Origin of the sequence: Pseudovibrio sp. Ad37 (assembly GCF_001623075.1) — a bacterium.
GTDB lineage: Bacteria > Pseudomonadota > Alphaproteobacteria > Rhizobiales > Stappiaceae > Pseudovibrio.
The window spans coordinates 1-56,959 of record NZ_LMCF01000143.1; the positions used below are offsets into that span (position 1 = coordinate 1).

The 56,959-nt window shown below is 51.8% G+C and carries 57 protein-coding genes and 7 tRNA genes (1 of these 64 cut by a window edge); 6 read left to right on the forward strand and 58 right to left on the reverse strand.

Annotated elements, in window-relative coordinates; genetic code table 11:
• Window positions 1-348 precede the first annotated feature (348 nt).
• The 11 genes from PsAD37_RS18380 to PsAD37_RS18430 all read right to left on the reverse strand — a co-directional run bounded on the left by PsAD37_RS18380 (window position 349) and on the right by PsAD37_RS18430 (window position 8,261).
• The gene (locus PsAD37_RS18380; protein WP_063297392.1) at window positions 349-1,533 is read right to left on the reverse strand and encodes a phage minor head protein; all 1,185 of its coding nucleotides are present in this window, start codon (window positions 1,531-1,533) and stop codon (window positions 349-351) included.
• Window positions 1,534-1,535: 2 nt separating this feature from the next.
• Entirely contained in the window at window positions 1,536-3,068 is a 1,533-nt protein-coding gene (locus PsAD37_RS18385; RefSeq protein WP_063297393.1) for a DUF935 domain-containing protein, read from the reverse strand.
• The gene (locus tag PsAD37_RS18390; protein WP_063297394.1) at window positions 3,068-4,324 is read right to left on the reverse strand and encodes a hypothetical protein; all 1,257 of its coding nucleotides are present in this window, start codon (window positions 4,322-4,324) and stop codon (window positions 3,068-3,070) included. Before PsAD37_RS18390 ends, PsAD37_RS18385 begins: the two co-directional genes overlap by 1 nt.
• Complete coding sequence (locus PsAD37_RS29530; RefSeq protein WP_206600089.1) at window positions 4,294-4,761, reverse strand: hypothetical protein; 468 nt, start codon at window positions 4,759-4,761, stop codon at window positions 4,294-4,296. The genes PsAD37_RS18390 and PsAD37_RS29530 overlap by 31 nt, the downstream gene beginning before the upstream one ends.
• The gene (locus PsAD37_RS18400) at window positions 4,758-5,333 is read right to left on the reverse strand and encodes a DUF3486 family protein (RefSeq protein WP_057465572.1); all 576 of its coding nucleotides are present in this window, start codon (window positions 5,331-5,333) and stop codon (window positions 4,758-4,760) included. Before PsAD37_RS18400 ends, PsAD37_RS29530 begins: the two co-directional genes overlap by 4 nt.
• 3 nt (window positions 5,334-5,336) lie before the next feature.
• Window positions 5,337-5,636, reverse strand: coding sequence for a hypothetical protein (locus PsAD37_RS18405; RefSeq protein WP_206600090.1), 300 nt, complete (start codon window positions 5,634-5,636; stop codon window positions 5,337-5,339).
• The gene (locus PsAD37_RS18410; RefSeq protein ID WP_063297397.1) at window positions 5,636-5,965 is read right to left on the reverse strand and encodes a DUF2730 family protein; all 330 of its coding nucleotides are present in this window, start codon (window positions 5,963-5,965) and stop codon (window positions 5,636-5,638) included. Before PsAD37_RS18410 ends, PsAD37_RS18405 begins: the two co-directional genes overlap by 1 nt.
• On the reverse strand, window positions 5,962-6,171 hold the full coding sequence (locus PsAD37_RS18415; protein WP_057465575.1) for a TraR/DksA C4-type zinc finger protein: 210 nt from the start codon (window positions 6,169-6,171) through the stop codon (window positions 5,962-5,964). The genes PsAD37_RS18410 and PsAD37_RS18415 overlap by 4 nt, the downstream gene beginning before the upstream one ends.
• Before the next feature lie 129 nt (window positions 6,172-6,300).
• A complete protein-coding gene (locus PsAD37_RS18420; RefSeq protein ID WP_063297398.1) occupies window positions 6,301-6,549 on the reverse strand; it encodes a hypothetical protein in 249 nt (82 codons plus the stop codon).
• Window positions 6,546-7,766, reverse strand: coding sequence for an N-acetylmuramidase domain-containing protein (locus PsAD37_RS18425; RefSeq protein ID WP_063297399.1), 1,221 nt, complete (start codon window positions 7,764-7,766; stop codon window positions 6,546-6,548). The genes PsAD37_RS18420 and PsAD37_RS18425 overlap by 4 nt, the downstream gene beginning before the upstream one ends.
• A 90-nt stretch (window positions 7,767-7,856) precedes the next feature.
• Window positions 7,857-8,261 (reverse strand): hypothetical protein, encoded by a 405-nt coding sequence (locus PsAD37_RS18430; protein WP_063297400.1) that lies wholly within the window; start codon window positions 8,259-8,261, stop codon window positions 7,857-7,859.
• 97 nt (window positions 8,262-8,358) lie between these two features.
• Here PsAD37_RS18430 and PsAD37_RS18435 point away from each other — a divergent pair, with 97 nt between their 5' ends.
• On the forward strand, window positions 8,359-8,730 hold the full coding sequence (locus tag PsAD37_RS18435) for a hypothetical protein (protein WP_063297401.1): 372 nt from the start codon (window positions 8,359-8,361) through the stop codon (window positions 8,728-8,730).
• 20 nt (window positions 8,731-8,750) lie between these two features.
• Here PsAD37_RS18435 and PsAD37_RS18440 read toward each other — a convergent pair whose 3' ends face one another.
• From PsAD37_RS18440 to PsAD37_RS18615, 36 genes are all read right to left on the reverse strand, one after another.
• Window positions 8,751-9,389 (reverse strand): regulatory protein GemA, encoded by a 639-nt coding sequence (locus tag PsAD37_RS18440; RefSeq protein WP_063297402.1) that lies wholly within the window; start codon window positions 9,387-9,389, stop codon window positions 8,751-8,753.
• A gap of 9 nt (window positions 9,390-9,398) precedes the next feature.
• Window positions 9,399-9,680 (reverse strand): hypothetical protein, encoded by a 282-nt coding sequence (locus tag PsAD37_RS18445; RefSeq protein ID WP_063297403.1) that lies wholly within the window; start codon window positions 9,678-9,680, stop codon window positions 9,399-9,401.
• Window positions 9,680-9,916, reverse strand: coding sequence for a hypothetical protein (locus tag PsAD37_RS18450; protein ID WP_063297404.1), 237 nt, complete (start codon window positions 9,914-9,916; stop codon window positions 9,680-9,682). Before PsAD37_RS18450 ends, PsAD37_RS18445 begins: the two co-directional genes overlap by 1 nt.
• Window positions 9,917-9,927: 11 nt before the next feature.
• Window positions 9,928-10,548: a DUF3164 family protein gene (locus PsAD37_RS18455; protein WP_063297405.1), complete on the reverse strand. Its 621-nt coding sequence runs from the start codon at window positions 10,546-10,548 to the stop codon at window positions 9,928-9,930.
• Complete coding sequence (locus tag PsAD37_RS18460) at window positions 10,545-10,760, reverse strand: hypothetical protein (protein ID WP_063297406.1); 216 nt, start codon at window positions 10,758-10,760, stop codon at window positions 10,545-10,547. Before PsAD37_RS18460 ends, PsAD37_RS18455 begins: the two co-directional genes overlap by 4 nt.
• Window positions 10,757-11,755 (reverse strand): AAA family ATPase, encoded by a 999-nt coding sequence (locus tag PsAD37_RS18465; RefSeq protein ID WP_082597129.1) that lies wholly within the window; start codon window positions 11,753-11,755, stop codon window positions 10,757-10,759. The genes PsAD37_RS18460 and PsAD37_RS18465 overlap by 4 nt, the downstream gene beginning before the upstream one ends.
• A gap of 72 nt (window positions 11,756-11,827) precedes the next feature.
• On the reverse strand, window positions 11,828-13,768 hold the full coding sequence (locus PsAD37_RS18470) for a transposase domain-containing protein (RefSeq protein ID WP_063297407.1): 1,941 nt from the start codon (window positions 13,766-13,768) through the stop codon (window positions 11,828-11,830).
• Between the two features lie 2 nt (window positions 13,769-13,770).
• Window positions 13,771-14,274, reverse strand: a complete 504-nt coding sequence (locus PsAD37_RS18475) for a hypothetical protein (RefSeq protein ID WP_206600091.1) — start codon at window positions 14,272-14,274, stop codon at window positions 13,771-13,773.
• A gap of 4 nt (window positions 14,275-14,278) precedes the next feature.
• Window positions 14,279-15,109: a ParB/RepB/Spo0J family partition protein gene (locus PsAD37_RS18480; protein ID WP_063297408.1), complete on the reverse strand. Its 831-nt coding sequence runs from the start codon at window positions 15,107-15,109 to the stop codon at window positions 14,279-14,281.
• A gap of 688 nt (window positions 15,110-15,797) precedes the next feature.
• Window positions 15,798-16,529, reverse strand: coding sequence for an ABC transporter ATP-binding protein (locus PsAD37_RS18485; protein WP_063289363.1), 732 nt, complete (start codon window positions 16,527-16,529; stop codon window positions 15,798-15,800).
• Window positions 16,529-17,752, reverse strand: coding sequence for a lipoprotein-releasing ABC transporter permease subunit (locus PsAD37_RS18490; RefSeq protein ID WP_082597131.1), 1,224 nt, complete (start codon window positions 17,750-17,752; stop codon window positions 16,529-16,531). The genes PsAD37_RS18485 and PsAD37_RS18490 overlap by 1 nt, the downstream gene beginning before the upstream one ends.
• Window positions 17,753-17,976: 224 nt before the next feature.
• Window positions 17,977-19,302, reverse strand: a complete 1,326-nt coding sequence (gene proS, locus PsAD37_RS18495; RefSeq protein WP_063297409.1) for a proline--tRNA ligase — start codon at window positions 19,300-19,302, stop codon at window positions 17,977-17,979.
• Window positions 19,303-19,984: 682 nt separating this feature from the next.
• A complete protein-coding gene (locus PsAD37_RS18500) occupies window positions 19,985-20,263 on the reverse strand; it encodes a DUF1467 family protein (protein WP_057465597.1) in 279 nt (92 codons plus the stop codon).
• 156 nt (window positions 20,264-20,419) lie between these two features.
• Window positions 20,420-20,824, reverse strand: coding sequence for a methylmalonyl-CoA epimerase (mce, locus tag PsAD37_RS18505; protein WP_063297410.1), 405 nt, complete (start codon window positions 20,822-20,824; stop codon window positions 20,420-20,422).
• A 234-nt stretch (window positions 20,825-21,058) separates the two neighbouring features.
• Window positions 21,059-22,726, reverse strand: a complete 1,668-nt coding sequence (locus PsAD37_RS18510) for a ribonuclease J (protein ID WP_063297411.1) — start codon at window positions 22,724-22,726, stop codon at window positions 21,059-21,061.
• A gap of 237 nt (window positions 22,727-22,963) precedes the next feature.
• On the reverse strand, window positions 22,964-23,704 hold the full coding sequence (locus tag PsAD37_RS18515; RefSeq protein WP_208991963.1) for a biotin--[acetyl-CoA-carboxylase] ligase: 741 nt from the start codon (window positions 23,702-23,704) through the stop codon (window positions 22,964-22,966).
• Between the two features lie 42 nt (window positions 23,705-23,746).
• A complete protein-coding gene (gene nuoN, locus PsAD37_RS18520; protein WP_057465600.1) occupies window positions 23,747-25,189 on the reverse strand; it encodes an NADH-quinone oxidoreductase subunit NuoN in 1,443 nt (480 codons plus the stop codon).
• 17 nt (window positions 25,190-25,206) lie between these two features.
• On the reverse strand, window positions 25,207-26,733 hold the full coding sequence (locus PsAD37_RS18525; protein WP_063297413.1) for an NADH-quinone oxidoreductase subunit M: 1,527 nt from the start codon (window positions 26,731-26,733) through the stop codon (window positions 25,207-25,209).
• The gene (nuoL, locus tag PsAD37_RS18530; protein ID WP_063297414.1) at window positions 26,733-28,712 is read right to left on the reverse strand and encodes an NADH-quinone oxidoreductase subunit L; all 1,980 of its coding nucleotides are present in this window, start codon (window positions 28,710-28,712) and stop codon (window positions 26,733-26,735) included. Before nuoL ends, PsAD37_RS18525 begins: the two co-directional genes overlap by 1 nt.
• A gap of 7 nt (window positions 28,713-28,719) precedes the next feature.
• Complete coding sequence (gene nuoK / locus PsAD37_RS18535) at window positions 28,720-29,028, reverse strand: NADH-quinone oxidoreductase subunit NuoK (protein ID WP_057465603.1); 309 nt, start codon at window positions 29,026-29,028, stop codon at window positions 28,720-28,722.
• A gap of 112 nt (window positions 29,029-29,140) precedes the next feature.
• The gene (locus PsAD37_RS18540; protein WP_063297415.1) at window positions 29,141-29,755 is read right to left on the reverse strand and encodes an NADH-quinone oxidoreductase subunit J; all 615 of its coding nucleotides are present in this window, start codon (window positions 29,753-29,755) and stop codon (window positions 29,141-29,143) included.
• Between the two features lie 76 nt (window positions 29,756-29,831).
• Window positions 29,832-30,320, reverse strand: a complete 489-nt coding sequence (gene nuoI, locus PsAD37_RS18545) for an NADH-quinone oxidoreductase subunit NuoI (protein WP_057465605.1) — start codon at window positions 30,318-30,320, stop codon at window positions 29,832-29,834.
• Between the two features lie 122 nt (window positions 30,321-30,442).
• Window positions 30,443-30,679, reverse strand: coding sequence for a hypothetical protein (locus tag PsAD37_RS18550; protein ID WP_057465606.1), 237 nt, complete (start codon window positions 30,677-30,679; stop codon window positions 30,443-30,445).
• Window positions 30,676-31,749: an NADH-quinone oxidoreductase subunit NuoH gene (gene nuoH, locus PsAD37_RS18555; RefSeq protein ID WP_063297416.1), complete on the reverse strand. Its 1,074-nt coding sequence runs from the start codon at window positions 31,747-31,749 to the stop codon at window positions 30,676-30,678. The genes PsAD37_RS18550 and nuoH overlap by 4 nt, the downstream gene beginning before the upstream one ends.
• Before the next feature lie 13 nt (window positions 31,750-31,762).
• The gene (gene nuoG, locus PsAD37_RS18560) at window positions 31,763-33,859 is read right to left on the reverse strand and encodes an NADH-quinone oxidoreductase subunit NuoG (protein ID WP_063297417.1); all 2,097 of its coding nucleotides are present in this window, start codon (window positions 33,857-33,859) and stop codon (window positions 31,763-31,765) included.
• Entirely contained in the window at window positions 33,856-34,206 is a 351-nt protein-coding gene (locus PsAD37_RS18565) for a pentapeptide repeat-containing protein (RefSeq protein ID WP_063297418.1), read from the reverse strand. Before PsAD37_RS18565 ends, nuoG begins: the two co-directional genes overlap by 4 nt.
• 5 nt (window positions 34,207-34,211) lie before the next feature.
• Window positions 34,212-35,513 (reverse strand): NADH-quinone oxidoreductase subunit NuoF, encoded by a 1,302-nt coding sequence (gene nuoF / locus PsAD37_RS18570; RefSeq protein WP_063297419.1) that lies wholly within the window; start codon window positions 35,511-35,513, stop codon window positions 34,212-34,214.
• A 3-nt stretch (window positions 35,514-35,516) separates the two neighbouring features.
• Entirely contained in the window at window positions 35,517-36,317 is an 801-nt protein-coding gene (gene nuoE, locus PsAD37_RS18575) for an NADH-quinone oxidoreductase subunit NuoE (protein WP_063297420.1), read from the reverse strand.
• The gene (locus PsAD37_RS18580; protein WP_063297421.1) at window positions 36,317-37,501 is read right to left on the reverse strand and encodes an NADH-quinone oxidoreductase subunit D; all 1,185 of its coding nucleotides are present in this window, start codon (window positions 37,499-37,501) and stop codon (window positions 36,317-36,319) included. Before PsAD37_RS18580 ends, nuoE begins: the two co-directional genes overlap by 1 nt.
• 14 nt (window positions 37,502-37,515) lie before the next feature.
• Window positions 37,516-38,118: an NADH-quinone oxidoreductase subunit C gene (locus PsAD37_RS18585; RefSeq protein ID WP_063297422.1), complete on the reverse strand. Its 603-nt coding sequence runs from the start codon at window positions 38,116-38,118 to the stop codon at window positions 37,516-37,518.
• A gap of 100 nt (window positions 38,119-38,218) precedes the next feature.
• The gene (locus PsAD37_RS18590; RefSeq protein ID WP_057465614.1) at window positions 38,219-38,803 is read right to left on the reverse strand and encodes an NADH-quinone oxidoreductase subunit B family protein; all 585 of its coding nucleotides are present in this window, start codon (window positions 38,801-38,803) and stop codon (window positions 38,219-38,221) included.
• Window positions 38,794-39,159 (reverse strand): NADH-quinone oxidoreductase subunit A, encoded by a 366-nt coding sequence (locus PsAD37_RS18595; RefSeq protein ID WP_057465615.1) that lies wholly within the window; start codon window positions 39,157-39,159, stop codon window positions 38,794-38,796. The genes PsAD37_RS18590 and PsAD37_RS18595 overlap by 10 nt, the downstream gene beginning before the upstream one ends.
• Before the next feature lie 662 nt (window positions 39,160-39,821).
• Window positions 39,822-39,898 (reverse strand) — tRNA-Asp (locus PsAD37_RS18600).
• Window positions 39,899-39,945: 47 nt separating this feature from the next.
• Window positions 39,946-40,022: transfer RNA gene (locus tag PsAD37_RS18605), tRNA-Asp, on the reverse strand.
• A 45-nt stretch (window positions 40,023-40,067) separates the two neighbouring features.
• Window positions 40,068-40,144: transfer RNA gene (locus PsAD37_RS18610), tRNA-Asp, on the reverse strand.
• A 60-nt stretch (window positions 40,145-40,204) separates the two neighbouring features.
• A tRNA-Asp gene (locus PsAD37_RS18615) sits at window positions 40,205-40,281 on the reverse strand.
• Between the two features lie 380 nt (window positions 40,282-40,661).
• On the opposite strand from PsAD37_RS18615, the gene PsAD37_RS18620 reads away from it, so the two are divergent.
• The 3 genes from PsAD37_RS18620 to PsAD37_RS18635 all read left to right on the forward strand — a co-directional run bounded on the left by PsAD37_RS18620 (window position 40,662) and on the right by PsAD37_RS18635 (window position 44,777).
• On the forward strand, window positions 40,662-41,780 hold the full coding sequence (locus PsAD37_RS18620) for a peptidoglycan-binding protein (RefSeq protein WP_063297423.1): 1,119 nt from the start codon (window positions 40,662-40,664) through the stop codon (window positions 41,778-41,780).
• A 182-nt stretch (window positions 41,781-41,962) separates the two neighbouring features.
• Window positions 41,963-43,231: a hypothetical protein gene (locus PsAD37_RS18625; RefSeq protein WP_063297424.1), complete on the forward strand. Its 1,269-nt coding sequence runs from the start codon at window positions 41,963-41,965 to the stop codon at window positions 43,229-43,231.
• Between the two features lie 469 nt (window positions 43,232-43,700).
• Window positions 43,701-44,777, forward strand: a complete 1,077-nt coding sequence (locus PsAD37_RS18635) for a peptidoglycan-binding protein (protein ID WP_063297426.1) — start codon at window positions 43,701-43,703, stop codon at window positions 44,775-44,777.
• 115 nt (window positions 44,778-44,892) lie between these two features.
• Here the strand turns inward: PsAD37_RS18635 and PsAD37_RS18640 are convergent, their stop codons facing one another.
• The 11 genes from PsAD37_RS18640 to PsAD37_RS18695 all read right to left on the reverse strand — a co-directional run bounded on the left by PsAD37_RS18640 (window position 44,893) and on the right by PsAD37_RS18695 (window position 56,055).
• Complete coding sequence (locus PsAD37_RS18640) at window positions 44,893-45,375, reverse strand: hypothetical protein (protein ID WP_063297427.1); 483 nt, start codon at window positions 45,373-45,375, stop codon at window positions 44,893-44,895.
• Window positions 45,376-45,805: 430 nt separating this feature from the next.
• A tRNA-Val gene (locus tag PsAD37_RS18645) sits at window positions 45,806-45,881 on the reverse strand.
• Between the two features lie 33 nt (window positions 45,882-45,914).
• Window positions 45,915-45,990: transfer RNA gene (locus PsAD37_RS18650), tRNA-Val, on the reverse strand.
• A gap of 256 nt (window positions 45,991-46,246) precedes the next feature.
• Window positions 46,247-46,522 carry an HU family DNA-binding protein gene (locus PsAD37_RS18655; RefSeq protein WP_008546789.1) on the reverse strand — a complete coding sequence of 92 codons (276 nt, stop codon included), beginning with the start codon at window positions 46,520-46,522 and terminating at the stop codon, window positions 46,247-46,249.
• 191 nt (window positions 46,523-46,713) lie between these two features.
• Window positions 46,714-49,143, reverse strand: a complete 2,430-nt coding sequence (lon, locus tag PsAD37_RS18660; protein WP_063297428.1) for an endopeptidase La — start codon at window positions 49,141-49,143, stop codon at window positions 46,714-46,716.
• 460 nt (window positions 49,144-49,603) lie between these two features.
• A complete protein-coding gene (gene clpX, locus PsAD37_RS18670; protein WP_057461785.1) occupies window positions 49,604-50,869 on the reverse strand; it encodes an ATP-dependent Clp protease ATP-binding subunit ClpX in 1,266 nt (421 codons plus the stop codon).
• Between the two features lie 257 nt (window positions 50,870-51,126).
• Window positions 51,127-51,762, reverse strand: coding sequence for an ATP-dependent Clp endopeptidase proteolytic subunit ClpP (gene clpP, locus PsAD37_RS18675; RefSeq protein WP_057461786.1), 636 nt, complete (start codon window positions 51,760-51,762; stop codon window positions 51,127-51,129).
• A gap of 348 nt (window positions 51,763-52,110) precedes the next feature.
• Complete coding sequence (tig, locus tag PsAD37_RS18680; RefSeq protein ID WP_063297429.1) at window positions 52,111-53,457, reverse strand: trigger factor; 1,347 nt, start codon at window positions 53,455-53,457, stop codon at window positions 52,111-52,113.
• Between the two features lie 233 nt (window positions 53,458-53,690).
• A tRNA-Leu gene (locus tag PsAD37_RS18685) sits at window positions 53,691-53,773 on the reverse strand.
• 201 nt (window positions 53,774-53,974) lie between these two features.
• A complete protein-coding gene (locus PsAD37_RS18690) occupies window positions 53,975-54,334 on the reverse strand; it encodes a hypothetical protein (RefSeq protein ID WP_063289035.1) in 360 nt (119 codons plus the stop codon).
• A 200-nt stretch (window positions 54,335-54,534) separates the two neighbouring features.
• A complete protein-coding gene (locus PsAD37_RS18695; RefSeq protein WP_244272543.1) occupies window positions 54,535-56,055 on the reverse strand; it encodes an NAD(P)H-hydrate dehydratase in 1,521 nt (506 codons plus the stop codon).
• A 210-nt stretch (window positions 56,056-56,265) separates the two neighbouring features.
• On the opposite strand from PsAD37_RS18695, the gene PsAD37_RS18700 reads away from it, so the two are divergent.
• Complete coding sequence (locus PsAD37_RS18700; RefSeq protein ID WP_208991964.1) at window positions 56,266-56,715, forward strand: type III secretion system chaperone; 450 nt, start codon at window positions 56,266-56,268, stop codon at window positions 56,713-56,715.
• 13 nt (window positions 56,716-56,728) lie between these two features.
• On the forward strand, window positions 56,729-56,959 hold the 5' portion of the coding sequence (locus PsAD37_RS18705; protein ID WP_063297431.1) for a protein kinase. The gene runs 1,044 nt beyond the window's last position; the window shows 231 of its 1,275 coding nt (coding positions 1-231); its start codon is at window positions 56,729-56,731; its stop codon lies beyond the right edge, outside the window.

The following is a 56,959-nucleotide window of genomic DNA, read 5'->3' on the forward strand; positions in this document are numbered from 1 at the left end:
ACTGACCGACCGGACACTTCGACCATCCCGTAAAACAAGACGGCGGATCTTGGCTGCACTTTCCATCAATATCACCCGTTCATGCCCCGCGCTAAATGCACGGATCCTAACAAACAGGTGGGTCAATCTTAAACGCTCATAACCCACCTAACCGGGTCAATTTTGCATGCCGATTCACAAACCCCTTTAAAGCGCTCTACGACCTTCTGAGGCGTTTTAGTGTTTACCGCAGGCCCTGCTTGTCAAACTCAGGCACCACGCCTATACTTAGTGTGCTGGCTGAGGCAAATGGATCGGTGCCCTCGAATGGCATGTGAGGAGAGTCCGCCCTCACCAAACAGCCAGCACTCATCCTCCCCATTCTCCGTACTGTTCAAAAGCTTTTTGGAAGCGTCTGTGGTCAGACTGAAAGAACGTTGAGACATACATAAAACCATCCTTCGATTTCTTCAGCGCAACAACGTACATTCTATCCTTTTCTGAAAGCCAGAAACTCAGTCCCTGCGATCCACCACGTTCAATAGGCACGCCATCCTCCAGCACTTGCTGCACAAGCGTAAACTTGTCTGGCTCAATAGAACGATGCTTGCCCACCTTGACTGCGATGGTATCACTGGAGACGGCCACCAATGGCGTTTTGGCATCCAGCCTTGAAGCAAGGCCCGGAACATAAGCCACCGGCAGATGCACCCGCTCATTCATCCTGGAATAGCTTTGCGGCGCTTTTGAACGCCACAGCTCATCAATCACCTGCCTGGGCAGAGCATCGTTGTGCTTGCCAGCATTTTCCATTTTCAGATTCAGATTGTCGATCTGGGTCCGGGCTCTGTTCTTTCCCGGATTTCCCTGCCAGCCCGGATCAATGCCCTCGGGGATTTTAAGGGTCTCCCCAGTGCGCGGGTTGGTCCATTCCTTCAGTTCAATTTCAGGCGGATCTGACACACCGCCGTTTTTGTCAGCTTCAGCTTTTGATATCTGCCTGACCCAGCACTTGCAGAGCCAGCCATTGGGCGTGAACCACACATCCCAGAACGGATCATCCACGGGCAGTGTGACCCCGGCTTGCGCCTGATGATCCGGTCTTTGCTTTTGTGATGGACCCAGAGAATAGACAAAGTAAGGCAGCGCTGCCTTGGTGCGCTGTGCTCGCTCCCACAAGCCAGCCGCTCTGGCCGACCTGGTATTGGCCCAATAGATGGTTTTTAACCGGCGCGGGCTTCCAAGTTGAGCTTTCACCATCTTGCCGGTTTTCGGGTCAAGCATATCAACCTTGCCCCACCACCCCAGCTTTTCAAGACGCGGCTGCAGAGCCTTCGACCAGGCATCAAACGGAATGCCTTCAGCCTGTGCCCGTTTAACTTCTTCAAACAGCGTTGTGAGCACGTCCAGTTTGGTGGCCTTGGCAACGGTAAAACCAAAGGCATGTTCTCGCGGCGAAACCTCCGCCCAGTGGAAGGACGGCTTTAAGCCCTTCTTATTCAGAAACCCTGTGACTTCAGGAGAGGGTTTGGTATCAAACTTAAACCCGGCCACCTCTACCCCCGATCATCGCCAAAAGCCGCCGCTTTCGACGTGGCATCAGTGATCTTCTGTGCAAGGGGCCCATCATCCATCTGGGCAGCAAGACCACTCAGCCCCTCCAGAAACTCATCATAGGAACCAGCCGAATTGGCAAGCTTGCGAACCGGATTTAGCAGGCCAGACATTTGCGGTTGCCAATCAGCAAGCTCATCTTGTCCAACATCGTCAAACGGATCTGCAGCTTGTGGTTCAGTTCTTTGTTGTTGGTTGCGGGCTTTAACCGGGTCTTGTTGTGAAGTTTGCTGAACACCCAGCACATCCGCACCCTTATCTGGATCACCAAACCCAAGGCGTCCGCGCACCTCAGACACCTGAACTTTAAGCCCCAAAGGCACCAGTTTATCTAAAACGTTTGCCATGCGTTCCAGGTCTTCCGCTTCCACCACCTCAATGCGGATGGTTGGGTAAGCTGGTTGCTGGCCGTAATTGAAGATTACAAACGGACGGACCACATCCCGGTTCAGCGTGGTGGCAATCTGGCGGCCATCACTGATCTGGATATCTTCGCGCACATCATTATGTACGATTGCCTGCCCCAGAGACGATCCGTCATCCGTGGTCATGGTCTGCCCTAAAACGCCCTTGGAGACCTGCTTATCCAGATACACAAGCAAACGTTCAAACAGGCTGTCACCGCCCCGGCTTGAGTTTTGAATAAACTCAATATCCATTTCTTTGGGAATGATCCCGGCAGCATCATTGGCAATGCCAATCACCGCCTGCAAAAGCTTGGCCTTATCCTCATCCGAGGCGGACTTGTCGAACTTGCCCACACGCAAGGGCATGCCAAAGATTTCGTTGTAAGCAGCCCAGCCACGCAGAGCAAAACTCTTGAGCAGGTAAGACCAGCTTGCCACCCGTGCCAATCCTGTGCGCACTTGCAAACCGGATTTCAGCTTAGGCAGATGGGTGATGAATTTCCCCGGCACCAGATCCTCACCGTCAACCGAGCCCTCCCGTTTCATCTGCAATGTTTTACGGCGGGTTGGGTGGAACCTGAACAGCCTTGGATCGCGCCAGATAAACTCTCGCGGCATCCATTCAGCAGACGTGGTGTCCCAGAGCATTTCAATGGCTGAACTGCCTTTGCCCAAAGCGTCCAGCGCATCATCAAGCATGTCGATAAACTCAGGTTGCTCCACCATCCGGCGAACAGCTTCAGCAATCTGCTGATCTTTGGGATCATCACTTGCTGCCTTAACCTGCATACTGAGGGAGGAGACAGCACGCTTGCGACTTGAGAGCACAGCTGAGTAATGAAGATCCTGTTCTTCCATTACCTCCGCCAGCTTGTAAAACTCATCAGGCTGGCCTGCTTCAGCAGACTGCAGAATACTCTTCAGTCGTGGTGGTGTAAGCTCGGAAGTGAACATACCGCCAAATTTGTTGGAGATGGCCCGAACCATTGCAGTACTCTCACTGCTGAGATCCTTCTCCTTAATCTTCATGGGCTTGCCATGAAGGTCATAAATGACAGGCTTTGCCATCACCACAACCCTTTCAGTTTACCAAAGACCGACCCGCGAGAGAACGTGGTTGCGCCTTGAATATCGTCATCTTTGGGAGCTTGCATTGTGGTGCGGGCAAGTGTGCTCGCACTCATGTAATCGTATTCCGCAATGTCTTGCTGGCTCACCCAAAAGCCCAGAGCAGAGGCAATGGCATAATCCCCGTGCCGGTTGTTGCCATCGCTTCCCTTGAACCTGAAATCCTGCGGGACTTTGATGATGCCATTCACAAAGGAAAGCGCCTGATGGTCTTTCACGATGTCATCGTGCCTGGGCAGGATCAAAGATCGATTAGAGCCAAATGCTTCAATGTAAGCTGGCATGTTCTCGCGGTACCAGCTTTCAGAAAAGTGCACTTCGCGGATGGAGGCTCCAAATTTCTGGACCGCTTTTTCAGCCAGATAAGCCCCGTTGCCCGTGGAATCAAACGCCCCGCCAGAAAACCGGGGCAAACGGGTGATGATGAATTCCATCACCTCGCGTTGCTCATCAAAGGGCACATTGCGCATTTCAACGGCCAGCCTCGTTCTGCGCACAAGACTGGTTTCAATGGACTTTACATCAATGGCAGAGGCATCTCCTTTGCGGGCAAAATCCTGCCCGTAAACATGCAGCAGGTTTTTAGGTAGCTGTTTGAGAACAGGTTCAAGCTCTCGCTTCAGGAACTTATCAAGGCGATCCTGACGCTTGCTATCAGGCAGATCCCTGAAGTCATCCTCTACCTGCCAGCGAATATAGGGAATGTCTGCTTCCATGCAGGCTTCGATCTGGACACGGGAGAGTGCCTGACCTTCGCTTTCAGCCGGGATCGCGTCCAGTTCCTGTTGCATGGCTGCTTTGCGCGAGCCATAGGCTGAACGGATCTTATCTTCCCATTCCTGCTGCGCATCCTGCGACCACACTTTGCCTTTGATCATGCAAACCCGTTTGAACAGGCCGTTCCTGACAGCACTGGCAAACGGAATGTGGTGAATAGACCAGGTTGGTTTGCCCTTGGCTGCGTCTGTTCGCGCCTCCCGGATCAGCTCGTTGAACGCATTCAAAACGCCGTTATGAGTGGAGATGATGCGGATCTTGCCGCCCCAGATCAGGAGCGCGTTGACCGCGTCAATAACGTTGCGCACGTCCTTATGAAACGCCGCCTCATCAATCACCACAATGCCCTGTAGACCACGAATGTTTTCAGGTCGTGAGGACAGTGCTTCTACCCGGTAGCCAGACGCAAACCGCGCCACGTAAGAGGATATCTTGCGGGTGTTGCCATCCGCATCGATGTCTTCAAAAAAACTCTCTCTTCAATGCCCACCATTTCCTTCTGGACGGTTTTGGCAAAGTGTCCCACATAGCCAATGAACTCACGGCCTTTGTCTTTGGTATCACCAATGTAAAAAACGTTATCACCGCCAGCTTCACGTTTGCTGGCGGCAATCAGGGTATCATCCAGAGCCTCGGCAAAGGTGATACCTGTTCGCCTGCCTTTTTCGGCAAGCTTCAGATCACCACGATCCTCCAGCCATTCCTTTTGGTGCAGCATCAAGATGCCATCGGCAAGCGGGTCCAGATCCTCAGGGATCTCAGCACCGCGTGTAAAATCTGGACTTGCCTCATTGGGATCACGGGTAAGGATCGGCTTTCCCGCCACCCGGTCTGGATCGCTCTGGGCACTCATCATTTGCGCAATCCTAAGAACTCACGGCGCAACTTGGCGACCTGATCAGAATTCAAACCAGCAACCTGAGCAGTCTTCTCCAGCGCCTCATCGGTCTTCTTCTCGAACTCGGTTTCGATCTCTTTACGTCGCCGTGTCGAAATTGCCTGAGCTTGAACAGAAGAGCGCAACGCACTTGCCAGATCCATCGCACCTTTGGGCGAAAGGCCAGCCTCTCCAGCACTGGTCAGGATCTCAAACACCAGCGTTTTAATGGCCTGACTTGCCATGACCGTCACATCATCAACCGCGCTGGCATTCATTTGACCGGCCAGCGACTTTGCAATGGACTGGCTTTCTTTCAAACGCCGTTGCATGGTCGCAAGCTTTACGGCATGGCGACCAAACGCGCTTTTGCTGATTGGCTGAATCGTCGGATCAATAGCAATCAGCTTGCCATTAAACTCTTCAAGAATTTCCTGCTGTGTTTTGTCCCGATTAGAAAGTTGCTCCGCCGCCCAATCTACAAGATTAGATGCCTCTGGCGGCAGCAGATCCAATGAGGACAGCCGCCCGCGTCCTTTGCGCTTGCTCATAGCTCACACCTCTGGACTTGGGCGTTTGATGCCTTCCAGGCGGGCTCTGCGCTCCACATGATCACGGCCCGCATTTGTCAGCGTTGCCACCAGAACACTGCCAGCCTTTGTGATCTTCACAGCCTGTACATTGCGCTCCATCCAGCGCAGCTGATTATGGATGTAATCGCGGCTTTCCGTGTGGCCGTAGCCCTCCAGCAGTGTCTGCAGGATTGACGAATTCAGCGAATAATCATCCTGGCTGTGTAGCGCCTTCAAGATGATCAGTCGTACATCCTTGTTGATGTGGTCCTGGTAGTCCATCACGACCCCTTATTCTTTCTCAAAAAATCGTCAATATTCTCGGTGGTATGACGCAAAGAGCGCACGCTTTCGCCAATGGTTGTGACTGCACCGCGCAGTTCCGTCATGTTCAGTTCCAGCTGATGCACTTGCTCTTTACTGGGCAGATGCTCCATCTCTCGTGCCAGTGATTTGACGCTAGCCTCGGTTTCACCCACGCGCCCCTGCAGCTCCTCCAGCTTGCTGGAATTGTCACGAGATCGGTGCGAAAGAAACGTCCACGCAGTGCCAGCTAACGACACAACGCCGATTACAATTGCCACCCATGTTTTTAATTCTTCCGGGCTCATCGCGCTTGTTCCAGTTCTCGCTGGCACTCAATGCAGCGCACAGCCGCCGGGTTTACAGTGCGTCTGGCTGGCTCAATCTCACGCTCGCAGTCAATACAACTGGAACGACCAGATCCAACACGCTGAGACTTTAAAACCGCAGCAATGCTGGCATCTCGTTCCCGCTCGGCAAGCATGTTGGCCTGGTCTACTTCATCAAAACTCATCGACCTGTTCGCCTCCAACCACACATGGAGTAGCCAAATTCATTGTGTGCCAATACTTGTTGCACCATAGAATTGGAGAGAACGCCCACATCGCTGTTTGCCGGATAGATGGGCTTGAACCCATCGCATTTATTCGCGGGACCAGCTGCGCAACCGGCGACGGCGATCAGCATCAGAATGACGAGAAATATCCGCATCAATTTCGTTCCTTTTTCTCAAAATCAGGAGAGAGGTTTCAAGGCTCCGGTTACGTTCGCTTTGCCCGCCCATCGAAAAAACACGCTGTAAAAGCAGGCCCGCCAACGCGGCAATAATCGCCCATTTAAGGAAGGCGCGGCCTAGCCTGGAAGACGCCAGAGATGTGAAGAAGGCAATCACCCAACATGCCTCCAGCTCTTTGCATCCAGCAGGCGGCGCTGCTTGATCTGGTAGGCCACATACAAAACAGCAGCCCCACCAGCAGCCACCATCAACCATTTGTTGGAGCCGATCAGATCCAGAAGAGGAGAAAGAGAACTGTTCAGCGTCCAGATCACATCCTGAAGGCCAGTAAGGTTATCCAGTAATGAGCTGTCAGATACCTGTTCAGCGACCTCAGCCACCCCGCCAACAGCAACCACACCGCCGCCCAGAACGGTCATCCGGTCTGCCTGCTTAACGGTCTGAGAGCCCTTTGCGCGAAGATCCTTGACCTTCAGATTTTGGCGGGGGTTCGTGGTCTTCTCGGAAAGTGGGACGGCACGTTTCATCATCGCAGCCGTTTTAGGGCCAACCAGACCATCTGGTTTCAATCCGTGATCCACCTGGAAAGCAACAACTGCACGGCGCGTTGCATCGCCAAAGTCGCCATCTGGGTTGACGTGATACCCAAGATCAGAAAGGCGGCGCTGGAAGTTTTCAATGGGCTGACCACTTGCACCCAAGCGTAACATGCCAGCCCGCTTGGATGTTTCCTCAAGCCGCAAGGGCTCGCCGGTCAGCTTCGCATAAACACGCAAAACTTTGCGGCTGTAATAATCAACCTGCCCAGCTCCATTATAGCGGCGCACAATCGCACGAACGTCCTTGGCCCGGATATCTTCTGCAAGGCCGCTGTTGAGCAGATAATCTACGAAGGCTTTGTCCTGAGCCGCTTCCTCACTTGCCAGCGCGATGACAAAGCTCTTGACCGAATGGTATCCGCACAGCTTGTAGTTAAAGCCCATGATTTGAGGCTTGGCGTAGGAGGCGGACAACAGAGCTGCGGTTTCATCAACCAGCGCCATGCGCTCCAGCCTGTCCCAGCGGGCGTCTGACCCGGCTTTGCCAAGGCCCTTATAGTTGCCCTTGGACCATTTCTTGGTTGCCAGACCTGCAGCAACAGCCGTGCTGCGCAACTGACTTGGAAGCTTACGCCAGAAGATATGTTTTTCAGGAAGGAGATGAATGCGCCCTTGATCATCACAGGCTGCTTCCTTGCTCTCAACAATCAGCAGAGCCCGTAACAGGTACTCATCAAAACCTTGCTCCTTGGAGACTTTGGAGATGATGTCGCTGCTGGCAGCACTAACCTTGAAATGACGTAACTGCTGTACGATTGGAGACGCGGAGGACATGGGCGATGTGCCTTTGCAAACATGAGTGTTTAGGTGTTTGCAAAGTGCCTGACGTATAAAAAAAAGAGCCGGTGACATGTGTCACCAGCTCTAAAATTCAAAGAGATCCGCTTGTCTGGGATCTCGTATTCGTACCGCCTGCCTTAGCACAGTTCTGCGGTGGATGCCAAGTCGGCGGGCAACCTCATCGGCAGACAAACCCTCTTGAAGATATTGCTGCACGCGGGCATGTGTGCTGGCTTGTTGTCCGGTCGGCCCCAGAGGAATTTCAATATAGATCCCCATGGCCCTGCCACCTGCATTGATAATGCGGTAATGGTCGCAGATCTTTTTTGCAGCACTCTCGCCCACGGTTTCCTGCAACCAGTTATCTGCGGAGGGGTAAGAGGGAATAAAAACCCGGCTCCCGCCAAACCGATGCGCAATCTCAAGGGCAGCAGGCAAGCCAGCCACCTCGCGGATCTCGTTCAAAACAGGAGGCAAAGCATCAGCCATAATATTCACCGAAACTGCTGAGTGTTTTTAACTTTAATGCACTTGCCTTAGGTGTGTATTCTCGTTCAGCCGCTTTATTCTTTTGGGAACTTTCAAAATGCTGAAACAAGTCATTACCACAGCAACACTTTTGCTTTCGGGTGCCGCGTATGCTGCTGATAATCAGGTGCTGATTGATTATATGCTGGAAGATGACGCCTCGCTGAACCAGCAGACCACAATTGAAAATTGTCATGCCGTAGGCTCTAGCCTTGAAATGATTCAATGTTCTGCTCAAAAGCAGATAGGCGTTCGAGGCTTGCTTTATGTTCACACTGAAAAGCTCTCGAAAGCTGACCGTGTCAAAGCAGCAACTGCTTGTCAGGATTTCGAGAACAAGTCTGAATGTGCGGCAAACATAAAGGTCACATACGAGAAGCTCGGTATCGGCTATTACCTGACAGCAGAAGAGCTTACCTGGCTGAACTGAGGAATAGGAAAGAACCTGCATCAGTGTGCCTCCCGAACCAGACAAGCCCGCACTTTTGCTCCTAGTGCGTTCATAAGCTTGATCCAGTCCTGACCGTTCAGCTGCTGAACATCGCCTTTGCCAACAATGGAATGAGTGATGAGGCCAAACTTGTGATGGGCCGGTATCACATCACGTTGCTTCAAAAGCGCCACCTGAGCACAGAACACCTTGAACTCAGGGCGATTGTAAACGGACGGCAGCTTTTTGTCAGTGCTCCAGTCAACGCCAGCATCCCGTTTGATCCAGCCCTTCAGCGCATCAATCACCTTGGACCCGTCTTCTCCGTCCACCCAGTTGATGTGCTCAATCTTGGTCTGACGCTTCACCCAAGACAGTAACGCCTTGTCTGTCTTGTCCTGAATGATGCCAAGGTTCCAGGCACTCAGCCACAGCGCCACAGCTTTGCCGCCAAAGGGGCCGCTGATCTGTGTAGAGCCTTGCGCCTTAACGCCATGCCCTTTGGCCTCCATGTAACCAAGCGCCTTGTTGCACTCGATCATGGTCAGGCCCTTGGCAGAGCGGCGACCAATGGAAGCCTCCAGACAATCGTGCAGGGTTTCGTCATCAAGGTTCGCGGCTTTCTTCGCTGCATAGAGGCGTTTATGTGGAGTGCTCATCCCATCCCCCTAAATATGCTCGCCATCGCGCAGGATGGCTTCTGTTTCAATCTTTGGCAGCTCAACAAGTTGGATGCCTTGCTGGTTCAAGTCTCCGTAACCTTCAACAAAGCAGCCGTTTTCAATAATGCCCCCCACTGCAAGTTCAGCCAACAATCCCGCATGATCACGAACCTCACAGAAACCCGGATCAATCAACTGGCGGTATTGCTCCATGAACTCATCGGTGAACTTGCTCTCATCAATGTCAATCAACACCGTGCTTTTCATCTCAACTCTGTAACGTGCCATCACATCATTCTCCCTTGTGTCTGGTGCTGCTTCATCTGTTCCAGGTGACGCTGCTTGAAGTTCCAGGGACGGCCATTCACCAGATCCGTAATCACAGCAAAGTAGCCGGTACCATCTGCGCTGATGCGATATTCAATCTTGCCAGTGATCAAATAGCCCTGTTTTGCCCAGTGACTTTGAATGGCTTCCAGATTGTCTTGCGCACAAGAACGCAGGGCATCTAAATTCGCTCTCATCACCAACCTCCTCAAACCTTCGCCATATGCAGCACGATGGGCTCATACTCACCAGTCAGCTCGTTGCGTTCGTAAAAGCGGATATACGTAGCCGTATCCATCGCAATGACGGCTTCACTCAAAGCTTCCATCGCCTGCACCCAATCAGGGTGATCAATCTTGTAGGTGCGCAGTTCCAGAACTCTGGCCGTTGAAATCTTGCCCTTCTTGTCCACCTCAAACGCACGATTGACGATGATCTTAAGGTTCTCGTTGGCCCCTTCGCTCCACTGATTGATGCATTTATCAATCAGTTGTTTGGCAATCTGAAGTTCAGGTCCAAAACCGATATGCTCTGAACACTGCTTTACGATCTTGAAAGCCCCATCGTAACTATGCAGCGTGAGGTTGCCTTTCTCGCCGCCACGTGACAGCTCAAATTGAGCTGCAAGCAGATCGCGGAAACTGTCCACTTCACTGATGGAGTTTGCTTTCAGCACCTTCATAGTGCGATGAGCATCTTTAGCCTGAGTGCACAGGCGCTCCACCAATTCGCTTTCAAGCTGCTTGGGAATTGTAATTACTGAGAGGGGAATGAAATGCCCCTTGGCATTCTTCCAGCAACCCTCAGGGATGAGTGTTTCGTTACTCATGAAATCAATCCTTTTAAATCAAGCAGAAGTTTCTGGATCTGCAGGGCGCTTTTTGCTGGTGTCTGCTGGCTTGCCTTGGCTGTCTCAATGGCGCATTTGAGCCCCGCACCAAAAGCATCAGCACTGTGCTGAGAGAATGCCTCACCACGCCTGGTGTATTCGCGGAACCAGACTTCCAGTGTCTCTAGCTGGCGGACAAGGGCTGCACTCATAGCTCTTCTCCCCCACGGTTAGACCAGGCTGCGCGGATGGTTTTTGCGTCTACCTTGCCGCCATTTCCAAAGGCCAGCATGTGAGCCAATCGAACTGTTTTAGAGACTTGGGAAAGAGCACCAGGCTTGCGGCCAATGGCATGCAGTATCTTGCGGGCTTCTACATCTTCAATGTCCCAGGCATCCACGATCACAGCCACGTCCTGTTTGGTAGGACGCATCTGGCGCACGCGCATTCCAGTGCGGCGGTTGATCTGCGCATATGCAGCCTTGGGCTGAGCACCGCCAAAGCGGGTGTAAAGCTCTTCATTGCCGATCAGAGCAATGCCGCACCCATACCGATCAAGAAAATCTCGCAGTTCGTTGACTGCATTATCAGAAAGGTTCTGAGCCTCATCAATGATCAGCATAGGCTTGCGGCCATTGCGCTGAACCCGCAAACCGATTGCATGTCTCAGCAGGAGCAGGTTCCGCTCATTAATTTCCATCGCCATACCGATCTCACGCACCATAGCAGCTGGTGTGGATGTGGTTGGCCGCATAGTCACCAGATAGGTGTGAGAGTGATCTTCAACATATTTGCGTGCCGTCATGGTTTTGCCCATGCCAGCACCCAGAGTAATCACCACCATTTCAGGCATGCTTTGGGCAAACTGTAGAGCGCTCATCACCTTCTCTGAGGTGGGCGTTTCCACATATCCCAGATCCTCAGGAACTTGCATTTCAGTCTGTTCAAAGCTGTGCTGGTTATCAACGAACAGGCGCACCGCATCAGTGGTTTTGGTATAATCCCCACGATACTTACCGGAAAACCACTCGGAAAATGTAGCCGCTGCAATGTCCACTTCACGGGCAAACGCTGCCTTGGAAAGCCCTTTCTTTTCAGCGTATTTCTTCGCTGCAACACGCGCATCCAGCCACGCCCATTTCTGCTTTTCAGGGATCTCGGTAATCGGATCAACCAGATCCCAGACTTGTTTCATTCGATCGCTCATGTTTTATTCCGTCTGTCTAAGGTCCGTTTTCGGACGCCTCAATCTGTTGGGGAGATGCCTGCACGCATCTCCTCAGCTATCTGCCCCGCTCTGGAAGGGCACTACGCGACTACTCGAATTACTCATGGCCGCCATAGCTCGGCCAAAACTCTTGTCAGCATCCTCATCCCATGCCGGTCCTTCAGGAACCGGACGATCCTGACCAACGGCCAGCTTCACCACACGCTGCTCTGGCATCTCTTCCTGCTCCTTCTCAATCTTCGGCAACAGGTTTGCGACCTCATCAATGCCCATGGAAACCTCAAGGCGCTGAGTTTCACGCATCGCCTTCATGTAAGCGTTCCGCTTGCGGGCATGTTCGCGGGCTGCATTGGTGTCATTAAAGCCAACCGCTTCAATGCACTCGGCTGCACACACAAACGAGCCATCCAGCCGGTAAACAAAGATCCCGTTATGCAGATTGTCAGGGTCAAACCGCACGATCATTTTAGAACCCGCCTGCTCATTCATCGCAGGAGCCCAATAACGGTTTCCATTGAGATGAATTTCACCCGATGGCTTGCGGGATTTAACCCCTTCAGCAGCCATCAGCCACAAGCGGCGCTGTGCTTCGGAAGCCGTTCGAACGATGGTCGAAGGATCTGCCAGCGATGCCCGGAACGTCTGCTCAAACGAACGGCCATTGCAGCAACCGGCACGGCGACCCTCACGGGTGTTGTGACGCACAATCTGCTCAGCCACATGCTGCTCAAACTCGGCAATCGGAATAGCCTTGGAACCGTAGTTCTCAGGCTTTGCCATCGGGTTGTTGCCCGTGTAAGCCCCGGCGCATTTCGGGTGCTTGGCGATCTCCTCACACAGATCCCGAAAGGCACGTTCAATCGGCTTGGACTGGCCCGAATAAGGCGTGGTCCAGTGCACGGTAACACCCAGTGTATGCAGGATGCCGGAAGGGTCTTCATCCTTCACCTTGAACCGGAACCGGGTTGGCATCCGCCCGGTAATCCACTTGGAAGCAAAGCTGCGGCCATTGTCCAGATAGATGCTGTCAGGAATACCAAAGCTCTCCACCATGTCGCCAATGGCAAGGCGCACAGCGTCCTTGTTCTCGCTCTTCTGAATGCGATGAGACAGCATCTTGCCGGAATGAAGATCCTGCAGGGCCAGCATCAACGGGCGACCAATGCTGCCATCTTCCCAAACAACGAACACATCGAATTTATGACCATCCGCATTCACCGCTTCCATGGCATGGAACACAGAACGGTCCCGCTCCTGTGCTGGATACAATTGCTTGGCTGCATCCTTGCCTTTTCGCGACAGCATTATCGCCCCCGCTGGCACGTCACGCTCTATGCGCCGCTTCAACGTCTTCGCGCTTGGCACAGGCGTCCAGCCATGGTGATCAGCGGCTTCCTTCATGCGCCGGTAACACGCCGCAAATCCCGGCTCCTCAGGGCGCAGGTAATCCGCCTTCAGCATCTCATAGGCACGAGGGTCACACTCAGCTGTTGCCGTGCGGCCCGGATTTTTGGGCGTCAGCACCGCCAGCCAGTCTTCCCGTGCATAGCCGTGGGTTAGCTTCTCCCAGTTCCAAAGGGTTGAACCCGCAATACCCGTTTCCATTGCAACAAAAGCAACCGCATGGGTTTTGCTCATCCCGCCGCGATGCATGGTGTCAATGCGGGCAACCACGCTCAAACGTTCTTTGGCATCCTGTTTCTTCTTCTCAGACAGGCGCTCATAGTTCGCCCAGGCGTCACTGGTCGCCGCGCCTTTCTCTTTGATCTTGATGGCCCCGGATTGCGCCAGCAACTTGGCTTGCACAGACGCAGGCAACAGGCTCACATGGTATTCAAAACCACCACCTTGCCCGTCACGCTCCCGGCACCGCTCAGCGTGGTTGCGCCAGCCTTCACGGTCTATCAAACGGCTCATGCCCATCACAGTCTCGGGCCATCCAGAAACCTGCACTCCGAGCAGTTCGGAAACTTCAAACCATTCTTGCAACATATCTATCGTCTCCGTCCTCTGCGCAGCTCAACAGGTGACCGTTCCAGGTCTTTCAAAATCTGCTGGTCCTTAATGATTTTCTGCTTCAGCACACCAATTTGAGCAAAGCGGGCTTCTTCCCCTTGCATCAGGGTCAGTTCGTCATCTTCCACCACCAGCTGCCACAACCAGTTGCAGCCCGTGGCCTTCACAAAAGCTTTGAAACGCAACAGAGAAATCTGGTGAGCCTCGCTGCTTTCCGAGGTGTACTTGTCCAGCATGCCCTTGCTGAACTTCGGCAGGCCCAAAATGGTGCCCATCCGCGCCGCTACATCTTCGCGGCTATACGCGCATTCCTTCAAAGCGTCAGACATCGCCCGCTTTAACTTGGCGGAAAAGTCCATGCACTCAATGTCGCGCTTGGGCGTACGTACCGGAAACAAAGCCTGCGCGGGTTCACCATTGGCACCAAACATATCGAACTGGCGATCATCATGGGGCTGTCGTCTGGGTCTGTTACGAGCCATGGCGCTAGTCCTTCACCTTGGCATCAAGCACAGCATCACTGGCTTCCAGTCCCAGAGCATCCAGAAAGCTCCTGCGCCGCTTGCGCCCCAGCCGGTTCCAGCTGGCAAGCAAGGTGCGGAAAGCCTTTTCCTCTTCACTCACCGGGGCCATGCTGCTCTTCATGCTCAGCAGCACTTCCGCCTGAGAAACCTTCGTGGCATTGCCATCCGCAATCACATTCAGGATCGCCCGTTGTGCAGCAGGCTCTTTTTTCGCCAGCGCTTCCAGTTCCTTGCCACTCTCAGCAAGATCCGTCTGGCGAACCAGCTCAATCACATCCGGTGGAAGCCTTGAGATGATCGATACAGCTCGTTGAATAGAGCGCTCAGAAAGACCAGTCTTCTCAGCAGCTGCCTTGGAAAATCGTGTCGCCAACTTGGCGACTTGATTTTTCTCTTTAAAATCAGCGCTCTTTACATCGCCGCCATGTTGTGTTTCCGGATATAGCTCTTCATGAACCTCTTTGCGGGCAGTCAAAAACACAGCCCGATCCAGCGGCGACAGCTCCCGCCGCATCAGGTTCTCGTCAATCTCAATCAGCTTGGCTTCAAGGTCAGAAGCTTCCACCTGAGAAACAGGGATCTCCTCCCAGCCCAGCTTTTCAGCAGCCGCCAGACGGTGTGCACCCGCCACCAATTCAATCTGTTTGGAGCGCCCGCGTTTGACCTCACGAACAACAATCGGCTCTTTCAGGCCAAGCTCGTCAAGCGAGCTGGCAAGAACCTCAATCCAATCCTGATGCACAGGCCGCAGCCGCTCAGGAACAACAATGTCTTTCAAGGGCAAATGAGACATATTAAACCACGTTTAATTTGGTGAATCATAACGGCCAGCGTCACCCACCCGTTTCAGCCCGTTTTCACCCAGCAACGCACAAATCACAAAATAACGCAGGAATTTGTTTATAGTTCTCAAGCGCCAAATCCGGCACTATCCGCAGAACTCTGCCGAAAACAGAACTCTAACAAAATGTTAGACTTCTCCGATGAACGCAAAGCTGATATCAGGAAAAACAAGCCACTCCCCAACGCCCAAAATCGGCAGCTTCCTGCGGCTTCGAAGGGTCTTCGAAAGGTCCACCCACATAATTGCAAAGAGCCATCGAACTCTAAATTCAAGTGTCCATCACCCACTTCAAAATAGACACAGTTCAACCCCCAAAACCACCCAACAAACCGCAGACTTCTCCCAATAACTCCGGCTGTTCCCGCCCAATCCCGTATATTCCCGTCTACTCTAAGTCCTAGTGTCCCCCATCAATCACCGTTCAAACACAGCAAGGCATTTCCCTCAGCAACTCAATAAGTTGCATAACCGGCCAGCGTTAACACGGCAGGTGAGCATCGCGGAACACCAGCCTCGCTTGAGCATCCAGACAGAGAGAACAACAGGCATCAAAACAAGAACGTCTCCCCAAAACAAAAATGCCAGCGAACAGGTCGCTGGCATTTGATTCTCAATGGAACGCATTCTCATTTCCAATTTAAGGAAGCTCGACCACCTTGCCTTCGCGCAGCGTAATCCGCCGGTCCATTTGTTTTGCAATTTCCAGATTGTGGGTTGCCAGCAAGGCCGCCACACCGGAGGCGCGAACCAGCGCGGTCAGCGCCTCAAACACATACTGCGAGGTGTTCGGATCAAGGTTCCCCGTTGGCTCATCCGCCAACAGAACACGCGGCGCATTGGCAACTGCACGCGCAATCGCAACACGCTGCTGCTCACCACCGGAAAGCTCGGCAGGACGATGAGTTTCCCGCTCAGATAAACGCATATAAGAAAGCAGCTGGCGTGCACGTTCTTCTGCATCCTGACGTTTCAGTCCGCAAATCATCTGCGGCAATGCAATATTTTCCAGCGCAGTAAACTCTGGCAGCAATTGATGGAACTGGTAGACAAAACCCACCTCGGTCCGCCGAATGGCAGTGCGCGCATCATCATTGAGCTTGGAGCATTCCCGCCCGCCAATCAGCACCTCACCGCTCTGCGGCATTTCCAAAAGGCCAGCCAGATGCATCAGCGTAGACTTACCTGCGCCAGAGGGGGCCACGAGCGCAACCATTTCCCCTTCATAGAGGTTAAGGTCAGCGCCCTTCAGAATTTCCAGTTTGCTGTTGCCCTCAACATAACCGCGGACAACATTCTTCAAACTCAGAACAGGAACGCGTTCCTCACCCTTAAGCGAAACACCAGCAACCGGTTTTGTTGGTTTATTCATCATTCGTAGCGCAAAGCCTCAACAGGATCGAGCCGGGCTGCGCGCCAGGCAGGGTAAATCGTAGCAAGCAGGCTCAATACCAAAGCCATAATAACAACACTGGTCGTCTCACTTGGATTCATTTCAGCCGGCAGCTTTGAAAGAAAGTAAAGCTCAGGCGAGAACAGCTCGGTCGAGGTCAACCAAGAAATCCCCTGACGAATGCTCTCAATGTTCCAGCACACCACAGTACCCAGAATAAACCCGGCAAACGTGCCGATGGTTCCAATACTGGCTCCTGTGATGATGAAAATCCGCATCACAGCGCCGCGGGTAGCACCCATGGTGCGCAGCACAGCAATGTCACGGCCCTTGTCCTTTACCAGCATGGTCATGCCGGAAATGATATTCAATGCGGCCACAAGAACAATCAGCGTGAGGATCAGGAACATCACGTTACGCTCAACCTCAAGCGCTGAGAAGAACGTCATATTGCGCTGGCGCCAGTCAGAAACGAACACAGGACGCCCGGCCTCTTCTTCAATGACAGGTCGCAGCGGACCAACAGCATCCGGGTCATCAGCATAGACCTCAATGCCCGTCGCCAGACCTTCCTTGTTGAAATAAAGCTGCGCCTCATTAAACGGCATGAATGCAATCGTGCCATCATATTCGCTCATGCCAATCTGGAAGATCGCAGAGACCGGATAGCCCTTCACTCGCGGGGTCATCCCCATCGGCGTAATGCTGCCACGCGGAGTAATCACGCGCACCGTATCACCAACAGTAACACCCAACTGGCGGGCAAGGCGGGAGCCAATGGCGACACCTTCGCCATCATCAAACCCATCAAGCGTTCCAAGCAGAACGTTCCCGGACACCAGATCCAGCTTATCAAGATCAGCCTTGTGAACACCACGGAACAAAGCACCCAGATCAGCGCTTGGTCCGGAGATCATCGCCTGCCCTTCAACAAACGGCATAGCAAAATCAACACCGTCGATGCCAGCCAGCTTGACCGAGGTCGCCTCATAGTCATTGAGCGGGCTATCGATAGGCTGCACAAGGACGTGTCCGTTGATGCCAAGAATTTTGGTCAGCAGCTCTGTGCGGAACCCATTCATCACCGCCATAACAATGATCAGAGTTGCGACGCCCAAAGTGATGCCCAAAAAGGACAGACCAGCAATAATAGAAATGAAAGTTTCTTTGCGTCTGGAGCGCAGATAGCGGCCTGCCAGCATCCACTCAAAGGGTGCAAACCACCGGTTCTTTCCGGGATGAGCCGCCTGAATCTCTGCCGTCATACTAGACTATTCTCCGTTTCCGCCTGTTCAACTACCCCGTGGAATATAGGGAGCATGAAGAGCAAGTGCCATAAGCTCTGGCAAAAAGGCCCGGCAGCGGAAAGGCCGCCGGTACCTAACATACCATTGAAGCTACTGAGTTACCCCAAGCTTCGCTGATATCAGCCTTTTAAGGCAGAAATCAGTTTGTTGACAGCTGCTTCCGGGGTCAACATTTCGCGATCACCAGTTGCGCGGTCTTTAACTTCCACTTCACCAGTCTTCAGACCACGAGGGCCAACAACCAGCTGATACGGCAGACCAATCAGATCCATACTTGCAAATTTCTGGCCTGCACTGGTCTTGCGGTCATCATAAAGAACCTCAACGCCAGCCTTTTCCAGCTCTGCGTAAACGCTCTCACAAACTTCATCGCACTCAGAACCAACCTTCATGTTGATCAAACCAACATGGAACGGCGCAACTTCTTTTGGCCAGACAATGCCATCATCATCATGGCACGCTTCAATGATCGCGCCCAGCAAGCGGGACACACCAATGCCGTAGGAGCCCATGTGAACAGGCTGTTCCTTGCCTTCAGCAGTCATCACTTTCGCGCCCATAGGCTCGGAGTATTTGGTGCCGAAGTAGAAGATGTGGCCAACTTCGATACCGCGTGCAGAAACCTTCTTATCTTCTGCAACAGCCTCGAAGGCAGCTTCATCATGCATTTCATCAGTGGCAGCGTAAGGCGTGGTCCACTGCTCAATAATACCGGAAAGATCACCATTAAAGTCGATGTCTTCAGCCGGTGTTGGTAGACCAAGGATGTCCTTATCAAGAAACACTTCGCTCTCACCGGTAGTTGCCAGCACAATGAACTCGTGAGACAGATCGCCCCCGATAGGCCCAGTGTCAGCCTTCATAGGAATTGCTGTCAGACCCATACGCGCAAAGGTACGCAAATAAGCCACGAACATGCGGCGGTAGGCTTCTGTTGCCCGCTCTTTGTCCAGGTCGAAGGAATAAGCATCCTTCATCAGGAACTCACGGCCGCGCATCACGCCAAAACGAGGACGCACTTCATCGCGGAACTTCCACTGTATATGATAAAGGTTCAGCGGCAGATCCTTATAGGAGCGCACATAACTGCGGAAGATGTCAGTAATCATCTCTTCATTGGTTGGACCAAAAAGCATTTCACGCTCATGGCGATCCTCAATACGCAGCATTTCTTTGCCGTATGCATCATAGCGGCCACTTTCGCGCCACAGGTCAGCAGGCTGAATGGTTGGCATAAGCAGCTGGACCGCACCGGAGCGGTTCTGCTCTTCTTCAACAATACGCTGAATCTTGTTGAGCACACGGTGGCCAAGCGGCAACCATGCATAAATCCCGGCTGACTGCTGACGGATCATACCCGCACGCAACATCAGGCGGTGCGATACGATCTCGGCTTCTTTCGGAGTTTCCTTCAAAATAGGCAGGAAATATCGGGACAAACGCATTAGTTTAACTCTTCAGGTTTTAAGGCACGCAAGCTCTGGCTCACCACCAAGCATCATTTCTATGTCTTCTTAGCAAGCAGAACGCCTGTTGTAACTGCCAACATGGCTATATGCCAATTTTCTAAGACATATTTCCCCATACACGCAGTTTTTTGCCTACACCTTTGGGTTCAGTTCACGGATTCTCCGAAAATTATAGCTAAAATTTTAGGCAAGCAAAAAATTACGGCGAATTGATACAAAATGATGACAAACTAATGTGATTACGTTAGTGTCTGTTCAACAATAAAAACAACACCCTTAAGCGGTGTTGCAAGGTATCGCGATCTTTAGTCTTGGGAGGAAGGTTCTCGGGCGCCCGTTTGGTTGCAGCCGGCACTCTACGCAAGTGCAAAGAGAACATTTAGACGCGGAACTCGTTCTAACAGCAAGGCTTCGGCCTTGCTTTTTTTTCGCCAATTTCTGCCGTTTCACTGAATGAAATTCTATGAATACCGCATTCAGTTTGCTCATATCAGCATACTCACCAGAACCTGAACACAGCAGGGACAAGTGTCTCTCCAACACCCCCCCCCCTCTAAACGCAAAAAAGCGATTCCAGAGAATCGCTTTTTTGATACTTTATGGATTCGCTCTGTAACTCGCTGAGTTTACGCCACACAATTGATGTGCAAAACCAAAATCAGGAAGGAGCGTTGCCCATTAATTGATCAACAAGTGGAAACAGATGCGCGCCAAGGCCGGACTCAAGAAACCAATAGAAGGCAACGAACACAATTGTCGTTACAATCGTGTTGATGATCACTTTCTTCAGCATCTGAGGATTTTTGGGCGCGCTCTCAGTCGTTCCCGGAACCACTTCGCCCTCTTCCGCCTGGGTGCGAACACCAAACGGCAAAATGGCCAGAAACAAAATCCACCACATCATAAAGTAGAGTGCAACGAGTAGCGGCGTAGCCATAAATGTGCTCCTGGAACGTTCTTGTTTCTTCTGCGGCTGGTCACCTTACTGTTGTATCACAAAGCAACCAGCACACTACAGGTTTTTACCTACAAGAATTAGGCCCGAACCGAAAGCCTTCCAGTTTCCTCAAACCACAAGTCTTTCAAGGCGAACTTAAGCCTGTTCCAACTCGGTCAATGTTCCAAGGAAGTCTTTTGGGTGCAAGAACAACACCGGCTTGCCATGTGCACCAATCTTCGGCTCACCATCACCCAGAATACGGGCTCCATTGGCAACCAGCTGATCGCGCGCGGCAAGAATGTCATCAACTTCATAACAGATGTGATGGATACCACCTTGCGTGTTACGCTCCAGAAACTTGGAGATCGGAGAATTCTTGCCAAGCGGCTCCAGCAGCTCGATCTTCGTATTTGGAAGCTCGATAAACACGGTTGAAACACCATGATCCGGCTGTGCCACTTTCTCTGAGGCAATGCCGCCGAGTGCATCACGATACACTTTCAGGCCTTCTTCCATATCCAACACGGCAATCGCGACGTGGTTCAATCGTCCAATCATGACGGTCCTCCCAATAACTCTTTGTTCTAGAGCGCGTTCCATTCGATTGCACACAATCAAATGACAAGAAGCTGCTCAAACAAAATGTCAGAGTACAGCACGTATCTGCAGATGAACGCCTATGAGTTCTAAGGAACAGATTTCATTCACAAAGTCCATTGGATCAAAAGTCAAAGGCCGCAGATGATATGCTCATTTGCGGCCTTTGATTGTCTCGAAAAATGTGTCTGAGGATCAGACGCGTTGCACCAATGCCTTACAAAGAGGCTTCTTGCCCCAATGCTCTACAACTGCATAACGCCCCGCCCGTCTGGCAGCTTCACGCACCAGTTCCACATCACGGCGGCGGCTCTTTGGAATGGAAATCACAGCACCATAAACGGCATCCCGAACGGCATCCTCAAACGGTGTCCCGTTTTCAGTTTCATCCGGCATCCCGAACAGAACCACATCGATATCGCCAAGCAACTCACCACGGCCATCCACGATCAGCGAAACCATCACGCAGCCACCATAAGAAAGCTTGCGCCGTTCCTGAACACCAGTTTCCTCAGGCGCTGCAATCAAATGGCCGTCACGAACCAGAATACCGGCAGGCGCTTCATCAATGACCTCAAGCCCACCCGGATGCAGGCGCACCATGTCGCCATCACGGATGATCTTAACGTCCTTCACGCCTTTGCTGACAGCAAAGTCCTTATGACACTGCAGGTGCAGTGGTTCACCGTGAACCGGTAGAACTTTCTTCGGGCGCACAAGATTGTAAACCTGATCCAGCTCACCACGACGCGGATGCCCAGACACGTGCACCAGCGCATCACGATCTGTCACCACCTTCAACCCTTCGTGGGTCAGCTGGTTGATGATGTTGGAAACAGCCTTTTCATTGCCCGGAATAGTCCGACTGGAGAAGATAACCATATCCCCCGCAGACAGCGCGACCTGACGGTGTTGATCACCCGCAATACGGGCCATTGCGGCACGCGCTTCGCCCTGAGACCCAGTGCAAAGAGCAACAACCTTATCACGCGGCAAAGATCCATAGGTCTCTTCATCACGGAATGGCGCCAGTCCATCAAGATAGCCCAGATCACGCGCGATCTCGACAGTGCGCTGCATACTCCGGCCAATCACAACAATCTCACGCTCTGCCGCCATTGCCGCTTCAGCAACCGCCCGCATACGCGCAACGTTGGAGGCAAACGTGGTCACAGCAACACGGTTCGGTGCCTCTTTGATGATCCGTGTCAGCTCTTCCTTCACATCCGCTTCACTCGGGCTGACCCCGTCACGGACTGCATTGGTGCTGTCACAGACAAAGACATCAACGCCTTCATCTCCCAGTTCACGCAAACGCTGAAGGTCGATCGCTTTACCAATGCCCGGTGTCAGATCGATCTTCCAGTCACCGGAATGCAACACCAGCTGACCGCCAACACGAATAGCCAGAGCACACGGCTCCGGGATCGAGTGGGTCATGGTCACCATCTCAATATCAAAGATACCGGCTTTGAAACGATCTCCCTGATTAACAACAGTCACCGGAATTTCATAATCCGCACCATCGCCAATCAGCTTGGCTTCCAGAAGGCGAGCAGTGAACTCGGTCGCGTAGACCGGCAGTTCGAGCCGCTTCCAGAGGTAGGACAATGCCCCGTAATGGTCTTCGTGAGCATGCGTGATGACGATGCCATCAATGCGAGACCGCTCTTCTTCCAGAAAACGAATATCTGGCAGAACAAGGTCCACACCAGGCAATTCCGGTCCGGCAAATGAGACACCAAAATCAACAATCAGCCAGCGACGGTCGTCCTCAGGTCCATATCCATAAAGACCAAGGTTCATTCCAATTTCGCCAACACCGCCCAAAGGCAGGAATACGAGCTCTTGAGTGCTCGACATCTAAGACTCCTTCAAAGCATATCCCCAATAAATGGTTCCGGTTCTCGGAATGAGAATATGCGTATAAACTCTAGAGCGCGTTCCGTTTGATTGGGACCAATCAAGCAACAGGAATTCGCTCAAACAAAAGAACTAAGAGCGAGATGCGTGAATGCAAATGAACGCAACTTGCTCTATGTCCTGACAGACGAGTGGCCTTAGTATTCAAAAAGCCAGCAGAACACGCTTTGCACGTCTTCAGGAAAAGAAAACATCTCCGGCTGTCACCAGCCGCTCGCCACCATGATCCATCTTGACGATCAGGCGACCCATTTGGTCGATGTCCATAAAGACACCGAAAAACTCTTCATTGCTCAGGCGGACACGGATCGGTTTCCCGCGCCCCACGGCGCGTCGCAGCCATGCAGATCTGATCTCTTCAAACCCACTGGCAGCTTTCCACGTTTCCAGCCATCGTGCAAAACTTTGCGCAAGTGCGTCAAAGACCTGTTGCGGCTCACACATGTATCCCATGCTGCGTAAATCTGTAACAGCATAATCACCCAGATCCGGGTGATGAGACACGTTGACGCCAAAACCGCACACAAGGCACAGCTCACCATTAGGCCCACTTTCGCTCTCAAGCAATATGCCAGAGACTTTTTGTCCGTCGATGAGCACATCATTCGGCCACTTCAGCTGCACCAGATTGTGCGCACCTGTTGCCCGTTCAATGGCCTCTCCAAGGGCAAGAGCCGCCACAAAGGGCAGCTGAACGATCTTCTCGTTCTGTACACCCACCCGCAGCAACACTGAGGCAAACAGATTGCCGGTCTCCGAAGTCCACGCCCGTCCACGGCGTCCGCGCCCGCTCAACTGAATATCGGAGCGGACCCACAGATTACCCGGATGCCCTTCCCGTGCCTTGTGCAGGCCGTGGGTGTTGGTGGACCCGATCTGGTCGTAGTACTCAAAACAAAAGCCCGGTGCAGATCGCACCGGGCCTTCGTCTTTTAATTGTCCAAGGTTCATCATAGGAAACTAGAACAGAACGCCAGCCGCATTGGCAGCCGCATTCATAATTGGCTCCGGCATGATGAAGAACAGTCCGACGACTGCACTGGAAAGACCAAGCACAATTTTCATTTCACCGGACATTGGCAGGAACTCGCCAGTCGCATCATCAAAGAACATGACCTTGATCACACGCAGGTAATAGTAAGCAGCCACAACGCTGGTCACCAGACCAATCACGACCAATGGAGCAAGACCTGCATCCATCGCAGCGATGAACACGTAGAACTTACCAAAGAAGCCAATGAGTGGTGGCAGACCGGTCAGGGAGAACATGATCACTGCAAGCAACACTGCCATTGGCAGGTTGGTCTTGGAAAGACCTGCAAGATCGGAGATCTCTTCAACCATACCTTCCTTGCGGCGCATGGACAGGATGCAAGCAAACGCACCCAGTGTCATCGCAAGGTAAGCAGTCATGAACACGATCAGACCGTGGACACCAGCTTCCGTACCAGCAGCCAGACCAACCAGAGCGTAACCCATGTTACCAATGGAAGAGTATGCCATCAGACGTTTGATGTTCTTCTGACCAATCGCAGCAAAGGCACCAAGACCCATAGACGCAATAGCAATGAACACAACGATCTGCTGCCAGTCCGTGGTCACATTGCCCAAAGGCTCAACCAGCACACGGATCAGCATACCGAACGCAGCAATCTTAGGCGCTGCTGCAAAGAACGCAGTAACCGGTGTTGGTGCACCCTCATAAACGTCCGGGGTCCACATATGGAATGGAACCGCAGAGATCTTGAAGGCAATACCTGCCAGCATGAACACGATACCAAACACCAGACCAAGGGACGCGCGATCGTCTGTCAGAGCCGCCGCGATGCCAGTAAAGTCAGTGTGGCCGGTAAAGCCATAGATGAAGGACATACCGTAAAGCAGCATACCGGAAGACAACGCACCAAGGACGAAGTACTTCAGGCCAGCCTCAGTAGAACGAACAGAGTCACGGTTAATCGCAGCAACCACGTAAAGCGCCAGAGACTGCAGCTCAACACCCAGATACATGGAGATCAGATCGTTGGCTGAAAGCATCAGCATCATACCAACGGTCGCGATCACGATGAGGATCGGGTATTCAAAGCGGTCAAAGTTCTGAGAACGTGCGTAAGCAACGGACATCGCAATCGCAAATCCAGACCCGATCAGCACCAGTATTTTCATGTACTGGGAGAACGCGTCCTGTACGAATGCGCCGTCAAATGTTGTGCCGTAATGCGGGCTCACCAGCAGGATCAGACCCGCAACAGTGAGCAACGCAACGCAGATACCAGTTACCAGCGGAGTGGATTTCTCTCCACCAAAAGCTCCAACCATCAGCAGGACCATTGCGCCGAGAACCAGAAGGATCTCGGGCAATACCGGCATTAGATCAGGAATAGCTAGAAGCTCAGCATTCATGAGTGCACGGTCCCCTGTTAATGGCTAGACACAGCAGCGGCTGCATGGGCAAGACCCCCTGCATCAAGCGCGGCATTGTAGTTTTCGATAAGGGCACCAACGGACGCGGACGTCACATCCAGCACTGCTGCTGGGTAGAACCCGAAGAAGATAGTCAAAATGATCAGCGGAGCCAGGATGAGCTTCTCACGTCCAGTCAGGTCCAGCATGGACTTGAGGCTTTCCTTCTCCAACGCACCAAACACGACGCGGCGGTAGAGGAACAGAGCGTAAGCAGCAGACAGGATCACACCAGTCGCAGCGAAGAACGCCACCCACGTGTTCACCTGGAACACACCAATCATAGTCAGGAATTCACCCACAAAGCCGGCTGTACCTGGCAGACCAACGTTTGCCATGGTGAAGATCATGAACGCCACCGCATAACGAGGCATGTTGTTCACGAGACCACCATAAGCCGTAATCTGACGGGTGTGCATCCGGTCATAAATCACACCAACACACAGGAACAGTGCGCCAGAGATCAGACCGTGAGCCAACATCATGAAGATCGCGCCTTCAATACCCTGCGCGTTGGCAGAGAAGATACCCATGGTCACGAAGCCCATATGAGCAACGGATGAGTAGGCAATCAGCTTCTTGATGTCTTCCTGAGCCAGCGCCACCAGTGAGGTGTAGATGATCGCCACAACAGACAGCGTAAAGATGAACGGTGCGAACATATCACTAGCGATTGGGAACATTGGCAATGAGAACCTTAGGAACCCATAACCACCCATCTTCAGCAGGATCGCAGCCAAAACAACAGAACCAGCTGTCGGCGCTTCCACGTGCGCATCTGGCAACCAGGTGTGAACAGGCCACATTGGCAACTTCACCGCAAAGCTTGCGAAGAAAGCCAGCCACAACCACGTCTGCATCGCTGCCGGGAATTCGCTCTCATTAAGAAGAGTTGGGATATCCAGCGTACCAGCCTGCCAGTACATAGCCATGATAGCTGCCAGCATCAGCACAGAGCCGAGCAAAGTGTACAGGAAGAACTTATAACTTGCATAAACGCGGCGCGGGCCACCCCAAACACCGATGATTAGGAACATCGGAATGAGACCAGCTTCAAAGAACACGTAGAACAGAACCAGATCCAGCGAACAGAACACACCGATCATCAGTGTTTCCAGTACGAGGAAAGCGATCATGTATTCCTTGACGCGGGTCTGAATGCTTTCCCAGCTCGCCAGAATACACAGCGGCATAAGGAAAGTAGTCAGGATCACGAACAGCATGGAAATGCCGTCAACGCCCATGTGGTAGGTGAAGGTGTCACCAAACCAGTTGTGCTTCTCCACCATCTGGAAGCCAGGGTTCTCGTTGGTGAACCCGCCCCAGATGAACAAGGAGACGATAAATGTGAAACTCGTCGTAATCAGCGCAACACGCCGAATATTCGTTTTCGCATCTGGGTCATCCCCCCGCACCAGCAGGATGAAGAACACACCGACCAGTGGGAGAAATGTTGTGATGGAAAGGATGGACCAGTCGTTCATTAATGAACTCCCCCACCGGAGAACATGGCCAGGGTCACGAAGAAGGCAACCCCGATCAACATGGCAAATGCGTAGTGATAGATGTAGCCAGACTGCAGGCGAACAACCCAACCGGTAACCTGCTGAACGCGTGAGGCAACACCGTCAGGACCAAGTCCGTCAATCACAGTGCCGTCACCACGCTTCCACAGGAAGCGGCCAAGAGCCAGGGAAGGTTTCACGAACAGGAAGTCATAAAGCTCATCAAAGTACCACTTGTTCAGGAGGAACAGGTACAGAGGCTTATGACGCTCTGCCAGAGCCTTCGGCATATCTGGTTTAGCGATGTAGAAGAGGTAAGCAAGAATGAAACCGCCAGCCATTGCAAGCCATGGGGAAAGCTTCACGAGCCAATGGACGTGATGCATTTCTTCAATGACTGCGAGCTCACTGTTCGTACCGCCAAAGACGTTCTTCCAGAAATGGATGTAGTCGTGACCGATGAACGCTTCCTTGAATACCATACCGGCAAAAGCTGCACCAAGTGCAAGCAACAGTAGCGGCACAAGCATAACCCATGGGCTCTCATGGATGTGTTTCATCACATCAACAGAAGCCCGAGGTTTACCGTGGAAGGTCATGAACACCAGACGCCAGCTGTAGAAACTGGTCATCGCAGCTGCAAGAACTGTTGCCCAGAAGGCATAGGACGCAAACATGTTGTGACCGATATAAGCAGCTTCAATAATCGCATCTTTGGAGATGAAGCCAGCTGTACCGATATAGGTGAACGGAATACCGAAACCAGTCAGGGCCAGTGTACCAATCATCATGGTCCAGTAGGTCCATGGAATGTGCTTACGCAGACCACCCATCTTACGCATGTCCTGCTCGTCAGACACAGAGTGAATAACAGAGCCAGCACATAAGAACAGCAGTGCTTTAAAGAACGCGTGTGTGAACAGGTGGAAGATACCAACACCGAACGCACCAACACCCAGCGCCACGAACATGTACCCCAGCTGAGAACAGGTGGAATATGCAATCACGCGCTTGATGTCGTTCTGCACACAGCCAATGGTCGCTGCAAAGAAGGCAGTCGTCGCACCAACGAAGGTCACAATCGTCAGAGCTGTTGGTGCAAGTTCAAAGACTGGAGCAAGACGCGCAACCATGAACACACCAGCCGTCACCATGGTCGCTGCATGGATCAGCGCGGAAACAGGCGTTGGGCCTTCCATCGCATCCGGCAACCAGGTGTGAAGCAGGAACTGAGCTGACTTACCCATGGCACCCATAAAGAGCAGCAGGCAAATAACTGTCAGTGCCGCTTCAGGCATCAATTCATACCCAAGGAAATTCAGAACAGGCTCTTTGCTTTCAAGAAGAGAAGGGCCGCTGCTGAAAATCGTCGTGAAGTCGATGGAACCGTACAGGTAGAAAACACCGAAGATACCCAGAGCAAAACCAAAGTCACCCACGCGGTTAACGATGAAGGCTTTCATCGCAGCCGCATTGGCAGAAGGTTTTTTGTACCAGAATCCGATCAACAGGTACGATGCAAGACCAACGCCTTCCCAACCAAAAAACATTTGCAGCAAGTCATCAGAAGTGACCAGTGCCAACATTGAGAAGGTAAAGAAAGACAGATAAGCAAAGAACCGCGGACGATCCGGATCGTGGTGCATGTACCCGATAGAGTAGATGTGAACCACACAGGAAATGGAGTTCACAACCACCAGCATCACTGCGGTGAGTGTGTCGACCCGGATTGTCCAGTTAACCGACAGATCCCCAGAGGTGATCCAGCGGAAGATTGTTGCAATCTGAGTACTCTCCGACCCAATGCCGAATTGAAAAAACACCACCCAAGACAAAAGGGCTGCGACAATCATAAAGCCGCTGGTGATATACTCGCTGGCTTTGACCCCAAGCCGATTGCCGAACATTCCGACAATCAGGAAGCCAAGCAACGGCAGAAAAACGATTGCTGAAAACATCCGCCCCTCAGCCTTTCATCATATTGATGTCTTCCACGGCAATAGAGCCGCGGTTACGGAAGTAAACAACCAGAATAGCAAGACCAATAGCCGCCTCTGCTGCTGCAACGGTAAGAACCAGGAGCGCAAAGATCTGACCAACCATGTCCTGCATGAAGTAGGAAAATGCCACCAGGTTGATATTAACTGCGAGCAATAAAAGCTCGATAGACATCAGGATCACGATGACGTTCTTTCGGTTGAGAAAGATGCCAAAGATCCCGATGGTGAATAGGATCGCTGCGACCCCGAGATAGTGCGCTATGCCAATTTCCATGGGCGCCTCTCAGTGCTCCCCGTTTTCTATTCAAACTCCGAAGAAGGAACCCTCAAGAGGAAGGCCTTTTCTCCGGTACGAATTAATGGTGAAGACCCGTTACAAACGCGCCTTACAACCCCTTGCCTCTTTCAACTTTGACCACTTCGATCGAAGTTTCAGGACGACGGGCATTCTGTTCAGAGATATTCTGACGGCGTACACCCGGCTTATGGCGGAGGGTCAATACAATCGCACCGATCATTGCAACCAGCAGCACCAGACCAGAAATCTGGAACCAGTAAATGTAGCGGGTGTAAAGCAATTCACCGATAGCGGCGATATTTTGTGTCTGCTCAACAGGAGGTGTCGGGGCGGACCCTTCACCTAACATGCCAGGAGCGATGTACCAGCCACTGGCAACCATCAAGAGTTCAGCCAGCAGAATTGCACCAATCAGCGCGCCGATTGGCAAATACTGCAAGAACCCCTGACGCATTTCGGCAAAGTCAACATCCAGCATCATGACCACGAACAGGAACAGCACCATGACCGCCCCCACGTAGACAACAACCAGAAGCATCGCCAGATACTCGGCACCAATCAGTACAAACAACCCAGCTGCATTAAAGAAGCACAGGATGAGGAACAGCACTGAGTGAACCGGATTGCGAGAAGCAATCACCATGAAGGCAGAGGCCACCGCAAGTGCGGCAAACAGATAGAAAAACAGGGCCTGCAAAACCATTTTTAGGTTGCCTTTGTCCTATTGTCTCGCCCGGTCAGTGCAAAGCCCCAACCGGACACAATCCACTCCCGTTACCTTAACGGTACGGAGCATCCAATTCGATATTGCGAGCGATCTCACGCTCCCAACGCTCCCCATTCGCAAGCAGCTTGTCCTTGTCGTAGAACAGCTCTTCCCGCGTCTCGGTCGCAAATTCAAAGTTCGGGCCTTCCACGATCGCATCCACCGGACACGCTTCCTGACAGAACCCGCAGTAAATGCACTTGGTCATGTCAATGTCGTAGCGAGTGGTACGGCGTGTCCCGTCATTACGACGAGGTCCAGCTTCAATCGTAATGGCCTGCGCAGGGCAGATCGCTTCACACAGCTTACAAGCAATGCAGCGCTCTTCTCCGTTCGGATACCGGCGCAAGGCGTGTTCACCGCGAAAACGCGGGCTTACAGCACCCTTCTCAAAGGGATAGTTAATCGTCGGCTTTGGCTTGAAGAAGTAACGCATGGCAAGAAAAAACGCCGATACGAACTCCTTCAAAAGCAACGACTTTGCGGCCTGTCCCAGTCCCATAGCCTTTACAGCCCTTTCTTGATCGAACATGCCACCGGCATGGAAGATCGATTACAATCCAAGAGAACCAAGGAGCACTTCCAAGAAGTCATACTAGGTTCTCGTTACCCTTTCCTCTCGAATTAAGGAGCAATGCTAGCTCCGGCGAGATATCCGATAATCGGAATCCCGATTATCGTCAGGGTAAAAATGACTTTGCGGATCGTCGGTTCCGCCAGCTCAACCCAACCTTTCTCAGCTGGGTTGCGCTCTTTTCCTTTGTTGATGGCTGCCTCCATAAATCCAAGAAGGAGACGGTAGTTCAGCCATCCAAGGTAAATTCCCATTACACCGCCGATTAACCCGGCGATGGAAATCATGCTCCGAACCCACCCACTGGTGGGGTCCAGCCCATGAACATCAGCACGAAGGCCACGATGAACACCATTGCCAGTGACAGCGGCAGGAAGACTTTCCACCCCAGACGCATCAGCTGGTCATAGCGATACCGCGGGACCATTGCTTTCGCCATGGAGATGAAGAAGAACACCAACAAACTCTTGAGCAGGAACCAGACGACACCAGGCACCCAAGTGAATGGTGCAATATCCAATGGAGGCAGCCAACCGCCCATGAACAGGATGGTCATCAGAGCACACATCAAGGAGATCGCCACATACTCACCCAACATGAACATCATGTAAGGGGTAGAGCCGTACTCAACCATGAAGCCTGCAACCAGTTCGGATTCCGCTTCTGCCAGATCGAATGGAGGACGGTTTGTTTCAGCAAGTGCGGAAACAAAGAACACCACGAACATCGGGAACAGCGGCAACCAATACCAGTTCAAGATAGACAACCATGGAACGCCCAGCATGTGAGCAAGCCCGCGAGCTTGCTGCGCATAAACGATTTCGGTCAGGTTCAACGAACCAACACAGAGCAGAACAGTTACGATCACGAAACCAATAGACACTTCGTAAGAAACCATCTGAGCTGCAGAACGCAGAGCTGACAGGAACGGGTATTTGGAGTTGGAAGCCCAACCACCGATGATCACGCCGTAAACTCCAAGGGAGCTGATCGCGAACACATACAAAATACCCACGTTGATGTTTGCAATCGCCCAGCCATCAGCGACCGGAATAACCACCCAAGCTGCAAGGGAGAGAACCACTGTAATCAGCGGTGCAAACAAAAACAGAAACTTATCAGATCCCGACGGGATCACTGGCTCTTTCAAAACGAATTTCAAAAGATCCGCAAAACTCTGTAGCAAGCCCCAGGGGCCAACAACGTTAGGACCACGACGGATCTGGACGGCAGCCCAGATCTTACGGTCACCGTATAGAATGTAAGCAACGATCAGCAGCAGCACGACCATCAAGAGCACGCTCTGGAAGAGCATGATGATCAGCGGCCAGCCATAATCCCAGAAAAAAGCTTCCATGCTCACCGTCCCCTTATTCCGCCGCCTCAGCTCGGCGCTGCATGGCAAGTGCAGAACACTCGGCCATCACCGCTGAAGCTCGGGCAATCGGGTTGGTTAGATAAAAATCACTGAATGCCTGTGCGAAACCGGCACCATTCATGTCACCACCGCGTGCGGCAAGCTTGGAAACATCCGAAGCAACACCGGTCGCGATGCAATTTACATTCGCCATATGAGGAACTGCCTCAACAACAGCTCCGCGCAACTGCGCAAAACTGTTGAAGGAAAGCGGCTTACCAAGTGCACCGGAAAGCGCACGAATGATTGCCCAGTCCTCACGTGCCTCACCAGGAGGGAATGCAGCGCGGTTTGCCAGCTGTACACGGCCTTCCAGGTTCACAAAAGTACCTGGTTTTTCGGTGTAAGCAGCACCTGGCAAAATAACGTCAGCGCGGTGTGCGCCGCGGTCACCGTGGGTGCCGATGTAAACAACAAACGCATCCCCGAAGGAAGCCATGTCCAGTTCATCTGCACCAAGCAGGAACACAACATCTACGTCGCCTTTGGCAGCTGCGTCTTGAATACCACCAGTATCCAGACCACCCTCACCCGGAACAAGTCCGATATCCAGACCGCCAACACGGCTGGCAGCAGTGTGAAGAACGTTAAAGCCGTTCCACTCATCGCTCACAGCACCAACGCTTTCAGCAAGCTTGGCAGCAGCGGCCAGTACAGCAGCACCGTCTTCACGGGCAATCGCGCCTTCACCAACGATGATCATTGGATTTTTAGCGTTCTTCAGAACCTCTGCAAATGCGTTCTTGCCAGAAGCAACGTCCGCCAGAGTGTCTGGACCAGCACCGAGGTAATCCACGTCGTAGGTCAGATCCGCAGGTTGGCCAATCAGACCAACTTTTGCACCGCCATGACGCCAAACCTTACGGATGCGGGCATTGAGAACTGGCGCCTCAACACGTGGGTTAGCACCCACGAGCAGAATTGCATCAGCGTCTTCAATACCTTCCACGGAAGAGTTAAACAGATAGGTTGTCCGACCAAGAGACGGATCAAGCTGTGCACCATCCTGACGGCAATCCATGTTGGCAGAACCAACACTCTCCATCAGAGCCTTCAGAGCAAACATTTCTTCAACAGTAGCAAGATCACCAGCGATCGCAGCAGTTTTAGCACCACCAGCCGCTTTCACCTTTGACGCAACCGCATTCAGAGCGTCAGTCCAGCTCGCAGGAGCCAGCTTGCCGTTCTGCTTCACGTATGGGCGATCCAGACGCTGTGTCTTCAGACCATCCCAGATAAAGCGGGTTTTGTCGGAGATCCATTCCTCGTTCACCTCTTCATTGAGGCGAGGCATGATGCGCATGACTTCTTTACCGCGTGTATCCACACGGATAGCGGAGCCAAGAGCGTCCATCACGTCGACGCTTTCTGTCTTCACCAGTTCCCAGGGGCGAGCATTGAACTCGTATGGGCGGGAAGTCAGAGCACCAACCGGGCAAAGGTCAATCACGTTGCCCTGCAGCTCGGAGGAAAGCGCTTCTTCAAGATAAGTGGTAATCTCGGCGTCTTCACCGCGGCCAATCAGGCCCAGTTCAGAAACACCGGCAACCTCGGTCGTAAAGCGAACACAGCGCGTGCAGTGAATGCAGCGTGTCATGATCGTTTTCACAAGCGGACCGACATATTTATTTTCAACTGCGCGCTTGTTTTCCGCATAACGGGAACTATCTACACCGTAAGCCATGGCCTGATCTTGAAGATCACACTCACCGCCTTGGTCACAGATAGGGCAGTCCAGCGGGTGGTTGATCAGGAGAAACTCCATCACACCTTCACGCGCTTTTTTCACCATAGGAGATTTTGTAAAAATCTCTGGTGGCTGGCCTTCTGGTCCCGGACGCAGATCGCGCACGCCCATTGCACAAGAGGCAACCGGTTTTGGCGGTCCGCCTTTTACTTCTACAAGGCACATGCGGCAGTTGCCGGCCACTGAAAGCCGGTCATGAAAACAGAACCGAGGAATTTCCGCGCCGGCCTCTTCACAGGCCTGCATAACGGTATATTCCGCAGGAACTTCAATTTCTTTGCCGTCGACGACAAGCTTGGTCATGCGTTGGCATCCTCACCCTTAGCTTCTTTAGCCCGATAAGCTTCAAGAAGCTCAGTCACTTCAATTCCATCGATGGTCATGCCCTCAAGCCGGCAGCTTTTGATTTTAGCGCCAGCCAGATTGGCATTTTCAAGGATCAGCCCAGAAAGATTGACTTTCTCGACTGACCAACCAGAAAGGTTTGCATCAAGGATCGACCAGCCTGAGAGGTTAACGTCGTTGATGCGGCTACCAGACATGTTCACGTTATTAAAGGAGCACCCGGAAAGGACACAGTCATCAAACACGGAACCTGAAAGGTCGCTTTCATTCACATCCAGACGTTTTTTCTCATTGCTGATCTTCATATCCCCTACTCCGCCGCAATCTTGTCGGTCGGTGTGCGCTGCGTAGCAACGTAACTGTCGATCCGATCTTCAATCACAGGGCGGAAGTTTTTGATCAAACCCTGAATAGGCCATGCCGCCGCATCACCAAGCGCGCAGATCGTATGACCTTCCACCTGCTTGGTCACTTTGAACAGCATGTCGATTTCCTCATAAGAGCTCTCGCCCTTGACCATCCGCTCCATAACACGCCACATCCAGCCCGTACCTTCACGGCACGGCGTACACTGACCGCAGCTTTCGTGTTTGTAGAAGTAGGACAGACGAGCAATCGCTTTGATGATGTCCGTGGAGTTGTCCATCACGATCACAGCAGCTGTACCCAGGGAAGAGCCAACTTCGCGCAGACCGTCAAAGTCCATCTTGGCGTCGCGAATTTCTTCGCCCTTCACACAAGGAACAGAAGAACCACCCGGAATAACCGCCAGCAGATTGTCCCAGCCGCCACGGATGCCACCGCAGTGCTTTTCAATCAGCTCCTTGAACGGAATACCCATGGTCTCTTCAACGGTACAAGGTTTGTTCACGTGTCCGGAAACACAGAACAATTTTGTACCAGCGTTGTTTTCGCGGCCAATACCGGAGAACCATGCACCACCACGACGCAAGATGGTCGGGGCAACAGCAATGGATTCCACGTTGTTCACTGTGGTTGGACAGCCATAGATACCCATGTTCGCAGGGAACGGAGGCTTCAGACGCGGTTGACCTTTTTTACCCTCAAGACTTTCCAGCAGTGCAGTTTCTTCACCGCAGATGTAAGCCCCTGCACCGTGGTGCACGTAGATATCAAAGTCATAGCCGTTCTTGTTGTTCTTGCCGATCAGGCCAGCATCATAAGCCTGATCAATCGCAGCCTGCAGGCGCTCACGTTCACGAATGAACTCGCCGCGCACGTAAATGTACGCCGCAATAGCACCCATCGCGAAACCAGCAAGCAAGCAGCCCTCAACCAGATGGTGAGGATCGTGACGCATGATTTCACGGTCTTTACAGGTACCCGGCTCGGACTCATCTGCATTAACAACGAGATAGGCCGGACGACCATCGCTTTCCTTCGGCATGAAGGACCACTTCAGGCCAGTCGGGAAGCCTGCACCACCACGACCACGAAGACCGGAAGTCTTCATTTCGTCGATGATCCAGCTGCGACCTTTGTCAATAATGTCTTTGGTACCAGACCATGATCCACGCTGACGAGCCCCTTCGAGCCCCCAGTCATGCAGACCATAGATATTGGTGAAGATACGATCGGAATCGTTCAGCATCGCTTACCCCTCACCTTTCGCTTTGGCTTCCTGAGCTTTGCGGTGGCTCTCCAAGAACTCCGCAACACCAGCCTCAGCCGGACGAGGAACACCAGTATAACCAGCACCGCCAGTATTCAGAGCAGCACCTGCATGGTGCCGTGACGCTGCATCGGAACCGTCAACAACAATAGCTTCCTGAGGCGCACCCTTTGTGGTGTCCTCAATATTCAACAATGTGGTTGGACCACCCTCTGGCGCCGCGAAGATACGGTCAACACCCTGAGGGCCCGGTAGAACCGGCTTTCCGCCTGCAATGTTATCAAGAAGCTTTTCAAACTTCTCAACATCCAGATCCTCATAGAAGTCTTTGAAGATCTGCACCATCGGCGCGTTTACACAAGCACCAAGGCACTCAACCTCTTCCCAGGAGAAATTTCCATCTTCGGAAAGGGTATGAGGGGTCTCGGAGATCTTGCTTTTACAAACTTTGATAAGCTCTTCAGAACCACGCAGCTGACAGGGGGTCGTACCACACACCTGAATGTGTGCTTTTTTACCGACCGGCTGCAGCTGGAACATGGTGTAGAAGGTTGCCACTTCCAGAACACGGATGCGAGGCATATCGAGCATTTCAGAGATCACACGGATCGCTGGTTCGGTCACCCAACCAACCTGCTCTTGCGCACGCCACAGAATTGGCACGACAGCAGATGCCTGACGCCCTTCTGGATAACGCGCGATAACTTTATTCGCCCATTCCAGATTTTCTGGAGAGAACTCAAAAGAATCTGGTTGTTCGTGATGAAGACGACGCACTGACATTATCGGTCAATCTCCCCGAATACGATATCTAGAGAACCCATTACTGCAGCTACATCAGCTAACATGTGACCCTTGCACATATAATCCATTGCCTGCAAATGGGCAAAACCCGGAGCCTTAATTTTACAGCGGTAAGGCTTATTGGTTCCGTCAGAGATAAGATAAACACCGAATTCGCCTTTTGGCGCTTCAACGGCTGCATAAACTTCACCTTCAGGAACTTTGTAACCCTCAGTGTAAAGCTTGAAATGATGGATCAGAGCTTCCATGGAGCGCTTCATTTCATTGCGCTTCGGAGGAACCACTTTACCATCGGTTGAAGAAACAGGGCCAGTTTCCTTACCCAGCATCTCCAGACACTGCTTCATGATGCGAACAGATTGACGCATCTCAAACATCCGGATCAGGTAACGATCGTAACAGTCACCGTTCTTACCGACTGCAATGTCGAATTCCATTTCATCATAGCACTCGTAAGGCTGCGACTTACGCAGATCCCACTTCGCACCAGAACCACGGACCATTACACCGGAAAAGCCCATTGCCCAGGCATCATCAAGATCAACAATGCCGATATCAACGTTACGCTGTTTGAAGATACGGTTGTCAGTCAGAAGGCCTTCAATGTCGTCAAGAGTTTTGAGGAACGGATCACACCAGTTCCACATATCCTCAAGCAATTGAGCAGGAAGATCCTGATGCACACCGCCTGGACGCACATAAGCTGCGTGCATACGGGCACCACAACCTCGTTCATAAAAACCCATGAGCTCTTCGCGTGGCTCAAAGCCCCACAGCGGTGGTGTCAACGCACCAACATCCAATGCTTGCGTGGTCACATTCAGAAGATGTGATAGCAAACGCCCGATTTCTGAATAAAGCACACGGATCAGCTGACCGCGTTTTGGCACTTCAATGCCCAGCAAACGCTCAACAGCAAGAGCATAAGCATGCTCCTGGTTCATGGGTGCTACATAGTCCAACCGGTCGAAGTAAGGCACAGCCTGAAGATAGGTCTTGTGCTCGATCAGTTTTTCAGTACCCCGGTGCAGCAATCCGATATGCGGGTCAACGCGAATGACCACCTCACCGTCCAGTTCAAGAACCAGACGCAGCACACCGTGCGCCGCAGGGTGCTGCGGACCAAAGTTAATATTAAAGTTTCGTACCTGAGCCTCAGCCATTCTCTACCCGTGCCTCAGTTCGATGCTTTTTCATCACCAGGAAGCACGTAGTCAGTACCTTCCCATGGTGAGAGGAAATCAAAACTACGGAATTCCTGAGTAAGCTGCACAGGCTCATAAACAACACGTTTCTTGGTGTCGTCGTAGCGAACCTCTACATAACCAGTCAGAGGGAAATCCTTGCGAAGCGGGAAGCCGTCAAAACCGTAGTCAGTCAGCAAACGCCGCAGATCCGGGTTACCGGTGAACAGAATGCCGTACATGTCGTAGGCTTCACGTTCAAACCATTCAGCACCCCTGAAAATGGAGATTACAGAAGGAACCGGAGTGGCCTCATCTGTCTGAACCTTCACGCGAACGCGCAAGTTCTGAACGGGGGAAAGCAGGTGGTACACAACATCGAAACGTTTTTCCCGAGCTGGCCAGTCCACACCGCAAATATCAACCAATGCTACAAAGCCGCACCGCGCGTCATCGCGCAGGAAACGCAAAACTTTGATAATCTCATCATGGGACACATTAAGAGCCAGATCGCCATAAGCAACCGACCAGCTCTTAACTTTGTCTCCAAGCGTTAGCTCGATAAATTCACCGAGTTCGCTAAGCGTCTCGTCCATCACCTTGTTTCCTATAGGTTGGACATCTCACAAATGGCAAGGAACCCCATGCCAGCAATGTCGATAAGGCCGTGCACCACGAAAGCGCACGACCTGTAATTTATCTTTCAATCGTACCCGTGCGGCGGATCTTCTTCTGCAGCAGCAGCACACCATAAAGCAGCGCTTCAGCAGTTGGAGGACAACCCGGCACATAGATATCAACCGGAACAACCCGGTCACATCCGCGAACAACAGAATAGGAATAGTGGTAGTAACCGCCGCCATTTGCACATGATCCCATGGAGATCACATAACGAGGCTCTGGCATCTGGTCGTAAACCTTACGCAGCGCAGGTGCCATTTTGTTGGTCAATGTTCCGGCAACAATCATCACATCAGACTGACGTGGGGAGCCACGAGGAGCAAAGCCGAAACGCTCTGCGTCATAACGCGGCATCGACATCTGCATCATTTCCACTGCACAACAGGCAAGACCAAACGTCATCCACATAAGCGAACCGGTACGTGCCCACTGAATCAAGCTTTCACTGGAAGTAACCAGAAAACCCTTATCAGAAAGCTCGTTGTTCACATTCATGAAGAACGGATCATTCTCGCCCACTGGGCGACCTGTGTTGGGATCAATGATCCCTTTTGGAGCTTCAGAGACAAGAGGCTTGGAGCCGTCAGAGATCAATCCCATTCCAGCGCTCCCTTCTTCCATTCATAGATGAACCCAATCGTGAGCACGCCCAGGAAGATCATCATGGAGACGAAGCCAAACCAGCCCAGCCCACCATAAGCAACAGCCCATGGGAAGAGGAAAGCAACTTCGAGATCAAAGATGATGAAAAGGATCGATACCAGATAAAACCGGATGTCGAATTTCATACGCGCGTCATCAAAGGCGTTAAAGCCACACTCGTAAGCAGAAAGCTTCTCAGAATCTGGATTCTTGAAAGCAACGATAAACGGGGCAATGAGAAGCGCGAGGCCAATAACGAGGGCAACACCGATAAAGACGACAATCGGGATGTACTCCCTGAGGAGGTCTTCCATTTGTATATCCGTCCCTGGACGTAACAGGTCATGCGACCAATAAAACTCTTGGTGCACTGCACACACGGCAGAAAGTAGGGCGTAAGATTTGGAAGGACACCCTAGGATCCGGTGTATCTAGTCGCACCGCAACGCACGATTAGCTTAGCCCCACCATCTGCGCAAGACCTTACAACGGAGTAAATCGGGTCGGAAAGAGTGCCTTACGCCACGAGAAGATCACATTCTCGAGAGGCGGGCACTAAAAAGCCGCTAAAAACCTAGAGATATATATTATGAGTAAAATACTCATATTAAAATAGAAAAATGACGTTTTCTAACAATTGCTTGGGAAAACTACTCAAGACTTAAAATCGGACAATAAAATTGGTGCATTTTCCTGCGTAGTTCTGCGTAAATAGTCAAAACGTCTCAATTGAAGAGTCGCAGGGCAATACCCATGAGCCACCATAATGGACTTTGTTTTAAGCCCCTGCCCACTAAAGCTTGTCCGCTAAATCTGCCATATCCGGCAGTTCCCCTACCCTAAATATAAGACAGCAAAGCTTCAGCAGAAAACATGGGTAGATAATGCAATGAAATCCAGAGAAGATGAGCCAGAATACACGAAAGCACAGCGCGCTATTTAAAGCGAACACCGTGCTTTTCGTAGTAAATGAAAGTGGCGCGAGTGACGGGACTCGAACCCGCGACCTCCGGCGTGACAGGCCGGCACTCTAACCAACTGAGCTACACCCGCAACTCTCATTTATGTGTTTGTTATAGCAGCTACTTCTCAAAGAGAAGTGGCGCGAGTGACGGGACTCGAACCCGCGACCTCCGGCGTGACAGGCCGGCACTCTAACCAACTGAGCTACACCCGCAGCTATAACAGTTTGCTTGGACTGAACACCACTTCCCAAGGGAAGTGGCGCGAGTGACGGGACTCGAACCCGCGACCTCCGGCGTGACAGGCCGGCACTCTAACCAACTGAGCTACACCCGCTCAATCCAAACTACCTTCAACAACACTTTGCTTTCCTGCACCACTCTCCCTAAGGAAAAGTGGCGCGAGTGACGGGACTCGAACCCGCGACCTCCGGCGTGACAGGCCGGCACTCTAACCAACTGAGCTACACCCGCTTGGGTCAGCAACGTTGTGTCGTTGTTGGTGGCGCTGATTTACGGCGGGGGCGGGTCCAAGTCAAGCGAAGTTGGATCGACTTTGCGAGTTTTTCCTGAATAACTTGTTTTCACTGTGAAAATCGGCCTCGAAATGCGTTCAGATGTGGAAAACAGGACTGCATATCACCCATTTTATCCCCTTCTGGACTCAAGGACTTTTTGGCTAGCCCTGAAAAATATCTTATTCGCCATCAATGAAAATTTGAAAACCGCCTCAAAAAAGTCAAATCTCGTAATTCTACTTAGCTTGGGGCGGCTCCTGCGATAAACTCAGGAACAATCATCTCAATCAAAATACAAAAAAGTCGACAGTCCATTTCATTTCAAGGACCGGTTTTATGGGCACATTTTTCAAAGCGCTTGCTCTTGCAGCAACAACAGCTGTCGCAATCCCCTCATCCACCCAGGCTGATACGGGGGACTTCATCATCGGACTTGGTGTAAGAGCGATCGGAAACACGATCATTGATCACACCGCAGCTCAACAACCAACCCCGCATGTCGTCACCGCTCAATCGCAGCAGGCGCGCAGCATTCCCCGCATCCCAACTCAGCAAACAGTGGCTCTCAGCCGCATTCAGTTGAAAGACGTCCAGTATCGCCTGAACTTGCTGGGCTACAACGCCGGTTTCCCTGACGGCGTAGCTGGTAAGCGCACCTTGCGCGCAATAGGCAGGTTTCAAAGCACCCTTGGTTACGTGGCAACCGGGCGGCTCACACAGTCTCAATTAGAAGAGCTTTACACCCGCACGCAAAAGAAGCGCTATCAGAAGACCCAGATCGATCAGGCGCAGCCAACACCAGCTCAACCACCTCTGCCCCAATCCAATCCCGGTGGGTACTCTGAGGCAGAAAAAGCAACGGTCAGAATCCCAAAAGAAAACAAGCTTGCTCTGGACCCTAAAAATCCACCCAACATTTACGGACTGATCACTGGCATGCGCAGCGACGAAACCGCAAGCTTTCTAAAAACAGAAGGCTATGAAGAGTGTGTAGAGACAACCGGACTGACCATCTGCAAGAAAGCCACCAAGAACCTCGAGGAAACCGTCAGCGTCAGTAAGGTTGGAAACATCATCTACGGACTGAGCCGCACTGTGACCTTCAAGACCGCCGCCCCAAGGTCTGCAGTCCTCACAAAGCTAGCAGAGGCCTACCCAAACCTCACTCGCTTCAAAAAGATGGCAACATCCAGCTCTAAAATCTGCCTGGAGCAATACGGAGGTAATGGAAGCAGCTTGTTAGCACCAACAGAAGCCAACCCATCCGACCCAGAAACGCTCCTAACACTCACCGAAAACTGCCGCAACTTCTACGCCATCGAACTGGAAGGCAACCGCAACCTCAAATCCATGCGTATCACTCTCTACGACGGCCACCCCATTCAACAAGCAGAGGAAGAGCAAACTGGTATCTTCCAAACCAAATCCGAAGCCGCAGATGAGCTGAAGTTCTGAACACCATCCTCTTTTGTATTGGCCTCATACCTCCCGAGGCCAATACAGCAGATCACCCCAAGCTCCATCCTAAGGATTACCTCCCTACAACCGAGAGATTATTCCTGCTGCATACACAGTTAAAGTAGCCTCAAAAATGCATTTCTGCTCACCCGCAAATTTGTCCTTTTGGGAGCTCCAAAATGTTGAGAGTAAAAGCACTGGCTCTGCTGCTGGCCGCACTGTGCCTGATCACCACCCCCGCCCTTTCTGAGAAGCTATACAAGCTCAAAGAATTTAAACCTGACGTCTCATATACAGCAGCGGCATACTCCGTTTCGTTCCTCGCCAAAGAAATCGAAGCAGCAAGCTATGATGCCAATGGACATCTGGGGTACATCCTCGTCGCATCAGATTCAGCAGATAACCTCGTCATCTCTACATGGCAGTCCAATGTTGAAATACCAAAAGATTTTATCGACCGGGGCAAAGCTCGCAGCGTATCCATTGCAAAGATCGACAACACCCACTTCATTACACCGATCATCGATGCAGATAATAAGTTGCGGGTCATGCTTTGGAAGATCACAGGAAACGGGACCATCACATATCGTGGCTTTCGCTCCGGCCCGGAAGTTACAGAAGTAACCTCTGCAAGTTCTGGCTCTGCTGCTATGGTCGTCGCTCAACGAAAGAACGGCACCTTGTTTGCACAAGCCTTCAAATTGAAGCAAGCAAAAGACATCCCGACGGAGAAAGCACTCGACCGTCGCGGCATTTATGAGTTTGCTGGCTCTGCGGACCAACTTGCCCTGAGCGATGGAACTGCAAACCTTCTCGCCTTCCGTGACGATGATGGAAAACTGCGAGTTACTCGCCTTCGCAAACGTCAGAACGCATCTATGATCGAACGCGGCCCAACACTTGTAAGCATGGGCCAAATCCAGAAAGCCGCAATTACTGCTGCCGATGGCACTCCCAATGGCCGATGGACCACCCTATCAACAAGCAAAGGCCCCAGCGAGTTCAAAACAGGGCATCGATGCTTAGGTCAGACCATACATAAAGAACCCCATGGGCGTGGCAAGCTAATCGAATGGGATATTGGAACCGACGGCACCCAGTACCTCCGCCGAAGAGCTGAGCGTGAGTTTCAGGGCAGCGGAGGCGTCGCAAAGGAAGTCGCCGTAGAAGTAATCAGCAATGGCAACTATCTGGTCAGCAGCCACCTGGGCTTTGACACCTTCTGCAAACGAAACCCGAAAAACCGTGGCAAGCAGCGAATGGAGGTCCACCTATGGGATCACGCTGGCACCACCTATGACAAAGACGCCTCAGGTCGTATCAACGGCAAATACTACGACGTCGCCTTAGCTGAGTTTCATCCTATCCAAAACTACGATGCAAACTTCGTCGTAGCCCTCATCGGCGAAAACCAACAGGTCAAGCTGTCCATCTGGGGTGTGAAGTAACTCAACCCCGATCCATCAAAACAGATCAAGCATCTCAAGACAGAAAAGGCAGCCTCCCATCGGAAGCTGCCTTTTCTACATCAGCCAAACCTCAGATATCTGCTTCAGCATCATTTCTAAGGTCCGACACCTTAAATCATTGCCTGAAACGCACCCACTCACATGAAATGCATTCACCTCAAGCCGACGTAAAACAACAGATACGCTTCAATTATGACCGATACCCTGGAGATATCAGCAATAAGATCTCTCAACTTAAGATAGAACTACTTAATTTATTTCAACTTACATTTTTTAGAGTTTGAGATAAATTTGCTGCAAGTGGGCCTTTCCCGCCTTTCCTTTAATTTTTTATGTGTGCAAGGCAACAAAATGCGCAAAATGACAAAGCTTACATCCGCTCTCTCCCTCTCTTTAGCAGTCAGCGCCACCACCGCTCGTGCAGGCTCTGAGGATTTCATCTTCGGCCTTGGCCGCAGGCATTATTGGTAGCGCTATTGTAAATGGCGCCAAAAAGAATGCGCCAGCTCAGACGCAGAAACGAACAACACGGAAAAGAACTAACTTTTCAGCAGAGACACAGGACATCCAGTTACGCCTGAACATGCTGGGCTTTGATACTGGAACACCAGACGGCGTTTCAGGCCGCCGCACGCGCAACGCCATACGCCAGTTTCAAATTTCCATCGGTGGTTATGCAAATGGCAAGCTCGATAACAGACAAATTGCCAAGCTCTATGAGCTGACAACACCACAACAGCCGGCAGCGCCAACACCGGTCGTAGCCTCTGCCCCAGCGCCGGTTGCAGCCACGACCCCAATACCTGTGGCGATCGTTGCACCAACGCCGGTAGTAGCACCAGTTGCAACAGCCGCACCATCGCAGCAAATCAACATTACAATACCTGTCACCCCCGGTTCAAACGCAACCAACAACGCTCAGGTGGTAAATTTCACTCCAAACGCGTCTCCCAAAAACGAGACACAAGTCGCGGTGACCTCCTCGAAGCATCCCGCTCTTGATCGGGCCAACCTTCCGTCAGTTCACGGCTTAACCGTTGAGCGCTTTGAGCATGATGTAAGAGGCCTTCTGGAAAAGGTCGGGTATCAAGGATGCTTAGTTGATGAGACAAAGACAGTTTGTACACTCGAGAAAGACACGCTCTCTGAAACCGTAAGCGTGCTCACCCAGGACGAGAACATCTACGGCCTGCAGCGTGAAGTCAGCTTCAAAAACCCAGCTCCCCGCGCTGCAATCATGGGCAAGCTGCTGGACGCCTACCCTGTCCTCACTCACTTAGAGAACATGACCGCCACCGAGGACAAAACCTGCCGTATTACATACGTCAACAACAGCGGTGAACTCCTGAAGGAAGCTCTGGATAAACCATCCAACGCGGAAGCTCTTCGCCAGCTGTCGGACAATTGCACGGACTACCATAGCCTGGAGGTCTTTGGAGAAGACACCGTGAGCGGCCTGCGCCTTGTATTTTACAGCAGCAAGCCAATCAAAGAGGCGATTGAAAACCGCAAGGGCGCGTTCTAGATCTCTTCAAAGCCAGCACAAGACCTGACTTTCTAATAGATACAGCCCAACGAAAGCAAAAAGGCAGCCTCCCCAGAGAAGCTGCCTTTTATTTTGCATCAAAGCTTTAAGAAGCTCACCAACCGTGGCGAATACGCACGATCAGGGCTGTCATGAAGCCAAAGATCATGTGACCAACCAGAGACGCCCATGTCAGCTGAATGAAGCCGAGGAACGGTGGAAGACCAGCAAAGATGTGCGCCATGATGTAAAGCGCGAACACCCAAAGACCAACGCCATAGCAAAGGCCAACAACCCACCATGGCAGCGGCGGGATGATCACACGTGCCAGCGGACGAGCAATATAGAGGTATCCGATAGGATAGAAGACGACGCCAACTACGGCGTGAATAACTTCAGCCCAGAAAAGGCTTCTGAAACCAAAGACAGACTGCACAAGAGCAGCTGGCTGTAGCGGACCACCAACCCAGAACGGCGTGATATAGCGCGCCCAGATCTCCCAGCTCACATCTGCAACGATGCCTGCCAGAAGGATGGTGACCAGAGTGTGCCACACAAGTGGCGGACAGATGGGGTGCTTATGACTTGAACCATTCATACGGCGCATGCCTCCACGTAGTTATACTTGTTTGCCACGCGGAGTTAAAAACGATCTCAGTCATGCAAGCTGTTATCTACGGCACACTTAGCAACGCAATTACAGCTCTTGAGCAAGTCCTACACGATTGTTTCCAACCGAACACCAGGATTTCACTCATTAAACGGCAAAGCAGCTCTCGAAAAATTGACGAAAAGAGAGCGCACTCCGCGAATAAGCTCCACAGGCTATTGAAGCAAGCTTAACGATAAGATCCTGAGATCACCCTTTGGTTTTTGCTCAGATTGGCGCCCTGCCCTACAACCTTAAGAAACCAATTGCCGAAACACCCCCTTAAGCTTAACAGCCCTGTCCTCGGTAATTTTCAGGAGTGCGAACAACAAAAAAGCCTCCGCGGAACTCCGGGAGACTTGAAATCCTCTGAGAGGAATGGTGGGCGATGAGAGACTCGAACTCCCGACATCTTCGGTGTAAACGAAGCGCTCTACCAACTGAGCTAATCGCCCATCCTAGAGCGTTGAACATCCTCTGAAAGAGAATGGTGGGCGATGAGAGACTCGAACTCCCGACATCTTCGGTGTAAACGAAGCGCTCTACCAACTGAGCTAATCGCCCCCGCAGGGTGGTACGCCGTGTGGCGTGGGGAGCTATTTAGCCGCCCTCCCTACCCTTGGCAAGGCCTGAGATTGAAAAAAACGACATTACCAGCAAAAAACTTGGAACCGCCATCCACCCTGTGAATTACCTGATTAAACAAAGGCTTGTCGTCACAGCAAAAAACCGGCGACCCATCAGAAATGAGCGCATAAAAAAAGCCCCTGCTGCTCCAATGAACAACAGGGACTTTTAAACCCAAAACGAACAAGCCCAATTAGGCGTTGACCGCGTCCTTCAGGCCTTTACCAGCTTTAAATTTCGGCGTCTTGGAAGCCGGAATCTGAATGGTCTCACCTGTGCGTGGATTACGGCCTTCAGTTGCTGCACGAGCGGAAACTGAAAAGTTGCCAAATCCGATGATCCGAACTTCATCGCCGCTCTTCAGGGTTTCAGTGATTGCTTCGAAAGATGCTTCTACTGCTTCGCCTGCCTGTGCTTTGGTCAAGCCAGTTTTTTCCGCAACGGCCCCGATCAGATCATTCTTGTTCATGACTGTCCCTTTCTAAAATAACGTGGGGAATGCTTTAGATTCGCGCTGCACTCCTGAATCGGACATTCGTGCGAAATTGCGTTCAAATCAAGCCGCGAACCGCAGAAAACGGCCATTTTCTGTGTAGTATCAACCAAAAAAAGCCTCGGAACTTGTCCGAGGCTTTTGTATCCACAAGCAGACGCTCTGGTTCAGTGAGCAACGACCCCAGAACCCTTGTCATCTTTGACCAATGCTTCGGAGTTGGACTTTTCTTCCTCTTCGCTCCATTCGATGGCTTCAGGCATACGAACAAGAGCATGTTCAAGCACTTCGTCCATGCGAGCGACTGGAATAATTTCCAATTCGTTTTTCACATTGTCAGGAATATCAGCTAAATCCTTTGCGTTATCCGCAGGGATCATAACCTTCTTAATGCCGCCACGCAGAGCAGCCAGAAGCTTCTCTTTCAGACCACCGATTGGCAGCACGCGGCCACGCAGTGTGATCTCACCCGTCATCGCCACATCACGACGAACCGGAATACCGGTCATCACGGAGATAACAGTTGTCGCCATGGCGATACCAGCAGATGGACCATCTTTTGGAGTAGCCCCTTCTGGAACGTGAACGTGCAGTTCGCGCTTTTCGAAGAGCGGAGGCTCAATGCCGAAGTCTTCTGAACGGGAGCGAACGTAAGAAGCAGCAGCGGAGATGGACTCTTTCATCACATCACGCAGGTTGCCGGTTACGGTCATCTTGCCCTTACCGGGCATCATGACACCTTCAATGGTCAGCAGCTCGCCGCCCACTTCAGTCCACGCCAAACCGGTGACAACACCAACCTGATCTTCATCTTCAACCTGACCGAAGCGGAAGCGAGGCACACCGAGGTATTCCTCAATCAGCTCTTCATCCACTTTGATGGTCTTCTTGTCGTTGACCAGAATATCCTTCACAGCCTTACGGGCCAGAGTGCTCATCTCACGCTCAAGGTTACGCACACCAGCTTCACGGGTGTAAAGACGGATGGTCTTCTGCAAAGCGCCATCAGACACTTCAAACTCACCATCCTTCAGACCGTGGTTCTTCACAGCCTTTGGCAACAGGTGACGACGGCAGATCTCGATCTTCTCATCTTCAGTGTAACCAGCAATACGGATGACCTCCATACGGTCCATCAGTGGACCCGGAATGTTCAGCGTATTGGCTGTGGTCACAAACATGACGTCGGATAGGTCGTATTCCACTTCGAGGTAGTGATCCATGAAGCTGCCGTTCTGCTCTGGGTCAAGAACCTCAAGCAGAGCGGAAGACGGATCGCCACGGAAATCCATACCCATCTTGTCGATCTCATCGAGCAGGAACAGCGGGTTGGACTTCTTCGCTTTTTTCATGGACTGAATGACTTTACCCGGCATGGAGCCGATGTAAGTGCGGCGGTGACCGCGAATTTCAGCCTCATCACGCACGCCACCAAGAGACATGCGTACAAATTCACGTCCGGTTGCTTTCGCAATAGATTTACCAAGAGACGTTTTACCAACGCCTGGAGGGCCAACAAGACACAGGATAGGGCCACGCAGCTTGTTCGCGCGCTTCTGCACTGCAAGGTACTCCACAATGCGTTCCTTGACCTTCTCAAGGCCAAAGTGGTCGGTATCCAGAACCTTCTCAGCAAGCGTCAGGTCATGCTTAACCTTGGACTTTCTGCTCCACGGAATGCCGATCAGCCAGTCAAGGTAGTTGCGAACCACTGTCGCTTCCGCAGACATCGGACTCATCTGCTTGAGCTTTTTCAGCTCAGCATTCGCCTTCTCGCGAGCTTCCTTGGACAGCTTCGTCTTCGCAACGCGCTCTTCCAGCTCAGCAAGTTCATCACGGCCATCTTCACCATCGCCGAGTTCTTTCTGAATGGCCTTCATCTGCTCATTCAGATAGTACTCGCGCTGCGTTTTCTCCATCTGGCGCTTCACGCGGGAGCGGATGCGCTTTTCCACTTGCAGAACGGAGATCTCGCTCTCCATCATGCCTAGCACCTTCTCAAGGCGGTCGGTGACAGCCACAGTGCCAAGCAGTTCCTGCTTGTCCTGGATCTTCACAGCAAGGTGGGATGCAATGGTATCAGCAAGCTTCGAGAAGTCGTCAATCTGATTAACAGCGCCGAGAACCTCAGGAGACACCTTTTTGTTCAGCTTCACGTAGTTCTCGAACTCGGAAATCACTGAACGGCCAAGAGCCTCGACTTCAACCTCGTCACCGCCAGCTTCATCAAGAATAACGGCTTCTGCTTCATAAAGGTCTTCGCGATCAGTGAACTTGCCGATTTCGGCACGTGCACCACCTTCAACCAAAACCTTTACGGTGTTATCTGGCAGCTTCAGCAGCTGCAAAACTGTTGCAAGGGTACCGACTTTGTAAATCTGATCGGTATCCGGATCGTCATCCGCCTCGTTCATCTGGGTCGCAAGCAAAATCTGCTTGTCAGACTCCATCACCTCTTCCAGAGCACGGATCGATTTCTCGCGCCCTACAAACAGCGGCACGATCATATGAGGGAATACGACGATGTTGCGCAGTGGGAGAACAGGAAAAACAGAGTTTTCTGTCTCTTCTTCCGGGCGCATTTCATTGTCAGCCATCTCTATTCCTTTCAAATTGCAGCTTTCCAACGAAAGCTACGAAAAAGCGCAACATAAAAATCGACTAAGGCCCTTAGGGCACTCGTAGAATTTCGAGGGCCGAATTCACTCGCCCCAAAACGGGCACAAACAAATTCGCCAAGCTGCGAACTAGACCTATTAGGTGGAGACACCGCCTCCAAGTGTCAAGCACTCCGCTTCCAAGTCTTTCAGCGATCTGTTGATATTATAAGCTTTTTTCCTGTTATCAGGAGCGTATAACACCGTTTGATCGTCCTCACACTTAAGCTGGAACACCATCCTTCCCGGTCTTGGTTCGCGTTTACGCAGAACACTCATACGCATCATCATGCTAGACACATGAGACAAAAAATGGGCGGCACTTTTTTCAAGAAGTTACCGCCCAAATTAAACTCAATACCCGTGAGCGAAGCCTACTGGCTCATCAGTCCCCATCGCCTTACGCGCTGGTTGCTGAATTCTCCGCACGATCCTCGTAAATGTACAAAGGACGCGCATCGCCGTCGACCACCTCACCGGAAATCACAACTTCCTTCACACCCTTAAGGCCAGGAAGCTCGTACATGGTTTCCAGCAGAATTGCTTCCAGAATAGAACGCAGCCCGCGAGCACCGGTCTTACGTTCAATTGCACGTCGGGCAACTGCCTTCAGAGCGTCTTCATGGAACGTCAGCTCTACGTTCTCCATCTCGAACAAACGCTGGTACTGCGCAACTAGCGCATTCTTAGGTTCACTCAAGATGGACACCAAAGCGTCTTCATCCAGATCTTCAAGAGTTGCAATAACCGGCAAACGGCCAACAAACTCAGGGATAAGACCAAACTTCAGCAGATCTTCAGGCTCAAGCTCTGAGAACAACTCACCGGTCTTGCGATCTTCAGGTGCAAGCACAGAAGCAGCAAAGCCGATAGAGGTTTTGCGACCACGGTCAGAAATGATCTTGTCCAGACCAGCAAATGCACCACCGCAGATAAACAAAATGTTTGTTGTATCTACCTGCAGGAATTCCTGCTGCGGATGCTTACGACCACCTTGCGGCGGAACAGAGGCAACAGTCCCCTCCATGATCTTCAGCAGTGCCTGCTGAACACCTTCACCAGAAACGTCACGGGTGATGGAAGGGTTTTCTGCCTTACGGGTAATTTTGTCCACCTCATCGATGTAGACAATACCGCGCTGCGCACGCTCAACATTGTAATCTGCGGACTGAAGCAGCTTCAGAATAATATTTTCAACGTCTTCACCAACGTAACCCGCTTCAGTCAGCGTGGTTGCGTCAGCCATCGTAAACGGAACATCCAGAATTCGGGCGAGCGTTTGTGCCAGATGGGTTTTACCACATCCGGTAGGACCAACCAGAAGGATGTTGGACTTAGCAAGTTCAACATCGTTGTTCTTGGAAGCATGATTCAGGCGCTTGTAGTGGTTATGAACCGCTACAGACAGAACCTTTTTGGCTCGGCCCTGACCAATCACGTAATCATCAAGAACACCACGAATTTCCTGAGGCGTCGGAATCCCATCACGAGACTTCACAAGCGAAGATTTGTTTTCTTCGCGAATAATGTCCATGCAGAGCTCGACACACTCATCGCAGATGAATACGGTCGGACCCGCAATCAGCTTACGGACCTCATGCTGGCTTTTTCCGCAAAACGAGCAGTAAAGCGTATTCTTGCTGTCGCTGCCGCTGGCTTTGCTCATGAGATATAACCCCGCATCGTTTCAAGGGACACAGCCCCTGTTAGAATTCTTAGTTCGACAGCGATACTTTCGCCGCGACGTTCTACTGACTTATCGCGTTTTGTGTTCCGCTTCCAGAGGGAAGCTTTGGAAATCACTAATAGCCATTCTCTTATGCGATATTTGGCTCGCAATAATCAACATTCCTTTAAGCCTCGCACGCAAAGTTCATTCCCTGTTAAAAAAACTTGAGCACGAGTTACTTTAAAAAACCGGCTTTAAGCTGGTTCGATAACGTTTAAGCTCTCGCGATTTTCGATAACGTTATCAATCAGACCGAACTCTTTCGCCGCATCTGCACTCATAAAGTTATCACGTTCAAGCGCTTCTTCAACAGCATCAAGAGTCTGACCCGTATGATCAACATAGATCTCATTAAGGCGACGCTTCAGCTTCAGAATTTCCTGTGCATGCAGCATAATGTCTGCCGCCTGCCCGCGGAAACCACCGGAAGGCTGGTGAACCATGACGCGGCTGTTTGGCAAAGAAAAGCGCATACCCTTTTCACCAGCAGCCAAAAGCAGGGAACCCATGCTTGCAGCCTGACCGATACAAAGAGTTGAAATCTTCGGACGGATAAACTGCATAGTGTCATAAATAGCAAGACCACTGGTCACTACACCACCCGGGGAATTGATATAAAGTGCAATTTCTTTGTTCGGGTTTTCCGCTTCCAGATAAAGCAACTGGGAACACACCAGTGTAGCCACAGTATCTTCCACAGGACCGGTCAGGAAGATAATACGTTCCTTCAACAACCTTGAGAAGATATCATAGGCCCGCTCACCCCGGTTGGTTTGCTCTACAACCATTGGCACCAGGCTGTTCGTGAAATACTCAACAGGATCGGTCATGCGTCATCCATTTTAAATATGCAGAAAGCTTCGTGAAGCTCGGTAACTTATCCGGCATTCCGGTAAGCCTGCAAGAAACTTATGTCGAAAAAAGCGCCACGCCCATCCACGGGATGTCGCCCTTGTCTTAAAGGCACTTGCCAAAAGGTAAAGCCACAAGGTTTATGGAGTGTTTCCATAAGACCCGATAGTCTTATCCCAATTATAAGGGAGCTTAAAGACCACATTGGGCCTATGCACTTAAGACGGCTTCAGATATTTCGGCTTTCCACCTCAAAATTCAAGATGTCAAAAAAGAAAAAGGGGGCACAAGGCCCCCTTTCCGAAATTCTTGGGTAATCCCAACAATTATGCTTCGTCTTCGTCCTGAGCCATCAGCTCTTCTTTGGACACGACTTTGTCAGAAACTTTCGCGAGTTCCAGAATGTAGTCCACAACCTTCTCTTCGTAGATTGGGGCACGCAGGGACGCGAGAGCCTGTTCGTTGTTCTTGTAGAATTCGAACACCTGCTGTTCCTGACCTGGGAACTGACGAACGCGGTCGAACAGAGCCTTCTGAACTTCTTCGTCGGTAACCTGAACTTTGTTCTGCTCACCAACTTCAGAAAGAACCAGACCAAGACGTACACGGCGCTCAGAGATCTTGCGGTATTCAGCTTTAGCTTCGTCTTCGGTTGTTTCTTCGTCTTCGAAGGTTTTACCGGACTGCTGCATGTCAGCTTCAACCTGCTTCCAGACACCGTCAAATTCTGTTTCCAGAAGTTTTTCAGGCAGCTCGAAGGAGTACTCTTCGTCCAGCTTGTCCAGCAGAGCGCGCTTTACTTTCTGACGGGTAGCTGCACCGAACTGGCTTTCAATCTGGCCACGAACGATTTCTTTCAGCTTCTCAAGGGACTCAAGACCCAGCTTGGTTGCCATTTCATCATCAATGGAAACTTCGCCAGCAGCTTCAATGCCTTTAACGTCGATGTCGAAGGTAACTGCGCGACCAGCAAGGTTTGCTGCGCCGTATTCTTCAGGGAAGGTCACGTCGATGACTTTTTTGTCACCGATTTTCATGCCAACGATCTGCTCTTCAAAGCCAGGAATGAACTGACCAGAACCCAGAACCAGCTGACCGTTCTCATCTTCACCACCTTCAAATGGCTCGCCGTCAAGCTTGCCCAGGTAATGCATGGTAACGCGGTCACCGTCTTCAGCAGCAGCACCTTCTTCGCGCGCTTCAAATGGACGGTTGCTTTCTGCGATCTGCTTGACCTGCTCGTCAACTTCATCTTCAGAAATTTCAACGATTGGGCGTTCAAGTTCAATCGCAGAGAAATCTACGATGTCGAACTGAGGCAGAACTTCATAGGAGATGGTGTAAGCGAGATCTGCTTCACCAGCCAAAACCTTCTCAGCATCATCGTCAGAAAGATCGATTTCTGGCTGAAGAGCAGGCTTTTCTTTGCGCTCTTCAATGGTCTTAGCAGTGGTTTCGTTGATCAGGTTACCGATCAGCTCACCCATTGCCTGACGGCCATGAACTTTCTTGAGATGAGAAACTGGAACTTTACCCGGACGGAAGCCGTTAATGTTTACCTTTGACTTCATGTCATTAAGATATTCATCGAGGCGGGTCGCCAGATCCGTCGCCGGGATAACGACTTTGAGTTCGCGCTTTAGGCCCTCGGCCAGGGTTTCTGATACCTGCATGGTCTTTGCTTCGTCCTTGATTTAGGACGCGTACCGACAAACCAATATGGTTTGTCCCAGCACGGTAAACATAACACCAATTTCGAAGAGGGGGAAACGCTTCGGGAGAAAATCCCTCAGCTCTTATCCGCCTGACGAAAAGGTGAGCATAAACCGAACCTCGACAACGCCCTCAACTTTTCCGTTTCCGATAAGCTACGGTCGTTTATTTATGCACCGTATCACCGGGGATATGGTGCGGCTGGAGGGACTCGAACCCCCACGGTCTCCCGCTAGAACCTAAATCTAGTGCGTCTACCAATTTCGCCACAGCCGCGTTGGAGGGGTAGCTAAATGGGAACCTAAGAGAAGTCAACCACCTAATACGCTGTTTATGCCCAGTCCTCGGTTTTCCACGCCATTTCTACCTATGAAACTGTGCATTACGACAATCCGGGGCTAATTTCTCAAGCAGGAGATCGCATCACATCCTTTTTCTTATCTGGCTCGTGCATTGCCAGCCAGCAAGCCACTCCGCTCACTCACAAAGTGGCGTTAGAACCCGCTGCATAAAAGCCGCGCCTTTTTCGGTCAGATACAACTCCCGGCGGCGACCATCCGTTTTATCCGCCTCAACACGGGCATAGTTATGTCCGCCACGCACATCCTTGTGCCCTTCGCACCAGTAATAGATGTTGCGGGTCGCGGTTCCTGATTGGTAACCAATCTTCTTTTGAAGGCCATGAGGATGGATCGTCACCCCCTCCTCCTGATGAACGGCAATTTCAAGCAATGTCAAAACCGTTGAGACCTGCATTTTAGCGTCATGGTCTTTAAACGGTGCCAGCGCCTCGATGATCTGGCGGAGTGCTGCAGAGTGCTGTGTCGTCTTGCTCATAAGAATATCCGTAATAATCGTCCAGAGGGCGAGTACGACCACACGTATTACGCGCAACCCTCACCTCTCTCTCGCATGCCTATCGCATTGCCTGTCTCACTAAAGGATACGCATCACGTTTGGCAGATTAATTATCACAAATATTGATGATTCCCACCAGATATCTCAGAGGAGAACCCCACTCTTTGGGTCAAAAACCTCTAAAAATCACCCAGGAACTGCACAAGCTCGGTGATCACATCCGGAATATGCGCAACCAGATCTTCGGCAATAAGCCCTTCCCCAGCAATCTCAGCAGCCCGGCCATGCACCCAAACGCCTTTTGCAGCAGCCTCATAACCGCCAAGGCCCTGCGCCAGGTATCCGGCAATCACGCCAGCCAGCACATCACCAGATCCAGCTGTCGCAAGCCAGGGCGTGCCACTGGCATTGATGGACACATGGCCCTCAGGGTCTGCAATCACCGTATCCGCCCCCTTCAGCACGACCACAGCACCAGCCTGTTTCGCTGCCTTCTTGGTGCGCTCCACTTTGCAATCTGTGGACGTGGGATCATACAAATCAGGAAACAAACGCCGGAACTCACCCTCATGAGGTGTCAGCACAACACGCCCAGCGCAGTCAGAATCCGCAATGTAGGCAAACAAGTGCTCCGGCTTTTCCTCAAAGGACGAAAGCGCATCCGCATCCAGAACCACACCGCGCGCTCCGGAAAGGCACTCAGCAACCCGCTCCTGCGTCTCGCGGCCAATACCTGCTGCCGGCCCGATCACCACGGAGTTGAGCCGCTCGTCTTCCAAAATACGCTCAAAGTCGGCAATACGTTCAGCCGGACGGATCATGATACTCGTCAGATGCGCTGCATGGACCAAAGCCGCCTGCTCCCGCGCCACCACAGTCACAAGCCCGCTGCCCGCCCGCTGTGCGCCCAGCGCCGCAAGACGGCTTGCACCAGTGGCAAACTTGGGACCACTCACAACAACAGTGTGCCCCCTGTTATATTTATGCCCTGCCACAGCCGGCTGATCGGGAAGATCTCCCCAAATCTTGTCGCAGTTGTAAAAGGCGGTTGGCCCAACCTTCTCTAAGACTGCGTCCTCCAGTCCGATCTGCTCAATAACGATCTCACCACAATGTCCCCGGCCCGGATAAAGGTAGTGCCCCGGCTTGGCACGAAAGAACGTCACTGTCATATCTGCATGCACTGCCTCACCCAGCACAGCGCCGCTGCGGCCACTCACACCGGAGGGCAGATCAACTGCGACACATTGCGCCGGACTGTCATTGATGTGCTGCACAAGCGCCAGAACTTCATCATCTAAAGGTCGAGAGAGGCCCGCACCAAACAAGGCATCAACAATAACGTCGTCCTCACCCAGCTCTTCCAGCGCGGCCCGCATGTTATCCATTGAGGTTAAATCAAGATCCATCTCGTCATATGCAAGCTCCGCATCGCCTTCGAGAGTTTCCGGGTCACACACCAGCCCGACAGAAACATTAAAGCCCTCATTGTCCGCAAGCTGCGCAACAACAAAGCCGTCTCCGCCGTTGTTTCCGGGACCGCAGAACACAAGAACCCGCGAATAAGGATGCAGAATCTGGCGCATCACCTCAAACACAGCCTTGCCCGCATTATGCATCAACTCAATACCGGGAAAGCCACCCTCGATGGTCAGGCGATCTGCCTTCTTCATCTGCAATGGTGTCAATAACTCATGCATAAAGCTCTCCATTTCCCTATTCGTCAGGCTCTGAGAAATTTATTACCCACTATCCCTAAGACTTTGGTCCATCATTACCCAGTTGCCGCGACGTTTTTTCGATCACGAAAATTCACAAAACATAAGCTAGTGCTAAAAGGCACAGATTTAAGAGGCACTTCCTGAGTAAATGTTGATACCAGCGCACCACTTCGGGAAAACTACGAAAACATGCACGAGAGACGAGCCCACTACGACCAGCTAATGACTGCTTTCGCACGACGTCTGGGTATGACCACCCAGCCTGATACTGGACTATTTCTTATTGAAGAAGCAAACGGAAGCCGTTGGTCGGTCGAACTCAATGAAAGCTCTGATCTCATTTATATAATCACCAGCCTCCTTCTTGCAGAAGATAAAAACACACTGAAGGCGGCTTTGGAGCTCAATCAGGATGTGGATCTCCTACGTGGAGCTTTCCTCGGCCTGTCTCAATCTGGTGACTTGCAACTGAATGCTCAGGCCACACTCCGGTTCACAGATGACCTTGCACTGGAGAACACACTGGTCAACCTGATGCAAATTCGCGAGCAGGTATGCGCACGGCTTTCTGAAACGAAATCCACCCAAACCTCCAAAGCCGTAGAACCGGACTGGAGCACGACGTCTATTCGCCTGTAAAGGTCTCTCATCCATGCATTCCGTCAACTCTCCCAAGCATACTCCAGTTGATCAGAGCCAACTCCAGAACGACGTAAGTGCACAACAAAACTCTGCGCCAAAAAAATCAGAGAAGTTGGAAGCGCGCGGCGTGTCTGTTGAGACACCAAAGGGCTCAACACCGCCAACAACAAGTAACACAAAGCCCCTCGACACCGCTTCAACTGAAACGCTTGCAAACCGGATAAAGCCACCGAGCCAAACC

Excerpts from the sequence above, each read along its gene's own strand:
- lon (WP_063297428.1), bottom strand. The coding sequence starts at position 49,143 with ATGGCTGACAATGAAATGCGCCCGGAAGAAGAGACAGAAAACTCTGTT.
- nuoG (WP_063297417.1), bottom strand. The coding sequence starts at position 33,859 with ATGACCAAGCTTGTCGTCGACGGCAAAGAAATTGAAGTTCCTGCGGAA.
- PsAD37_RS29530 (WP_206600089.1), bottom strand. The coding sequence starts at position 4,761 with ATGATGAGTGCCCAGAGCGATCCAGACCGGGTGGCGGGAAAGCCGATC.
- nuoH (WP_063297416.1), bottom strand. The coding sequence starts at position 31,749 with ATGGAAGCTTTTTTCTGGGATTATGGCTGGCCGCTGATCATCATGCTC.
- PsAD37_RS18690 (WP_063289035.1), bottom strand. The coding sequence starts at position 54,334 with ATGAGCAAGACGACACAGCACTCTGCAGCACTCCGCCAGATCATCGAG.
- PsAD37_RS18455 (WP_063297405.1), bottom strand. The coding sequence starts at position 10,548 with ATGAGTAACGAAACACTCATCCCTGAGGGTTGCTGGAAGAATGCCAAG.
- PsAD37_RS18510 (WP_063297411.1), bottom strand. The coding sequence starts at position 22,726 with ATGTCGAGCACTCAAGAGCTCGTATTCCTGCCTTTGGGCGGTGTTGGC.
- PsAD37_RS18595 (WP_057465615.1), bottom strand. The coding sequence starts at position 39,159 with ATGGAAGACCTCCTCAGGGAGTACATCCCGATTGTCGTCTTTATCGGT.
- PsAD37_RS18430 (WP_063297400.1), bottom strand. The coding sequence starts at position 8,261 with ATGGCTGATGCTTTGCCTCCTGTTTTGAACGAGATCCGCGAGGTGGCT.
- PsAD37_RS18475 (WP_206600091.1), bottom strand. The coding sequence starts at position 14,274 with ATGGCTCGTAACAGACCCAGACGACAGCCCCATGATGATCGCCAGTTC.
- PsAD37_RS18540 (WP_063297415.1), bottom strand. The coding sequence starts at position 29,755 with ATGGTTTTGCAGGCCCTGTTTTTCTATCTGTTTGCCGCACTTGCGGTG.
- PsAD37_RS18415 (WP_057465575.1), bottom strand. The coding sequence starts at position 6,171 with ATGAGTTTTGATGAAGTAGACCAGGCCAACATGCTTGCCGAGCGGGAA.
- PsAD37_RS18655 (WP_008546789.1), bottom strand. The coding sequence starts at position 46,522 with ATGAACAAGAATGATCTGATCGGGGCCGTTGCGGAAAAAACTGGCTTG.
- PsAD37_RS18620 (WP_063297423.1), top strand. The coding sequence starts at position 40,662 with ATGGGCACATTTTTCAAAGCGCTTGCTCTTGCAGCAACAACAGCTGTC.
- nuoE (WP_063297420.1), bottom strand. The coding sequence starts at position 36,317 with ATGTCAGTGCGTCGTCTTCATCACGAACAACCAGATTCTTTTGAGTTC.
- nuoK (WP_057465603.1), bottom strand. The coding sequence starts at position 29,028 with ATGGAAATTGGCATAGCGCACTATCTCGGGGTCGCAGCGATCCTATTC.
- PsAD37_RS18695 (WP_244272543.1), bottom strand. The coding sequence starts at position 56,055 with ATGCATGAGTTATTGACACCATTGCAGATGAAGAAGGCAGATCGCCTG.
- PsAD37_RS18490 (WP_082597131.1), bottom strand. The coding sequence starts at position 17,752 with ATGCTGGCAGGCCGCTATCTGCGCTCCAGACGCAAAGAAACTTTCATT.
- PsAD37_RS18550 (WP_057465606.1), bottom strand. The coding sequence starts at position 30,679 with ATGATTTCCATCGCCGGGTTAATCGGCGGTGTAATGGGAATTTACCTT.
- PsAD37_RS18640 (WP_063297427.1), bottom strand. The coding sequence starts at position 45,375 with ATGAATGGTTCAAGTCATAAGCACCCCATCTGTCCGCCACTTGTGTGG.
- PsAD37_RS18435 (WP_063297401.1), top strand. The coding sequence starts at position 8,359 with ATGCTGAAACAAGTCATTACCACAGCAACACTTTTGCTTTCGGGTGCC.
- PsAD37_RS18485 (WP_063289363.1), bottom strand. The coding sequence starts at position 16,529 with ATGAATAAACCAACAAAACCGGTTGCTGGTGTTTCGCTTAAGGGTGAG.
- PsAD37_RS18500 (WP_057465597.1), bottom strand. The coding sequence starts at position 20,263 with ATGGCTACGCCGCTACTCGTTGCACTCTACTTTATGATGTGGTGGATT.
- nuoN (WP_057465600.1), bottom strand. The coding sequence starts at position 25,189 with ATGAATGCTGAGCTTCTAGCTATTCCTGATCTAATGCCGGTATTGCCC.
- PsAD37_RS18440 (WP_063297402.1), bottom strand. The coding sequence starts at position 9,389 with ATGAGCACTCCACATAAACGCCTCTATGCAGCGAAGAAAGCCGCGAAC.
- PsAD37_RS18450 (WP_063297404.1), bottom strand. The coding sequence starts at position 9,916 with ATGAGAGCGAATTTAGATGCCCTGCGTTCTTGTGCGCAAGACAATCTG.
- tig (WP_063297429.1), bottom strand. The coding sequence starts at position 53,457 with ATGCAGGTATCAGAAACCCTGGCCGAGGGCCTAAAGCGCGAACTCAAA.
- PsAD37_RS18470 (WP_063297407.1), bottom strand. The coding sequence starts at position 13,768 with ATGTTGCAAGAATGGTTTGAAGTTTCCGAACTGCTCGGAGTGCAGGTT.
- nuoF (WP_063297419.1), bottom strand. The coding sequence starts at position 35,513 with ATGCTGAACGATTCCGATCGTATCTTCACCAATATCTATGGTCTGCAT.
- PsAD37_RS18585 (WP_063297422.1), bottom strand. The coding sequence starts at position 38,118 with ATGGACGAGACGCTTAGCGAACTCGGTGAATTTATCGAGCTAACGCTT.
- clpX (WP_057461785.1), bottom strand. The coding sequence starts at position 50,869 with ATGAGCAAAGCCAGCGGCAGCGACAGCAAGAATACGCTTTACTGCTCG.
- nuoL (WP_063297414.1), bottom strand. The coding sequence starts at position 28,712 with ATGTTTTCAGCAATCGTTTTTCTGCCGTTGCTTGGCTTCCTGATTGTC.
- clpP (WP_057461786.1), bottom strand. The coding sequence starts at position 51,762 with ATGACCGATCCTGTTGAGTATTTCACGAACAGCCTGGTGCCAATGGTT.
- mce (WP_063297410.1), bottom strand. The coding sequence starts at position 20,824 with ATGATTGGACGATTGAACCACGTCGCGATTGCCGTGTTGGATATGGAA.
- PsAD37_RS18465 (WP_082597129.1), bottom strand. The coding sequence starts at position 11,755 with ATGAGCGATCGAATGAAACAAGTCTGGGATCTGGTTGATCCGATTACC.
- PsAD37_RS18480 (WP_063297408.1), bottom strand. The coding sequence starts at position 15,109 with ATGTCTCATTTGCCCTTGAAAGACATTGTTGTTCCTGAGCGGCTGCGG.
- proS (WP_063297409.1), bottom strand. The coding sequence starts at position 19,302 with ATGCGTTTGTCCCGATATTTCCTGCCTATTTTGAAGGAAACTCCGAAA.
- PsAD37_RS18445 (WP_063297403.1), bottom strand. The coding sequence starts at position 9,680 with ATGGCACGTTACAGAGTTGAGATGAAAAGCACGGTGTTGATTGACATT.
- PsAD37_RS18410 (WP_063297397.1), bottom strand. The coding sequence starts at position 5,965 with ATGAGCCCGGAAGAATTAAAAACATGGGTGGCAATTGTAATCGGCGTT.
- PsAD37_RS18700 (WP_208991964.1), top strand. The coding sequence starts at position 56,266 with ATGCACGAGAGACGAGCCCACTACGACCAGCTAATGACTGCTTTCGCA.
- PsAD37_RS18565 (WP_063297418.1), bottom strand. The coding sequence starts at position 34,206 with ATGAAGATCAGCAATGAGAAAAAACGTCTGGATGTGAATGAAAGCGAC.
- PsAD37_RS18525 (WP_063297413.1), bottom strand. The coding sequence starts at position 26,733 with ATGAACGACTGGTCCATCCTTTCCATCACAACATTTCTCCCACTGGTC.
- PsAD37_RS18460 (WP_063297406.1), bottom strand. The coding sequence starts at position 10,760 with ATGAGTGCAGCCCTTGTCCGCCAGCTAGAGACACTGGAAGTCTGGTTC.
- PsAD37_RS18625 (WP_063297424.1), top strand. The coding sequence starts at position 41,963 with ATGTTGAGAGTAAAAGCACTGGCTCTGCTGCTGGCCGCACTGTGCCTG.
- PsAD37_RS18425 (WP_063297399.1), bottom strand. The coding sequence starts at position 7,766 with ATGTCCTCCGCGTCTCCAATCGTACAGCAGTTACGTCATTTCAAGGTT.
- PsAD37_RS18590 (WP_057465614.1), bottom strand. The coding sequence starts at position 38,803 with ATGGGATTGATCTCTGACGGCTCCAAGCCTCTTGTCTCTGAAGCTCCA.
- PsAD37_RS18400 (WP_057465572.1), bottom strand. The coding sequence starts at position 5,333 with ATGAGCAAGCGCAAAGGACGCGGGCGGCTGTCCTCATTGGATCTGCTG.
- nuoI (WP_057465605.1), bottom strand. The coding sequence starts at position 30,320 with ATGGGACTGGGACAGGCCGCAAAGTCGTTGCTTTTGAAGGAGTTCGTA.
- PsAD37_RS18405 (WP_206600090.1), bottom strand. The coding sequence starts at position 5,636 with ATGGACTACCAGGACCACATCAACAAGGATGTACGACTGATCATCTTG.
- PsAD37_RS18385 (WP_063297393.1), bottom strand. The coding sequence starts at position 3,068 with ATGGCAAAGCCTGTCATTTATGACCTTCATGGCAAGCCCATGAAGATT.
- PsAD37_RS18580 (WP_063297421.1), bottom strand. The coding sequence starts at position 37,501 with ATGGCTGAGGCTCAGGTACGAAACTTTAATATTAACTTTGGTCCGCAG.